Annotated in this window: 50 protein-coding genes and 1 pseudogene (1 of these 51 running past the window's edge); 25 read left to right on the top strand and 26 right to left on the bottom strand. The window is 43.8% G+C overall.

Translation table 11 applies throughout. The features are described from left to right. The 4 genes from CLV59_RS25390 to CLV59_RS25375 form a co-directional block, all read right to left on the bottom strand. A protein-coding gene (locus CLV59_RS25390) for a RagB/SusD family nutrient uptake outer membrane protein (RefSeq protein ID WP_111594916.1) crosses the window boundary here: on the bottom strand, nt 1-1,203 show its 5' portion. The gene continues 255 nt to the left of window position 1, outside the view; the window shows 1,203 of its 1,458 coding nt (coding positions 1-1,203); its start codon is at nt 1,201-1,203; the stop codon falls past the left edge of the window. A gap of 18 nt (nt 1,204-1,221) precedes the next feature. Beyond that, nucleotides 1,222-4,524, bottom strand: a complete 3,303-nt coding sequence (locus CLV59_RS25385; protein WP_111594915.1) for a TonB-dependent receptor — start codon at nt 4,522-4,524, stop codon at nt 1,222-1,224. 127 nt (nt 4,525-4,651) lie between these two features. Further along, on the bottom strand, nt 4,652-5,791 hold the full coding sequence (locus CLV59_RS25380; RefSeq protein WP_111594914.1) for a FecR family protein: 1,140 nt from the start codon (nt 5,789-5,791) through the stop codon (nt 4,652-4,654). Nucleotides 5,792-5,858: 67 nt separating this feature from the next. After that, nucleotides 5,859-6,464, bottom strand: coding sequence for an RNA polymerase sigma factor (locus CLV59_RS25375; RefSeq protein ID WP_170137925.1), 606 nt, complete (start codon nt 6,462-6,464; stop codon nt 5,859-5,861). A 109-nt stretch (nt 6,465-6,573) separates the two neighbouring features. Between CLV59_RS25375 and CLV59_RS25370 the strand changes: the two genes are divergently transcribed. Further along, nucleotides 6,574-7,134: a pentapeptide repeat-containing protein gene (locus tag CLV59_RS25370; protein WP_111594912.1), complete on the top strand. Its 561-nt coding sequence runs from the start codon at nt 6,574-6,576 to the stop codon at nt 7,132-7,134. Between the two features lie 39 nt (nt 7,135-7,173). Here CLV59_RS25370 and CLV59_RS25365 read toward each other — a convergent pair whose 3' ends face one another. After that, nucleotides 7,174-7,557, bottom strand: coding sequence for an SRPBCC domain-containing protein (locus CLV59_RS25365; RefSeq protein WP_111594911.1), 384 nt, complete (start codon nt 7,555-7,557; stop codon nt 7,174-7,176). 113 nt (nt 7,558-7,670) lie between these two features. Here CLV59_RS25365 and CLV59_RS25360 point away from each other — a divergent pair, with 113 nt between their 5' ends. The 5 genes from CLV59_RS25360 to CLV59_RS25340 all read left to right on the top strand — a co-directional run bounded on the left by CLV59_RS25360 (nt 7,671) and on the right by CLV59_RS25340 (nt 16,719). Next, nucleotides 7,671-8,816: an FAD-dependent monooxygenase gene (locus tag CLV59_RS25360; RefSeq protein WP_146616316.1), complete on the top strand. Its 1,146-nt coding sequence runs from the start codon at nt 7,671-7,673 to the stop codon at nt 8,814-8,816. Nucleotides 8,817-8,887: 71 nt separating this feature from the next. Further along, nucleotides 8,888-11,353, top strand: a complete 2,466-nt coding sequence (locus CLV59_RS25355) for a glycoside hydrolase family 9 protein (protein ID WP_111594909.1) — start codon at nt 8,888-8,890, stop codon at nt 11,351-11,353. An 86-nt stretch (nt 11,354-11,439) separates the two neighbouring features. After that, nucleotides 11,440-12,186 carry a DeoR/GlpR family DNA-binding transcription regulator gene (locus CLV59_RS25350; RefSeq protein WP_111594908.1) on the top strand — a complete coding sequence of 249 codons (747 nt, stop codon included), beginning with the start codon at nt 11,440-11,442 and terminating at the stop codon, nt 12,184-12,186. Between the two features lie 100 nt (nt 12,187-12,286). Then, nucleotides 12,287-15,394 carry a SusC/RagA family TonB-linked outer membrane protein gene (locus CLV59_RS25345; protein ID WP_111594907.1) on the top strand — a complete coding sequence of 1,036 codons (3,108 nt, stop codon included), beginning with the start codon at nt 12,287-12,289 and terminating at the stop codon, nt 15,392-15,394. Nucleotides 15,395-15,414: 20 nt separating this feature from the next. Continuing rightward, complete coding sequence (locus CLV59_RS25340) at nt 15,415-16,719, top strand: RagB/SusD family nutrient uptake outer membrane protein (RefSeq protein WP_111594906.1); 1,305 nt, start codon at nt 15,415-15,417, stop codon at nt 16,717-16,719. A 92-nt stretch (nt 16,720-16,811) separates the two neighbouring features. On the opposite strand, the gene CLV59_RS25335 is transcribed toward CLV59_RS25340, so the two are convergent. From CLV59_RS25335 to CLV59_RS25320, 4 genes are all read right to left on the bottom strand, one after another. Then, entirely contained in the window at nt 16,812-17,417 is a 606-nt protein-coding gene (locus CLV59_RS25335) for a hypothetical protein (RefSeq protein ID WP_111594905.1), read from the bottom strand. Further along, nucleotides 17,407-17,931 (bottom strand): RNA polymerase sigma factor, encoded by a 525-nt coding sequence (locus CLV59_RS25330; protein WP_111594904.1) that lies wholly within the window; start codon nt 17,929-17,931, stop codon nt 17,407-17,409. Before CLV59_RS25330 ends, CLV59_RS25335 begins: the two co-directional genes overlap by 11 nt. Continuing rightward, on the bottom strand, nt 17,882-18,727 hold the full coding sequence (locus tag CLV59_RS25325; protein ID WP_111594903.1) for an alpha/beta fold hydrolase: 846 nt from the start codon (nt 18,725-18,727) through the stop codon (nt 17,882-17,884). Before CLV59_RS25325 ends, CLV59_RS25330 begins: the two co-directional genes overlap by 50 nt. 107 nt (nt 18,728-18,834) lie before the next feature. Continuing rightward, a complete protein-coding gene (locus CLV59_RS25320) occupies nt 18,835-21,264 on the bottom strand; it encodes an ABC transporter permease (protein ID WP_111594902.1) in 2,430 nt (809 codons plus the stop codon). Nucleotides 21,265-21,437: 173 nt separating this feature from the next. Between CLV59_RS25320 and CLV59_RS25315 the strand changes: the two genes are divergently transcribed. Further along, a complete protein-coding gene (locus CLV59_RS25315) occupies nt 21,438-21,863 on the top strand; it encodes a secondary thiamine-phosphate synthase enzyme YjbQ (RefSeq protein WP_111595115.1) in 426 nt (141 codons plus the stop codon). Here the strand turns inward: CLV59_RS25315 and CLV59_RS25310 are convergent, their stop codons facing one another. Further along, entirely contained in the window at nt 21,864-22,481 is a 618-nt protein-coding gene (locus tag CLV59_RS25310) for an RNA polymerase sigma factor (RefSeq protein ID WP_111594901.1), read from the bottom strand. Between the two features lie 256 nt (nt 22,482-22,737). On the opposite strand from CLV59_RS25310, the gene CLV59_RS25305 reads away from it, so the two are divergent. The 4 genes from CLV59_RS25305 (at nt 22,738) to CLV59_RS25290 (ending at nt 29,842) form a co-directional block, all read left to right on the top strand. Then, nucleotides 22,738-23,760, top strand: coding sequence for a FecR family protein (locus CLV59_RS25305; protein ID WP_111594900.1), 1,023 nt, complete (start codon nt 22,738-22,740; stop codon nt 23,758-23,760). Between the two features lie 25 nt (nt 23,761-23,785). Next, nucleotides 23,786-27,346 carry a SusC/RagA family TonB-linked outer membrane protein gene (locus CLV59_RS25300; protein ID WP_111594899.1) on the top strand — a complete coding sequence of 1,187 codons (3,561 nt, stop codon included), beginning with the start codon at nt 23,786-23,788 and terminating at the stop codon, nt 27,344-27,346. Nucleotides 27,347-27,368: 22 nt separating this feature from the next. Continuing rightward, nucleotides 27,369-28,769 (top strand): RagB/SusD family nutrient uptake outer membrane protein, encoded by a 1,401-nt coding sequence (locus CLV59_RS25295; RefSeq protein ID WP_111594898.1) that lies wholly within the window; start codon nt 27,369-27,371, stop codon nt 28,767-28,769. 107 nt (nt 28,770-28,876) lie between these two features. Then, nucleotides 28,877-29,842: an SRPBCC family protein gene (locus CLV59_RS25290; RefSeq protein ID WP_111594897.1), complete on the top strand. Its 966-nt coding sequence runs from the start codon at nt 28,877-28,879 to the stop codon at nt 29,840-29,842. Between the two features lie 11 nt (nt 29,843-29,853). Here the strand turns inward: CLV59_RS25290 and CLV59_RS25285 are convergent, their stop codons facing one another. Next, the gene (locus CLV59_RS25285; RefSeq protein ID WP_111594896.1) at nt 29,854-30,588 is read right to left on the bottom strand and encodes a hypothetical protein; all 735 of its coding nucleotides are present in this window, start codon (nt 30,586-30,588) and stop codon (nt 29,854-29,856) included. Beyond that, on the bottom strand, nt 30,566-31,402 hold the full coding sequence (locus tag CLV59_RS25280) for a hypothetical protein (RefSeq protein WP_111594895.1): 837 nt from the start codon (nt 31,400-31,402) through the stop codon (nt 30,566-30,568). Before CLV59_RS25280 ends, CLV59_RS25285 begins: the two co-directional genes overlap by 23 nt. Before the next feature lie 231 nt (nt 31,403-31,633). On the opposite strand from CLV59_RS25280, the gene CLV59_RS25275 reads away from it, so the two are divergent. After that, nucleotides 31,634-32,071 carry a DUF1842 domain-containing protein gene (locus CLV59_RS25275; RefSeq protein ID WP_111594894.1) on the top strand — a complete coding sequence of 146 codons (438 nt, stop codon included), beginning with the start codon at nt 31,634-31,636 and terminating at the stop codon, nt 32,069-32,071. Nucleotides 32,072-32,167: 96 nt separating this feature from the next. On the opposite strand, the gene CLV59_RS25270 is transcribed toward CLV59_RS25275, so the two are convergent. From CLV59_RS25270 to CLV59_RS25255, 4 genes are read right to left on the bottom strand one after another with little or no spacing between them, the layout of a single operon-like run. Further along, nucleotides 32,168-32,821: a response regulator transcription factor gene (locus CLV59_RS25270; protein ID WP_111594893.1), complete on the bottom strand. Its 654-nt coding sequence runs from the start codon at nt 32,819-32,821 to the stop codon at nt 32,168-32,170. 2 nt (nt 32,822-32,823) lie between these two features. Then, nucleotides 32,824-33,609, bottom strand: a complete 786-nt coding sequence (locus tag CLV59_RS25265) for a sensor histidine kinase (RefSeq protein ID WP_170137924.1) — start codon at nt 33,607-33,609, stop codon at nt 32,824-32,826. Further along, nucleotides 33,585-34,238, bottom strand: a complete 654-nt coding sequence (locus tag CLV59_RS25260; RefSeq protein WP_111594891.1) for a hypothetical protein — start codon at nt 34,236-34,238, stop codon at nt 33,585-33,587. The genes CLV59_RS25265 and CLV59_RS25260 overlap by 25 nt, the downstream gene beginning before the upstream one ends. Then, on the bottom strand, nt 34,235-34,852 hold the full coding sequence (locus CLV59_RS25255; RefSeq protein WP_111594890.1) for a hypothetical protein: 618 nt from the start codon (nt 34,850-34,852) through the stop codon (nt 34,235-34,237). Before CLV59_RS25255 ends, CLV59_RS25260 begins: the two co-directional genes overlap by 4 nt. 265 nt (nt 34,853-35,117) lie before the next feature. On the opposite strand from CLV59_RS25255, the gene CLV59_RS28825 reads away from it, so the two are divergent. The 9 genes from CLV59_RS28825 (at nt 35,118) to CLV59_RS25215 (ending at nt 48,183) form a co-directional block, all read left to right on the top strand. Further along, nucleotides 35,118-35,525: a hypothetical protein gene (locus CLV59_RS28825; RefSeq protein WP_146616315.1), complete on the top strand. Its 408-nt coding sequence runs from the start codon at nt 35,118-35,120 to the stop codon at nt 35,523-35,525. Between the two features lie 183 nt (nt 35,526-35,708). Then, nucleotides 35,709-36,794, top strand: a complete 1,086-nt coding sequence (locus CLV59_RS25250; RefSeq protein WP_111594889.1) for an efflux RND transporter periplasmic adaptor subunit — start codon at nt 35,709-35,711, stop codon at nt 36,792-36,794. A gap of 27 nt (nt 36,795-36,821) precedes the next feature. Beyond that, a complete protein-coding gene (locus tag CLV59_RS25245; protein WP_111594888.1) occupies nt 36,822-39,995 on the top strand; it encodes an efflux RND transporter permease subunit in 3,174 nt (1,057 codons plus the stop codon). A gap of 9 nt (nt 39,996-40,004) precedes the next feature. After that, complete coding sequence (locus CLV59_RS25240) at nt 40,005-41,435, top strand: TolC family protein (protein ID WP_111594887.1); 1,431 nt, start codon at nt 40,005-40,007, stop codon at nt 41,433-41,435. 166 nt (nt 41,436-41,601) lie between these two features. After that, nucleotides 41,602-42,660 (top strand): sensor histidine kinase, encoded by a 1,059-nt coding sequence (locus CLV59_RS25235; RefSeq protein WP_146616314.1) that lies wholly within the window; start codon nt 41,602-41,604, stop codon nt 42,658-42,660. Further along, complete coding sequence (locus tag CLV59_RS25230) at nt 42,653-43,372, top strand: LytR/AlgR family response regulator transcription factor (protein ID WP_111594885.1); 720 nt, start codon at nt 42,653-42,655, stop codon at nt 43,370-43,372. The genes CLV59_RS25235 and CLV59_RS25230 overlap by 8 nt, the downstream gene beginning before the upstream one ends. Nucleotides 43,373-43,398: 26 nt before the next feature. Further along, on the top strand, nt 43,399-45,117 hold the full coding sequence (locus CLV59_RS25225; protein ID WP_111594884.1) for a CocE/NonD family hydrolase: 1,719 nt from the start codon (nt 43,399-43,401) through the stop codon (nt 45,115-45,117). A gap of 156 nt (nt 45,118-45,273) precedes the next feature. After that, the gene (locus CLV59_RS25220; protein WP_111595114.1) at nt 45,274-47,643 is read left to right on the top strand and encodes an ABC transporter permease; all 2,370 of its coding nucleotides are present in this window, start codon (nt 45,274-45,276) and stop codon (nt 47,641-47,643) included. Nucleotides 47,644-47,691: 48 nt separating this feature from the next. Continuing rightward, complete coding sequence (locus tag CLV59_RS25215) at nt 47,692-48,183, top strand: YybH family protein (protein ID WP_111594883.1); 492 nt, start codon at nt 47,692-47,694, stop codon at nt 48,181-48,183. A gap of 2 nt (nt 48,184-48,185) precedes the next feature. Here the strand turns inward: CLV59_RS25215 and CLV59_RS25210 are convergent, their stop codons facing one another. From CLV59_RS25210 to CLV59_RS25185, 8 genes are all read right to left on the bottom strand, one after another. Next, nucleotides 48,186-48,626: a GNAT family N-acetyltransferase gene (locus tag CLV59_RS25210; protein ID WP_111594882.1), complete on the bottom strand. Its 441-nt coding sequence runs from the start codon at nt 48,624-48,626 to the stop codon at nt 48,186-48,188. Between the two features lie 77 nt (nt 48,627-48,703). Further along, nucleotides 48,704-49,057 carry a hypothetical protein gene (locus CLV59_RS25205; protein WP_111595113.1) on the bottom strand — a complete coding sequence of 118 codons (354 nt, stop codon included), beginning with the start codon at nt 49,055-49,057 and terminating at the stop codon, nt 48,704-48,706. Nucleotides 49,058-49,077: 20 nt separating this feature from the next. Continuing rightward, a complete protein-coding gene (locus CLV59_RS25200; protein WP_111594881.1) occupies nt 49,078-49,608 on the bottom strand; it encodes a hypothetical protein in 531 nt (176 codons plus the stop codon). Further along, nucleotides 49,598-50,182, bottom strand: coding sequence for a DUF6915 family protein (locus CLV59_RS25195; protein WP_111594880.1), 585 nt, complete (start codon nt 50,180-50,182; stop codon nt 49,598-49,600). Before CLV59_RS25195 ends, CLV59_RS25200 begins: the two co-directional genes overlap by 11 nt. 414 nt (nt 50,183-50,596) lie before the next feature. Then, nucleotides 50,597-50,749: a hypothetical protein gene (locus CLV59_RS29040; RefSeq protein ID WP_170137923.1), complete on the bottom strand. Its 153-nt coding sequence runs from the start codon at nt 50,747-50,749 to the stop codon at nt 50,597-50,599. A gap of 95 nt (nt 50,750-50,844) precedes the next feature. Further along, on the bottom strand, nt 50,845-50,991 hold the full coding sequence (locus CLV59_RS29035; protein ID WP_170137922.1) for a hypothetical protein: 147 nt from the start codon (nt 50,989-50,991) through the stop codon (nt 50,845-50,847). A 40-nt stretch (nt 50,992-51,031) separates the two neighbouring features. Continuing rightward, on the bottom strand, nt 51,032-51,184 hold the full coding sequence (locus CLV59_RS29030; protein WP_170137921.1) for a hypothetical protein: 153 nt from the start codon (nt 51,182-51,184) through the stop codon (nt 51,032-51,034). Between the two features lie 446 nt (nt 51,185-51,630). After that, on the bottom strand, nt 51,631-52,080 hold the full coding sequence (locus CLV59_RS25185; protein ID WP_111594878.1) for an SRPBCC family protein: 450 nt from the start codon (nt 52,078-52,080) through the stop codon (nt 51,631-51,633). A 663-nt stretch (nt 52,081-52,743) separates the two neighbouring features. Between CLV59_RS25185 and arr the strand changes: the two are divergent. Continuing rightward, nucleotides 52,744-53,124, top strand: a pseudogene (gene arr / locus CLV59_RS29520) (NAD(+)--rifampin ADP-ribosyltransferase); the annotation flags it as partial. A 111-nt stretch (nt 53,125-53,235) separates the two neighbouring features. Beyond that, nucleotides 53,236-53,673: a VOC family protein gene (locus CLV59_RS25175; protein WP_111594876.1), complete on the top strand. Its 438-nt coding sequence runs from the start codon at nt 53,236-53,238 to the stop codon at nt 53,671-53,673. 125 nt (nt 53,674-53,798) lie between these two features. Here the strand turns inward: CLV59_RS25175 and CLV59_RS25170 are convergent, their stop codons facing one another. Both CLV59_RS25170 and CLV59_RS25165 read right to left on the bottom strand, forming a co-directional pair. Then, the gene (locus CLV59_RS25170; protein ID WP_111594875.1) at nt 53,799-54,173 is read right to left on the bottom strand and encodes a DoxX family protein; all 375 of its coding nucleotides are present in this window, start codon (nt 54,171-54,173) and stop codon (nt 53,799-53,801) included. Nucleotides 54,174-54,245: 72 nt separating this feature from the next. Beyond that, the gene (locus tag CLV59_RS25165; protein WP_111594874.1) at nt 54,246-54,488 is read right to left on the bottom strand and encodes a hypothetical protein; all 243 of its coding nucleotides are present in this window, start codon (nt 54,486-54,488) and stop codon (nt 54,246-54,248) included. Nucleotides 54,489-55,059: 571 nt separating this feature from the next. Between CLV59_RS25165 and CLV59_RS25155 the strand changes: the two genes are divergently transcribed. Next, a complete protein-coding gene (locus CLV59_RS25155; RefSeq protein WP_111594873.1) occupies nt 55,060-57,456 on the top strand; it encodes a TonB-dependent receptor in 2,397 nt (798 codons plus the stop codon). 77 nt (nt 57,457-57,533) lie between these two features. Then, a partial coding sequence (locus CLV59_RS29515) for a transposase (RefSeq protein ID WP_146616177.1) occupies nt 57,534-57,671 on the top strand: 138 nt, incomplete at its 3' end.

Here is a 57,671-nt window from a genome sequence, read left to right as displayed (position 1 = left end):
CAACGCGCGGGTGCGGATTACATCCAGGTCTGTAGCAGCAGGACCATCTTTTCCTTGCATGGCGCGCGCTTCCGCACGGGTAAGATATATCTCTGCCAGTCTTACTACTTTCATCCCTTCCAGATAAGTGGTTTTATTCACGTATTTATTGATCAGGATAGCCGGATTTTCCGCTCCACTACGTTTCCCTTTTACAAGGAATGTTCTCCTTGCATCAGTGGCATCATATTGATTATAGAGATCGTCACTGGCCAGCATGTCGCCGTAGCTACCGCCTTGCAGGCAGAAGTTTACCATGGCGTCTGTACCTAAATTATCTGTGGTGAGGTACAATATTTCAAAGATCGTTTCTCCATTGTTTTCCAACTGGAAATCGGTAGGGAGTTTATCCTTGGTAAGTAATGCGTATTTATTGGAAGAGATGATTTCAGTGGTAAGCGTTTCTGCTTCCGGCCATTTTTGGAGGTATAGGTACAGCCTTGCCAGGATGGCTTTCGCACCGTAATTGGAAATGCGTCCTTTATTGCCGCTGAGGGTGTATCCTACGGGCGCAACTGGTATCATGGTAATAGCCTTTTGCAGGTCTGCCTCTATCTGTGCATAAACCTTTGCGGCCTCTGTTCTGGAGGGCGATATAATAGCGCCTGCATCAGCAGTTGTTTCCGTTACCAATGGAACTCCCAGGTGGTTAGCAGTGGCAGTGGAATTATAGGGCTGTGCAAAGAGTCGCATCAGATCAAAATACGCAAGCGCACGCATGGCGTAAGCTTCTCCAATAATCTGTGCTTTTTCTGCGCTATCGGAGGCTGGCAGCTGTACTTTGTTACCATTCTGAATGAGCAGATTCGTATTCACTACCACTTTGTAAAGGATATTCCACATGGCAGAGGCATCTCCGTTGCTGGAATTCACAGTATAAGTATCGAATTGCAGATAACGTTTTGAATTGCTGGAGCTGATATAGGCATTATCGGCCATCAGATCAGCGGTTACATAAAGTGTGCGCCCGAAATAGCTGACACTTTTTGTGAGGGAATAGAGCCCATTGAGACTGGCCCGACCTGAATTGATATCCACGAATGTGGCGTTAATATCTGTAGATTGTTGTGGTTGCGTATCCAGAAAATCTTTATTACAGCTGCTCAAAACAGCGATGGCGCCAAAAGCGGCTATGCAGCATGATATTAGTAATTGCTTCTTCATTGTTAGTTGGATTAATGATTAGAATTTGAAATCAATACCGAACATGATAGTCCGATAGATAGGAGCGCTTTGATCAGCTTGTCCTTCAATACCTACTTCCGGATCGAATGTCAGACGCTTATCTTTCACATAGGTGTAGAGGTTATTCGCTCTTGCATAAATCCTGGTGGAAGACATTCTCAGGCGGTGCATCAGGCTGGCAGGCAGGTCATATGCCAGGGTGATATCACGGAGACGTATATACGTACCGTCATAGAGGAACCTGTCGGACGTACTTGGCGCTACGCCTTTATATACCACTTTAGGGAGTTTGCCGGTTTGGCCGGGTGCGGTCCAGCGATTATCATAGTAATAGCGTGGTAATCCTGCGGTAGGACCGAAAGTGGCGCTACCATCAGTATAGGTATTGGTACCCCAGTTGTCGAATACCTTGCTGCCGAAGCTACCGTATAATTGGAAGCTGAAGGAGAAGCCTTTGTATTCAAAGGTATTGGTCATACCGGTTACGAAGTTGGCCAATGCGGAGCCTTGTTTGTATCTGACAGCTTTCGTATAATCGTTGGTGGTGGTAGATTTGGTATTATCTGTATAGAATAATGCTTCTCCATTATCAGGATTGGCGCCGGCAAATCCTACCATATAGAATTGATAATAATCGCCGCCTTGTTCTCTGATATACGGGCTGCTTACAATGGTGTTCACCAGTTTGGTGATTTTATTGTTAAGTGTGGAGAAAGTAGCCCTGGTATTCCAGGAGAATCCTCCTCTTTTAGCAGCAACAATATTCAGGGTATTTAATTCCAATTCGATACCGCTGTTGCGCACAGATCCTACGTTTCTGGTGATATTGTTGATACCATTGGTGGCGGAAACCGGCATGTCGAGCAATAATGAGGACGTAACCCTGTTGTAATATTCCACGGTACCCTGAATGCGGTCTTTCAGCAAACCAAAGTCCAGCCCAACGTTAAATGGATTGTTCTTTTCCCAGGTGAGATTATTATTACCATATTGGGAAAGATAATAGCCGGGATTATTATTATAGCTGGCGGTGTTGGTATAAAGTCCTCTGGAGGCAAAATCAGCGATGCTTTGGTTACCATTGGAACCATAGCTGGCGCGCAATCTCAACTGAGAGATGGCGGGCATATCTTTCATGAAAGATTCAGAAATGATATTCCAGGATGCGCCGAGAGACCAGAAGTTACCATATCTTTTTTCTGCTCCGAAACGGGAAGAGCCATCTCTGCGGAGAGAGGCCGACAGATAATATTTGGAATGATAGCTATAGCTGAAATTGGAGAAGAGTCCTGTGAGGGTATTGCCGGTGGCGGTATTGGTACCGTCTACGAGAACCGCTGCGTTGCTCAGTGTGAAAGAGTTGGGAATGAAGTTGGTTTTGGATAATCCGATATCAGAAGATCTTACCTGTTGGGCTTCATAACCTCCGAATGCTTCCAGATGATGGCGTCCCCAATCGTGCATATAGCGCAATAAATTGGTACTTACGAGCGAGATAGCGCGTGCGGTTGAATAGTCGGCGCTGCCGCCATTAGATCTGGCAGTACCAATGCCGGCCTTATTATAATCCAGGTTTTCGGCATATTCAAAATCAACGCTGTTCTGGTTTTCGAAGGTCAGGTTGCGAATGATTTCATATTTCAGTCCCAGATTTCCGATCAGGTTATAGCGGTCATGTGGGTGTTTATTTTCCAGCGTAAAGGCTACCGGATTATAGTTGTTGGAGTAGCTGAGATCATAGGAGCCATCTGGCAGGTATACGCGCAGCCAGGGTTCATAGCGCTTGTATGCTCTTACCGGGTTGGCATTGCTACCATCGTCACTCACCGTATTAGACTGGGTGGCGCCAGTGATAATACCTGCCTGGAGGGAAAGTTTCTCGGTGGCTTTAGCATTGATTCTGGCAGTAAAGTTATAGCGTTTAAAGGCGCTTCCCAGCAAAGGAGATTTTACATTATAGTATCCGCCGGAAAGGAAGTAGGTTGTTTTTTCCGTACCGCCGCTGGCTGAAAGATTAAATTGCTGGTAATTGCCGGTTCTTGTAAGTTCCTTGAACCAGTTGGTATTTACAGTAGTATCAATACCTTGTTTCACTAATTCAGGAACGAACAGTGCAGGATCTTTCCCTGCATTGATCCAGCTTTCCCGGAAGAGTTCCAGTTGTTCTCTAGTGTTCAGCGGTCTGTCATCTACTGCATTGGATACATTCGTAAACCCGGTTTGGGCGCTGGCATTGAAAGTGGTTTTTCCTGCGGCTCCTTTTTTCGTAGTGATGATGATCACTCCATTGGCGGCTCTGGAACCATACAGGGATGCGGCAGCGGCATCTTTTAATACCGTCATACTGGCGATATCATTGGCATTGAAACTATTGAGATCGACGCTGTTCAGCGGAATTCCATCTACTACATACAATGGAGAGCTTCCTGCGTTGATGGAACCTATCCCGCGAATACGTACGTTGGGGGCAGCTCCTGGCTGGCCGGAACCCATTGAAACTACTACGCCGCTTACATTTCCCTGCAAGTTGTCCTGGATGGTGGCTCTGGGAGAACCTTCCAGCTGTTTGGTACTCAGCGTACTCACTGATCCTGTGAAAGTAGACTTACGTTGACTGCTATAAGCTACGACCACCACATCATTCAGGCCGGAGATACTTTTTTGCAGCTTCAGGTCCAGGTGAATATTTTCATTTTTAACCGTTACAGACCGGGTGAAATTTTCATAGCCAATGGAAGATACTTCCAGCAGATAAGTGCCATCCTTAACGCCGCTCAGGGTGAAATCGCCTGTTGCATTAGTGATGGTGGCTTTTTCTGTGCCTTTCAAACGAACAGTAGCGCCTATGATGGCTTCTCCTTCCGGACCCGCTAAATGTCCCTTAATATCTCCCTGTCCTATTACCGTGGTGGTGATATTATCCAGTATAATATTCCCAACGGGCGGCGCTTTTTTTATGATAATAATATTACTGGTCACTTCAAAAGTGAGGTGTTGTGCATACAGACATTCGGCCAGTACCTCCGTAAATTCCCTGTCCCGGGCATTGATAGTTACCGGATGTGTTTTGTCCAGCAACGCTTTGTCATACACAAATGCTAATCCGGTCTGTTTCCGGATATCTTTGAAAACTTCATTCAGACGGATAGAAGAGGAATTGATGGTCACTTTTTGTGAATAGCCTTTGGCACTTACATGTAGGGCCGCAATACAGATAAAGACGGCTGTCCATTTCATAATCATTAACAGCTTTAGTGGTACAGGTAACGACACAGCTTTGTCGTTTAAAAGTAGATTCATACTTTTAACTGGTTTTAGGATTTACGATAAAATGAGTCTAGGCAACTTTATAATCGACAATCCCTGAAACTTTTGCCGGAAGTAGGTCGAAGCACTTCCGGTTTTTTATTTCAGATGATTGATGATGTTATTTTCGCACGATGATAGTTCTGCCCTCAATACTGAAGTGGGCAGCCTCTGTCGCTTCTAATGCATGTAATATTTCATTTACGTTTTCTTTTCTTGGCAGATTACCGCTGAAGGCCGTGGTAGGCGGCGGTCCCTCATATTTGATATCTACATCATACCATCTGGATAATTGTCGCATAATGGCTACGATACTGATGCCGTTGAAGCGGAATTCTCCTTCTTTCCATGCAATCACTTCATCTACAGGCGGTCGGGAAATATCCAGTTTGGCGGTATTCTCATTGTAAGTGGCCTGGTCTCCTGGTTTCAGCTGACAACGGGAACCGGCCGTTTCCACAACGATACTACCTTTCAACAAGGTCGTTTTTGCGGGGCCTTCTTCCTGATAAGACATTACATCGAAGCCGGTACCGAGTACCTGTATAGTGGTAACGCCTGTTTTTACAATGAACGGAGTGGTAGAAGGTACAATATCAAAATAGGCTTGTCCGGTCAGTTCCACAGTTCTGTTGTCTTCGTTGAAGGCCACCGGGTAGCGTAGAGAGGATACTGCATTCAGCCATACATGGCTGCCGTCAGGGAGGATGATCTGGAATTGCGCTCCTCTTGGCGTAGTGAGTGTATTAAAAGTGTTTTTTGCGGTAGCATCGCCATTATAGCTGATCTTGGAGTCGTCCAGTCGTATTACCTGCGATCCTATGTGGATGGAACTGTCGTCCTGCTGACGGCCTAATTCCACCTGTGTACCATCTGCGAGCGTAAGTATGGCTTTGTCAGTGCCGGGAGTAATAATGGCATTGGTATGCAGTTTCGCGGGCGACTTTGGTTTCAGCAGGTATCCGGCGACGCCTATACTTAGCAATAGTGCAATGGCGGCAGCTACACGTACATAAGGCCAGTTATTTTGGGGCGGTGCAATGGAAGAACGTATCCGCTGCTGTAAGGTAGAAGTGAAATCTGCTGGCATGGAGGACATAACATCTCCATTACCCATGGTATCGTAATACAGCTCCATGATTTCACTCAATTCCTCCTCCGGCGCCTGTTGCAGCCATGTCTGAAAAGCAGCTTCTTCCTCTGCTCTGCATTGGCCGCTAATCAGCGTTGGTATTAGGTTTTTTACATCCTCTTTGGTCATTGCCAGATATGTCTTTATTAGAAAGACGATCCTCGAAGGAAAAGAAACTGGTCTGCCAGAAAAAAAATTATAAATGAATCAGTAAGAGGAGAATAGATAATGCGCCTCTTTTTTTCAGGAAGGCCCTGATTTCGTCCTTAGCCTCGTAGATAGACTGTTTTACCCTGGACTTGGAAATATGTAATAGTGCCGCTATTTCATCCAGCGAAAGATCTTGTTCCATTCGCAGTCGGAATATCTCCTGCTTTCTGGCCGATAGCTGACTGATAGCCTGTTGTGCCAGCGTACTGTATTCGGAAAACTGCAACAGTTCTTCTGTAGTGGCCCGGAATTGTTCTTTGCGCTCGCTGTATTGCAGATGTAAATTTTCTTTAAACTGTCCATGCTTTAGCCTGTCCAGTAAAGTGTTTTTTCCTGCCCGCTTCAGATAAACGTCCAGTGAATGAATAGTTAACAACAATTCTTTTCTATCCCATAATTTTAGAAAGAGATCCTGACAGATATCCATAATATCATCCGGAGAGAAGTTGGAAAAACGGGATATGTAATGATATAATTTAGGCAGATAACGGGTATACAGTTGTTCATAAGCCTGCGTATCTCCACTGGCAGAGCGTTCCAGCAGAATTTCCTCTGGTAAATGGTCAGTCTCTTCTCGCTTAAAAATTCCCATCGGACCTATAATATACTGCAGGTTAAAAGTTGGTTGACAGACCAAAAATATAAATAAAAATAGCATTCCCTAATGGAAGACCTGTATATTTGGCTGTAATCATGGCTATATGGACACTATCTTTTCTGAGGAAACATTTGATCAACAAACCAGCCTCCAGCCGGGAGAGTATGAGAATTGTCGCTTCGTGAACTGCGATTTATCCGACGGTAATTTGTCTAACTATATATTTATCGACTGTGAATTTGTAGACTGTAACCTGAGTAATGCAAAAATTTCCCATACTGCTTTTCGGGAAGTGAAATTCAGCGGTTGTAAGATGTTGGGGCTGCAATTCAATAGCTGCAATGCTTTTGGACTGAGTGTGGCTTTCGCTGGTTGTACGCTGAATCATTCCTCTTTTTATGAACGTCAACTGAAAAAAACCGTTTTTAGTAAATCACAATTGCGGGAAGTAGATTTTTCTTCGGCAGATTTATCAGGGGCAAAATTGGAAGAATGCGATCTGGCGGATGCTACATTTGATCAAACCAACCTGGAGAAGGCGGATCTTAGTACCAGCTTTCATTATATTATAGATCCTCAGCGGAACAAAATCAAAAAAGCGAAATTCTCACTGGAAGGCCTTCCTGGCTTGCTGGCACAATTCGATATTCAGATTACGCGGTAAATTATACAGGCAGACACGTCTGCCTGTATAACGCATTATTTAGTCTTTGTAAAAATCTATGATAGCCCCGAAATACTGATCTACCCAGCCTTCTGTGATATCTTCAAATGCTTCATCCGGAATATTGGTATGACGCAATTCCACATCTGTACCTTTCTTATCAGGATGCAGGAGAATTGTTACGATAGACGGTGTCGCCTCTTCTTCTCCAAAATACCATTCCTGCACAATCTTCCTGCCTTCTTCAAATTCCAGGTTACGACCCACAATACTGTCTTCCCAGAGAGAAAACTCTGAGCCCGGTTCTGTGGACATCTCCGCTTTTTCCCCACTCCATAACTGAATGGTGGCCGGGTTTGTCAGGGCGGCATACACTTCCTCCGGTGTGGCCCGCACAATGAAATGCTTCTTGAAATCTTTCATATGCCAAAACTATGCATTTGCAGCAGTATTTGTTAAAATTAAAAATAAATTAGGCCAAATGTCCTAATTTGAAATTTCTGTGCTTATCTTTGTTGCAGATTAATGCTCATGATATGAAGGCGATTATCATAGGGGCCGGTATAGGCGGCCTCACCACAGCGATAGCACTGCAACAGCAGGGAATTGACTATGAAATTTTCGACGCCGCGCCGGAATGTAAGGCGGTAGGCGCAGGCATTATGTTGGGAGGCAATGCCATGACGGTATACGAGCGGCTCGGCGTAGGAAAAGCTATCCGACAGCTGGCGGTCTTCCCGCAAAATATTTTCGTGCGCAATTATAAAGGCAAGTTATTACAGCATGTCAGTAATGCTTACATCCGCGATCAGTATGGGCAAGGCGCTCAGATGTTGCATCGTGCCACCTTGCAGCAATTGCTGGTAGAAGAGGTAGCGGAGGAAATACAGTGGGGGAAAAAGTTTACTTCCTTACAGCAACACGCAGATGGCGTTACTGCTTACTTTGAGGATGGAACGAGTGTTCATGGCGACTTTCTGATTGGCGCAGATGGTATTAAATCGATTGTTAGGGAGATGTATGTCACACCGGCCCAATATCGTTATTCCGGGCAAACCTGTTGGCGTGCGATAATTCCAATGACGCTTTCTAAAGAAGAGCAAGAGAATGCCGCCGAGGTCTGGGGTAATGGAAACGGTCTGCGTGCTTCTTATAACCAGATTGATGGCAATCGTATTTATTTCTGGTTTACCGCCAGAATGCCTGCCAATACGCCGTTTACGGAGGAAGAAGCGGTAACCTTTATACAGCGGCAATTGGCGCCTTTCTATGGCAATATGCCGAAAGTGGCGGCAGCACTGCGTCCGGAGATGCTCATACGTGCAGACCTATACGATTTTAAACCCATTGATACCTGGTATAAAGGTAAAGTAGTACTGTTGGGAGACGCGGCCCATGCTACCACGCCGAATCTCGGTCAGGGAGCGAGTCAGGCTATTGAAGATGCGTTGATGCTGTCTAACTGTCTCGCACAAACGAAATCAACTGCCGAGGCTTTTCAGCAATATCAACAAAGTCGCATTGCGCGTGTACAAAAAGTGGTGGGCGTATCCTGGCAACTGGCGATGATCACCAATTGGAAAGGAGCGCTGGCGGTAGCCCTTCGCGATTGTATGGTACGTATGGTGCCCAACAAAGTGACACAGCAACAAATGGAATTCCTCTATAATGTAAAATGGTAGCCGTTCATAAAGCCCGCATTGACAGGGTGAAGAAAGTTTTATAGCTTTATTCGCCTAATCCACGGAAGCTTATGAGAAAACTAACAGGTTGTCTACTGCTATGTCTATTGATTGTACTGCAGACGGCGGCGCAACAACAATGGATACGTATCAATCAACTCGGATATCTGCCTGGCGGAACGAAAGTGGCCGTGTTTGGTGCAAAGGAAATGCCGTTCCCCAAAGAATTTCAACTGGTAGATAGCGTTTCGGGAAAAGTAGTATTCTCCGCAGCAGCGGGTAAAGACTTTGGCGTATATGGACCTTTCCAACATACGGCCCGGCTCGATTTTAGTAAATTCAATAAACCGGGCGTTTATCAGTTAAAAGCCGCAAACGCCCGTTCTCCTTATTTTCGTATAGATGCCGACGTTTATGCAGGCGCGGCCGATTTCTGTCTGCGCTACATGCGTCAGCAGCGAAGCTGGTTTAATCCGTATCTCCGCGATTCCTGTCATACCCATGACGGCTATACGATGTACGGTCCGATGCCGGACAGTACGCATATAGATGTAGCGGGAGGCTGGCATGATGCCACCGACTATCTGCAATATGTTACCACTTCTGCGAATGCCACCTGGCATTTGCTGGCGGCTTACCGCGATTATCCGCAAGTATTTTCTGATCATTATGCGGCCAATGGATTACCTGGCGCCAACGGTGCGCCGGATATCCTGGACGAAGCCCGCTGGGGGCTGGATTGGCTCCTGAAAATGCATCCGGCAGATAATATTATGTTCAATCAGATTGCGGACGACCGCGATCATAAAGGTTTGCGTTTGCCCAAGGAAGATCCGTTTTATGGAAAAGGATTTGAGAGACCCGTTTACTTCTGTACGGGGCAGCCGCAAGGATTGGGGAAATATAAGAACAAATCCACCGGGGTGGCTTCTACTGCCGGAAAGTTTGCCAGTGCGTTTGCATTGGGCGCTCAGCTAATAGAGGAGCGGGACCCGACCTATGCGGCTTTGCTGAAGAAGCGTTCGCAATCGGCCTACGCTATGGGCCTGCGTCAGCCGGGGGTATGTCAGACAGCTTCAGTGGTTTCACCTTATATATATGCGGAAGACAACTGGTCGGATGATATGGAGCTGGCGGCAGCCGCTATTTATGAGGGCGATAAATCCATCAAGTACGTGGACGCTGCTTTACAGTATGCGTCTATGGAGGAAATTACGCCCTGGCTGGGAAAGGATACTGCTAATCATTATCAATGGTATCCATTTATCAACATCGGGCATTATGAGTTAGCTAAATCCTTAACAGGAGTGCTGAGAGATAAGATCACAGGATATTACAGAGAGGGGATTGACCGGGTTTGGTACAAAGCAAAGGAAAATGCCTTCTACAGAGCGATTCCATTTATCTGGTGCAGTAATAATCTGACTGTTGCCTTTGCCATTCAATGTCGTTGGTATCGTCAGCTTACGGGAGATGCATCCTTTTCCCAACTGGAACAGGCCAACGTAGATTGGATATTTGGCTGTAACCCCTGGGGAACCGGCATGGTCTATGGTTTGCCGGCGCATGGCGATACGCCGGAAGATCCGCATGCCGCTTTTTCTGCCATCGGTCATTTCCCGGTGGATGGCGCTCTAGTAGACGGACCTGTTTATACCGCGATATATAAGAATCTTATAGGAATTCGTTTATCCAAGCCCGATGCCTATGCTGATTTCCAGAGCGATCTGGCAGTATACCATGATGATGTAGGCGATTACAGTACGAATGAGCCTACCATGGATGGCACGGCATCGCTGGTTTATTTATTGGCGGCTATGGCCGACGGACAACGTGTCTCCCTGGAAAAATCTGCCGGGGCCATCATCCGCGGCGATACTACCCGCAAACGGCTGGCAATCGTCTTTACCGGCGATACTTTTGCAGATGGCGCCACCTCCATTCGTAAAACCCTGCAAAAAACCGCAACGCCCGCCTCTTTCTTTCTGACAGGGAATTTTTACCGGCAATATCCGGCGGTTATCCAGCAGCTGAAAAAAGACGGCCATTACCTGGGACCGCATTCCGATAAGCATTTGCTGTACTGCGACTGGAAAAACCGGGATAGTCTGCTGGTGACAAAGGAGACCTTTCGTGCCGATCTGGATGCCGTTTACCGGCAGATGCAACAAGCGGGGATTAGTAAGTCGGCTGCCCATTATTTCCTGCCGCCCTATGAATGGTATAACGATACTATTTCCGCCTGGACCGGCGAAGCGGGGCTGCAACTGATCAATTTCACGCCAGGCACGCGTTCTAATGCAGATTACACCTATCCTCCAGAGAAAAATTACATAGGCTCTCCAAAAATTCTTTCCTCAATTTTAGAATATGAGTCGAACCACCCAACCGGATTGAATGGTTTTGTGTTATTACTACATATTGGAACGGACCCTCGTCGGACGGATAAATTTTATCATCAATTACCGGCATTGATTGCCACATTAAAAGAGCGTGGATACCGCTTTGAGCGGGTGGATAGTCTACTGGAAAAGTAGATTCCGGCATGAACCTGCAAATTTTTGCTGGTTTATATTTGGTTTGATGCATTTTTTTGCCGAATTTGACAGGAGATTCCTGATCCATGTTAAAAGAAGAACGCCAGGCATATATACTTCATCAAGTAAATCTGCATAATAAAGTACTGTCTTCACATTTGAGTGAGCAGATACAGGTATCGGAGGATACCATACGCAGAGATCTGATGGAGTTGGCCCGGGAAGGTAAAATCCTGAAAGTACATGGTGGAGCTTTGTCTAATTCATACCACCAGGGAATAGCCTCCAGAGATGTATATGCAGTTGCAGAAAAACGCACGATTGCCATGAAAGCCGTGCAACTGATACAGGATGGCATGTTTGTGCTAACAACCGGTGGTACTACCATTATGGAGTTGGCGAGGATATTACCGCCAGAGCTGCGCGCTACATTTATAACAGTTAGTTTGCCGGCTGCATTTGAATATTCCAATCATCCAAACATAGAAGTAATTGTCATTGGCGACAGGCTGGCAAAAGATTCCAAAATCACGGTAGGCGGAGAGGCGATTACCAAAATCATGAATATTCGGGCTGATTTATGTTTTCTCGGTGTGAATGCGATTGACGCAGAAGCGGGCCTCACAGATAATGATTGGGAAGTGGTGCAAGTGAAAAAGGCCATGATAGCAACTTCCCGCAAGATTGTTGCGTTATCGATCTCGGAAAAAGTAGATACTACAGATCGTTTAAAAGTATGTGATATAGATGCAATAGACATTTTAATTACTGAATTACAGCCAAAGGCAAAGAAATTAATACCGTACAGCAAGAAGGGTGTAAAAATATTGTAGTCGACATCCTGTAATTGCGCCACTATTCGATTTATTTCCAACTGCTTTGCCTGGGGGTAATAATAGGCCACCCATTTATCAACAAGTCTAAACAACAATTATGAAATTGCTCCGATTCAAGCGAGCAGCGTGTCCGCGCTCCATGTTGCTCTTTCTGCTACTTTGCTGCATGTCCCTGGCGGCATCCGCGCAAATTGTCATTTCGGGAAAGGTGTCTGACAACAAGGGTACTTCTTTACCTGGGATTACAGTTGCTGTAAAAAATACTTCTCAGGGTGCATCCACCGACGTGGATGGAAAATATACCATTCGTCTGACACAACCTGCAGGGACTTATACCCTGATCTTTTCAGGTATTGGTTATCAGCAGCATCAACAAGTGGTGACAGTAGGCGCCAGCGGCGCTGCTACTGTGAATATGACCATGGAAGAATCCGTATCCAAGCTGGATGAAGTGGTGGTAACCGGTACTTCCGCAGGTACTACCCGTAAACAGCTGGGTTCTTACATCAGCACTGTTAAAGCAGATGCGTTGAACCAGGGATCTACCGGTAACGTACTCGCAGCATTGCAAGGTAAAACTGCCGGTGCGCAGATTACGCAGAACTCCGGAGATCCTTCCGGCGCTATGTCTGTTAAACTGCGTGGTATCAGTACTGTTAGTGGTTCTACTGAACCGCTGTACATCGTGGATGGTGTGATTATCGATAATAGTACTACCCGTGTTACCAACACAGACCCTAACTATAATGGAGGTACGTTTGTAGGTAATGTGGGACAAAGTCGTATCGCTGATATCAACCCGGACGACATTGACCATATCGAGGTGCTGAACGGCGCTGCTGCTGCCGCCATCTATGGTTCCCGTGCAAACGCCGGCGTAGTGCAGATCTTCACTAAAAGAGGCGCAGAAGGTAAACCAGTGGTTTCCTTCTCTACCAGCTTCAACATAAACCAGCTCCGCAAAAAACTGGATGTGAACGAAGCGCCCATTAAATTCGGTGGTAATCCACAGGATTCTACACAAAATATCCTCACTCCAGCCGTAATTTCTACGTACCCTGTTAATCGTTATGATTACCAGGATTTCATTTTCCGTACTGGCGTGGGTACAGATAATAACGTATCTGTAGCTGGCGGTAAGGATAAAACAAAATACTTCGCTTCTGCCAGTTATTTCTATAATCAGGGTATAGTGAAGAATACCGACTTCAGTCGCTATAGCTTCCGCCTGAACCTGGACCAGGAAATCACCAAATGGCTGACCTTCAATGGATCTGTGAACTATGTTTACAGTAAATCAAATGAAAAACCAGATGGTAACACTTTCTATTCTCCGCTGAACTCTATCACCATTTTGGGTAACTATTATGATATCCAGCAGCGTGACCAATTTGGTAATCTGATGAAAGTAGGTAACCTGGGTCGTGTGAATCCGGTTTCTATTATTAATGATTTCCAACAAGGACAGACAGTAGGCCGCATAATTGCAGGCGCTGGTTTGACACTGCGACCTATCAAAAATCTGAGTATCGATTATAAGATGGGTATCGATAACTACTATCAAAATGGTAGCACCTTTATTCCTGCCTACGCCTACTTTGTAAGTACTGGTTTCTATGGTGGTGGCGTTAATATGGACCCTTCACAGAACGGTTACGCCAGCTCTGCCAATAACGTATCCTTCATGATCAACCATGATGTGAATGCCACTTATACTGCGGATATCAATAAAAACCTGACCTCTGTAACGCAGGTTGGATATTCTGTGCAGTATCAGCGTATGCGTTATCAATTACAGCAAGGTAGAGGTTTACCTCCATTTGTGCAGGTGCCAAGCAAAGCCACTACGCTCATTCCTGGAGATGACCAGCGTACAGAGCTGAGCATTGCCGGTGAATTTATTCAGCAGAACTTTAAATACCGCGATCACCTGTTCCTGACCGGCGCACTGCGTTTGGACGGATCTTCTGTATTCGGTTCTTCAGAACGTAACCAGTTGTACAGCAAGTTGAGTGGTAGCTATGTGATCTCCGGCGCCGATTACTGGAAGAATTTAGCTATTTCCAAATGGTGGACACTCTTCAAACTCAGAGCTGCTTACGGTGAATCTGGTAACCTGACAGGTATTCCTGCCTACGCCCGCTTTAATACTTACAATGCTACTGCATTTATTGGCGCATCTTCTTTCCAGTCTGCCTCTACTTATACAAATCCGGATGTTAAGCCGGAGAGACAACAGGAAATCGAGGTGGGTACAGACCTTTCCTTCCTCGGTGATCGTATAGGCCTGAGCGTGAACTACTACCGTAAAAAAGTAAAAGATCTGCTGATCAGCCGCGCAATTGCTCCTACCAATGGTTACAGCAACTATCAGGCAAACATCGGAACGCTGCAGAACAATGGTTTTGAAATAGTATTGAATGCTACGCCAGTAAGAACCAAAAATTTCAGCTGGGATCTGACTGCTATCTTCAACCGCAACAGAAACAAAGCGGTGGATATTGGCGGTGGTCTGGTATTGTTTAATACAGTGGGTGGCGCTCCTATCGCTATTGCGAATGATGAGCCTATTGGTTTCTTCTATGGTACTTTCTATGCAAGAGATAACAATGGTAACATCATCAAGAATGCAGCTGGTATTCCTTTAACAGAACAAGGTATCCAGAATACCTCCCTGACGTATACGCCTCAACGCGATGCGAATGGTTTACCTACAGGAAGCGTACTGAATAAAAAGATCGGTGATCCAAACCCAACTTATACCTCTACTATTACCAACGATTTCAAGTACAAACGCCTGAGTTTACATACACAATTTGATATCGTACAAGGAGTAGACGTATTCAATGCGGATTACAGAACCCGCCAGGGTGTGGATAACGGTAAGATAGCAGAAGCAGAAGACCTGGGTAAACTGCCTAGAGGTTACATTGCTGGTATCTACAATATCCAGGAGTTCAGAGTGGATGATGGATCATTCGTTAAACTGCGTGAAGTAGCGCTCAGCTATAATTTTGGAAAAATTAAAGGGTTTAGTGATTTGACAGTTAGTCTCGCTGGCCGTAACCTGATTTCCTGGGATAACTACCATGGTTATGATCCGGAAGTCAATGCAGCTGGTCAGAGTACTTTACTGCGTGGTATTGACTTTGGTACTGTTCCTATTCCAAGAACATACAATGTTGGTCTGCGTGCTAAATTCTAAATCCTTAAAAGCGAAACATCATGAAACGATATATTAAATATTGCCTGGTGGGTACAATGGCCTTCGCTGCTTGTTCCAAAAATTTCCAGGACCCAACCGGCCCTTCTTCGTCACAGGCATATAGTTCGCCTACCACTATCACAGATGCGACGGTGGGCTTGCAGGCATGGTATTCAAAAGATCGTACTGGACTTTTGTATAACACCATCACGGCGGGTACGTTGCTCACCGGGGAAGCGTATGTTACCAACAGTGGTAACGCCGATGAAGCACAGTTGACTGCGGGAGGAGTGAAAGTACTGAACACGAATGCTGTTGTTAATCAGCTGTGGGCAGTAAGTACCAAGATTGTATACGAATCCAATAATATCCTGGCAGCAACGCCAAAAGTGATTACTGATCCGGGATATGCCAGTGGCGTTATTGCTTACACGTCTATCTTCAAAGCCTGGGCAATGGGCGTGCAAGCCAATTTCTTCCAGCAGATACCAGATACCAGCGGTAAGCCAGATAATATCAACGACGATGTGCATTTTATTCCCGGACAGCAGGGATATCTGAAGGCTGCGGCTATACTCGATAATGCGATCAATGTAGTGAAAGCTAATCCTGTTAGTGCCAGTATCGCTCCCTATTTACCACAGGGTATTAACATTATCAATACACTGTATGCTTTGAAAGCGCGCTATGCGCTTTATGGTGGCGATTATGTTTCTGCACTGGCTGCTGCTAATAACGTAGATCTAACGGTGAAGTCTACACTGAATTTCAACGCACAGGTAAACAATCCGATCTATGCCCTGGTAACGGCTACCAATAATATCTGGCAGACAACAGGCCCTACAATGGGCTTGCCTACAGGATTTCAGCCTAGTCCGGCAGATTTGCGCGTACCTTTTTATATTGTGAAACCTACTTCCGGTACATTACCATATGTACTCACTGGTTTCTATACAACGCCAACATCTCCGGTTCCAGTTTACCTGCCAGGAGAAGTAATATTAATTAAAGCGGAGTGCTATGCACGTCAGAACGATATTCCCAATGGACTCGCACAGCTGAATAAAGTAGTGACCAAACTACCATCCGCTGACGCATTTGGCGTTGGTGCAGGATTACCTGCGATTGCCAGTGTTTCCGGGCAGCAGGCATTACTGGATTCCATCTATCAACACCGCAGAATAGAGCTCTATTCCTGTGGTCAGGAGTTGGAAGATAGTCGCCGCTTCAACAGGCCGGTAGCAGAGCGTAAACGCAGCTACCTCCCTTACCCGCTCGTAGAAAGAAACGACAATCCGAACACACCGGCAGATCCTGCATTCTAAGCAGAAAAGATCTTGCGGTTATCATGCTTATGTTTAAAAAAAATCCAGGCTCTTCTGAGCCTGGATTTTGTATTTTAAAGGGAAGGAGATCGTTAAGCGTGCTTCGTATCTTCCACTATTGCCTGCAACTTCTCAATCACCGCTCCTAAATCTTTTTCTGATTTTTTGATCTCATTTTTTCTGGCAGTAAACCACATGATTCCCATATAACATGCCGCCCCTACTGGTAATGCAATTCTGATTCCCGGGTTGGAGACATTTTGCAATGCCTCTATGAATATAAGTCCAATCCCAATTATCAGACAGACATAATATATGTTCAGTATCGTTTTTTGCATAAACCGTCTGCGGTCTCTTACCTGCATCATATGTTGCAGGTAATCATGGATCGGAGCATCTGTACTGGCGTTCTCAAAGAGCAATTTTAAGAAGCCTGCATATGCTGCTGTTTGTACTATGATGGCTATATTCAACAGTACGGCGCCAATATAGGAGGTAACTAATTTCGGTGGATGTTGCTGAAAAACGAAAATGTCGATGTATAGCAGTACTCCAATGAGAACGAGGGTTGTAAACACTATCTTCGACCGGAGCTTATTCTTTACCTGTCCTACTTTTTTTATTAAGTCCTGAGAACTGATTGCTGGTACTGATTTCTTGCTTCGCCACAGTTCCTGGAATTTATCGTCAGCGTTCATATTCTTTAAATTTTTCTGTTAGTTTTTCTTTGATCCGATGTACTCTTACTCTCACATTTGATTCGCTCATACCCATGATGCTGGCTATTTCTGTTTGTTTAACATTCTCCAGTTCCATGGAAATAATCAGCCTGTCTGTTTCACTTAACGTTGCAATACATTTATAGAGGAAATTAATTTCGTCCTCGTTCACGCGACTACTGCTTTCATCTGCTTTGTCTACCTCTTTGTGAACAAATTTACTGCTGCGTTCCAGCTGCCGTAGGCAGTTATTACAGGCGATTCTGAATATCCAGGTACCTACGGCTGCTTCTTGTCTGAATTTCGGGAGTTGTTGCCAAACGGTGATGAATGTATCCTGTGCAATATCTTTCGCCCAATCGTCATCGTTGACATAACCCATACAGAGGCGGAAAACTTTGTCCCAATAATCGGTATAGATCTGATCAAAAGAGGCTTGGAGACTACTGGAGGAATTGGTCGATTTGGTTAAGATACCATTCTTTATCGTCATACATGATGAAGTGTAAACCTTTGTCGGCGAATTTCAAGGTAGCGGTTTTCATTTGTTTATATTGATCTTCAATCGCCGGTTTAAAGTTAACAAAACGTGCTTCTAAAAGTACCAATGCAGGGATTTTTATTTGTCCGATGCTTTCTCTTTGGTCCATATTAGCGAACTGACAGTAGGTGTCGGCATAGGTTTTCTTATCAGTAGTGGCGCCCCATTTCACAATGCTTTTCTGTGCGAGGGTATCGGCACAGAGTTGCACTGCCGTCCTTTTCTGCATCTTATAAAGCTGAGAATCAGTTAGTGGCATAATTTGACTCTCCATTGCGCTGCAATCAGGTTGGGCTTCAGATTTAAAGGAGGGGTTCCAGAGGGAGCCCAGACACGGTAATGCATCTACGACAATGATCTTGCCGAACAGATCTGGGTAACGGGAGGCAAGCGCCATGGCTAAACCGCCACCGAGACTGTGTCCTATAATCACCGGATGATCCAGTTTGTTTTTGCGTACATATGCTACGATATCTTCGATCCATACGTCCAGATTAGGCGCTGCCTGAGCAGGAGAGCCGGCATAGCCTGCCATAGTGAATACATGACTGGTGTATTTGTTACCGAGATGGGTAGTTGTTTCATTCCATACATCGCCGCTGCAAGTAAAGCCAGGGATAAATAGAATCGCTTGTTTGCCTTTTCCGCTTGTTTTTACAGAGAAAGAAGGTTGTTTATCTTGTGCGAATACGTTCAGAAACAGGGCGCCCATCAGTAAAATGAGGACGAGAGCAAATATCTTTTTCATGGGTGTTTTGTTTTAAATTTCCTTTTAGATACACAGCCTTTTAAAATGTTACAGTGAATCTGAAAAAAAAATAAATATTTTTTCACCCAGACGCGAAACCCTTGTCCCTAATCGGTTTTAATACTATTGACAGGATTAGCTAAGGCCGCCCGAATTGCCTGCGTACTCACGGTTAATAATGTAATGAGTATTGCGGCAATGCCAATCAGTGCAAAAATGCTCCATCCAATATTTATGCGGTAGGCAAATCCTTTAAGCCAGTTGTTCATAATATACCAGGATACCGGGCCGGCAATGACAAAAGCGATAATGACCAGTTTCAGAAAATCCATAGACAGCATGGTGATGATACTGGTAACACTGGCGCCCAGTACTTTGCGGATTCCGATTTCTTTACTGCGTTTACGGGCGGTGAAAGTGGCGAGGCCGAAAACTCCCAGACAGGCTACAAATATGGTTAATGCGGCGAAGATGGTCAATGTCTTTGCCGTATTGGCTTCCGAACGATAGGTATCTGTGAAGCGCTGATCCAGGAAGGAGTAACTGAATAGTACATTGGTATTCATTCTTTCCCAGGTTCTTTTTAGATCCGCCAGGAGAGGCCCTGGGTCTGCGGCGCGTGTCTTTATGATATAAAAGGGACCGTAACTATTTTCGCGTAAAGTCATTACCAACGGAGAAATCCGGGTATGCATAGATCTGAAGTGGAAATCTTTTACCACACCCACTACATGATAAGTTGAGCTGATACCGTCGTTGCTGGTCCTTTGGAACGTCTTGCCAATGGCGTCATTTCCCCAACCCATCGCTTTTACTGCGGACTCGTTCAGGATGGCGGCAGAAGTGTCTGTCCCAAACGTGGGTGAAAAATTCCTTCCGGCCGATATATCCATGCCCATGACGGGAATATAGTTTTCGTCCACTTCATATCGCAACGTTTTGATCTGCGCACTGGTATTGTTCTCAAAAACGAAGAAGTTGTTACTCCAACTGTTTCCTGAAGGCAGATACCCTGATACAGTAAGTCCTGCTACCTGCGATTGTTGCAGGATATAATTTTTCAGTTCCGTTCTTTGCCCATCTGTTAGCTGGTTGACATCCTGCAAAATGAGGATCTGTTCTTTATTATAACCGAGTTTCTTATGCTGGATATAGGAAAGTTGTTTGTATACAACTGCGGTGCTGACCATTAATGTAATAGAAATGAAGAACTGGAAGACGACAAGTCCGCTGCGTAGTCGGGAACCTTGTTTTCCGCCAGGTGTGAAACTGGTCTTCAAGGCTGCCTGGGGCTTAAAGGAAGCCAGAAAGAAGGCGGGATAGCAGCCGGCAATGATTCCTATTACCAGTGCACTGAGTACTAAGCTCAGTATGAGCCAAGGTTGTCCCAGCCAATGTAGTTGAATATTTCTTCCGGAGATCTGATTGAATGCGGGCAATGCCAACATGGCGATTATCGCTGCAATAGCGGTAGCAATGAAAGTGAGCATTATTGATTCCAGGAGGAACTGCAGGGTGAGTCGGCCTTTAGGAGCGCCCAATACTTTCCGCATGGCTACTTCTTTTACCCTGCCTACCGCATTGGCGGTAGTAAGGTTCATAAAGTTGATGCAGGCAATCAGGATCATGAAAAGCACGATAGCGCCGAATATATAGATATAGCGGATATCGCCGGGTACGTCGAGATCGCCGGAGAAATTGGAATGCAGGTGAATATCTGTCAGCGGTTGGAGATATATACCTATGTTATTGCCTCCAGCCTTGAATTCGGAAAGTGTCAGGTGCATGGATAGCTGCATCTGTGGGCTCATGTATTTATCCAGGAGAGACGGGAATTTAGCTTCCAGTTTGTGATAATCATATCCTGGTCGCAGGAGCAGATAGGTAAAATAGCCGGAAGTCATCCAGGAGTCGGATTTCGCATCTGGTACGGAGGCCATTGAAGCGAGAAGGTCGAAATGAAAATGTGCATTTTCGGGCATATCCTGGAATACGCCGGTGATCAGGAAGTCCTGCCCCGAGTTCTTAAAGCGCAGCGTTTGTCCTACGGGGTTTTGGTTACCGAAATATTTTAGGGCTGTGGAAGAGGAGAGTGCCATGGTATTCGGCGCATTCAGGATGGTATTCACATCTCCGCTGAGCAGGTTTACGCTGAAGATCTTAAAGAAGGAAGGATCGGCGTAGCCCAGGAAAGGTTCCTGGAATGTTTTGCCATCATGTTGCAGGAGTACTGCTCCTTCTGCACGAATACGCACCGCATCTTCTACCTCGGGAAATTCTGCTTTCAGGGTGGCAGCCACCGGCGGGAACACATTGGCTTCATTCATAGGTTCCCCTTTTACCAGTCCACGAAACACCACTCTGACGATACGATCGGCCTGTTTATTGAATCTGTCATAGCTGAGTTCATGCGCTATATAAAGCAAGATGACCAGGCTGGTGGCGATTCCGATGGCCAGACCGGTTATATTGATAGCGGAGAATGCTTTATTCTTCCACAGGTTACGAAATGCTATTTTCAGATAGTTATAGATCACGATACATACGTTTGTTAGGGGAGGACAAAGTAAATGCCGTATTGTTATAATATTGATTTGCAGTTACTTGTATTTTTTTTATAACTGTTGAATGTCCGTTTTCGGAACATTTGTGTTCATATACAGACGTTCTCTCCGCTAGTATAAAATTAGGGATGTATTACATTTGGGATATGAAAATTTATCAGCAGGGTGTAAGGTTACGTCCGCGGAGCAGGGGATTTCACCTGATCACGGGAGAGGTATTGCAGGCGATGCCGCAGATATCGCGTATTAAGATGGGCATGTTGCAGGTATTTATACAGCATACATCTGCAGGTTTGACGATCAATGAAAATGCAGATCCTACGGTGCGTGTAGATTTTGAGACATTTTTCAACAAGGCGGTTCCGGAAGATGATCCGGACTACGAACATAATTATGAAGGGTCTGATGATATGCCTGCTCATCTGAAAGCCTCGTTGCTAGGGAGTTCTGTGATGATACCGGTAAATGGCGGCAGGTTGGCGCTGGGTACCTGGCAGGGAATATATCTCTGTGAACATAGGAATGACGGCGGTTCCCGGAGTCTGGTACTGACTTTATGGGGAGAAGAATAATTATTGTTGTTTCAGGCAGGTAGCTTTGTAAGCCTGTAGCATGAGAATGAGTACTGGCATGGATACCTGCATGATATCTCTCATATTTTTTAAAGCTCTTGCGGAGAGTTTATAGGCGCCTTTGACGGATATATTCATAATAGCGCCTATTTGATCATAATCCATTTCTTCAAAATAGCGTAGATAGATTATTTCCTTTTGCCGACTATTAAGTTGGTTGAGGGCATCCGCTATTTGTTTTTGTTGTTGCTGTACCTGCTCGTTATTGATATAGGCGTGTTCTGTAGAAAAGTGGGCGAGGAAGTCGTGTTGATCTTTATCAAAGGCGATCAGCTTTACATTTCTGCGGGGGCGGAGCCGGTTGTAGAGCGTACTGCGCATCGCTACAAACAGGTATGGGCGCAGGTCTACGCTGTCGCTGAGATTTTGCCTGTTGGTCCAGAGTTTAATGAATAGTTCCTGGATGGTATCTTTTACTAGTTCTTCTTCGGAATGGAGACGCATAGCATATTCATATAGCCGGTGGAAATACCGGTCGTATATTTCGGCAAATGCTTGTTCATTGCTATGAAGCAGTGCTTCCCAGAGTGCAGTATCAGATGCTGATGAAAGATCCATGTCCAACTTCTCGCATTAAAAGTACAAAAAAAATCCAGCTGGTGGCTGACTGGCGAATGACTGTCTTTGGTTGAATGATATAAGGATATAAATATGATTGTAAATGTATAAAAACAATTGAGTTAAAAAATCTTTTAAGAAAAATTAAAATAATTAAAAAAAAGTGGGGTGTTTTGCAAAATCCCTGTGTTCTTATTTAAGCGTGGGGGATTTTACTACCTCTGAACGCCCATGAAACACCAACTAAGAAAGGCTATTGGGAAAGGATAACTATACATCATATACGAAAGAGCAGTTCCTGGAAGATGCGTTCTTCCTGGATTGGGTGAGGTATGCAAGGCCAGAGGCAGTGTTGTTTTGGGAACAGTGGCAACAGGAAGGTCCTGCTAATCTGGAAGAGATGCTCGCCGCAAAGTCGGTTGCAGCGGGGATATTCCGGCTGGAGCGGATTTCATCTCCCGAAACTATCAAATCCGCTGTCTGGCATAATATACAGGCGGGGATTGCCACAGCTGGCACACCAACTCGCGTGGTATCCATCCGGAGGCGGATAATGAAATGGGCCGCAGCTATACTGGCGCCAGTGGCTTTGGCCGGAGGATATTATCTCTATGCCAATCGTACCAAACATTTCAGTACAGGTAACGGACAACATATGTTGGTAACATTGCCGGATGCCTCCACTGTGATGCTGAATGCGAATTCAAGTCTGGCTTACGCTAAATGGAATTCAGCGAAACGGGAAGTTTGGATAGAGGGAGAGGCGCTATTTGACGTCAAACCTTCGCGTATTCAGCTGGCAGCGCCATTTACCGTACATGCGGGGAAGTTGAATGTAGAAGTATTAGGAACAGTATTTAATATAAAATCAAGAAGAAACAGAACGGAAGTATATTTGCAAACCGGAAAAGTAAGAGTAACAGATCCGGAGCACCACACATCCATTGTATTGAGTCCTGACGAAAAAGTAAGATACGATATTACCAACTACCAGCTAATGAAAATACCTTCCAGTGGCTTATCCACCACGGCCTGGAAGGAAAATAAAATGGAGCTAGTAAACACCTCCGTGAAGGAGATATTTGAAGCATTGCAAGATCAATATGGTTATGCCATTGTATTGCAGGACTCATCCATTGCCAATAAAACCATACAGGGGACTTTATCGCTTCGCAACATTAACACTGTACTGTTTGAATTGTCGGCGATACTAAATGTAACCATAGATAAGAACAATGACACGCTGACTATTAGGAAAAACGGTCAACGAGGGTATTAACAACTATTACTAAAAACCAAGATCAATGAGGATTTGTACCAGACAAAGCCTAAGGGGCTTGCTGTACCTATGCGTACTGTTACTCTCCTGTACTTTTGCCGGTGCTCAGACGCCAGCCGCAAAAACAGAGCAAACCATCAAAGAAGCATTGGATCAGATTTCCAAAGTTTATGGGACTACTTTTATGTATGATGCCCAATTACTCAAAGGGAAAACAACCAAAGTTTTTGTAAAATCATCTGCCAATGGCACTGTCGAAGAGCTTTTAAAAAATATTCTTTATCCCAGTAAACTAGTTTTCCTGTATACCGACAGGAATCATTATGTAATTGTTCCCAGTGAGCGGAGAAACAATGACGTGAATAACCCTACTGGACATCAGGTAAGTGTTCAAACACAAGCGCCTGCAGGAATGAAAAAGATATCCGGTACCGTTACAGATGAAAATCAGAATCGTTTGCCAGGGGTTTATATCCAGGCAGACGGAGGTAAATATTATGCAGTATCCAATCCGCTGGGTCAGTTTGTAATTAGTGTTCCTGAGACCACCAAAGAGCTTACATTAACATTTACCGGTATGGAGCGTGCTACGCTCTTTACTTCTAACGGCGATGCTCAAAATGTAGTCATGAAGAGTAAAGTGCTGAATGAAGTGGTGGTAACTGGTTACCAGACAATTTCCAGAGAGAGAGCCACCGGTTCATTCTCCACTGTAAAAGCATCGGAGCTGGACAAACGTCGTATCAGCAGCTTGTCACAGGTATTAGAAGGAAACCTGCCAGGAGTATTGACTTATAAAGGAAATATCGTTGTAAGAGGAACTTCTACCTTCAATGCAAATCAGAAACCGTTGTATGTAATCGATGGTTTTCCAGTAGAGAATTCCTATCTCACTAAATATGGCGGCCTTGTAGATGATATGCCAGATATTAATCCGGAAGATATTGAAAGCATTACTGTGCTTAAAGATGCTGCTGCTGCCTCTATCTATGGCGCCAGAGCTGCTAATGGCGTAATTGTTATCACTACCAAGAAAGCCAAAGTAGGCAAAACGCAGGTGACTTTTAGCGCAGATTATGCGGTGACGCCTAAATGGAACCTGGATTATCTCCAAAAAGCCAAATCCAGTGAAATCATTGATGTCATTTCGCAGTATTATGACAATGACCCGGTATTTAAAACCGATCCTTTGAAAGAAGCTACCCGTCTGAGAGAGAACGGACCGCCAAATCCTGCCCTGGATTTATTATTGCAGGTGGCAGAAGGTAAAATTACCCGTGCTCAGGCAGATGAAGGACTGAACAAACTGCGTGGTATGAATGTGTATAACCAGCAGATAATGGATAAACTGATTCGTCCAACTTCCAATCAGCAATTTAACCTGTCTGTAGGTAAGGCTTCGGCGAACAATACTTTTAATTTTTCTTCTACCTTCCGTAACGATCAGGGAAGAGATCTGACCTCCAACAGTAAGTACCTGGGTATTAATATCAGGAATAGCACAGATATCTCCAAATGGCTGAAAGCCGATGTGGGCGTATATCTGAATTATAGCGACAGTAAAGGTCCTGACGGAAACATGGATTATTCAACTGGCTCCAGCTATTTAAATCAACAGTTACCTTTTGAATCAATTTTGGATGAAAACGGTAATGTAACCTTCATGAGATCCACGCTGAGAGCTGTTAATAAGGCTACCTATGATAAATATGGTCTGTTCTCAGTGGAGAGAAATCCTGCACAGGAAGTACGTTATAATCAGCTGTACAGCAAAGGGCTTCAAACCAGAGCCAATGTGAAACTGAATGCCAAGCTGACTAAGTGGCTGAATTATGATGTAATGTTCCAGTACGAACGGAATAATGATAAGTCAGAGCAGATGCTGGACAGAGATTCCCGCTATATGCGTAACCTGTTCAACTCTTTCTCCGCACTGGATGCAAAAGGAAATACCATTTACAAACTGCCTGTTGGTAATGCATTTAACTCTACTTTCTATAATCAACGTTCCTTTACCTTCCGTCAGCAACTGAATTTTAATCATACTTTCAACAGGAAGCATGATGTAGTTGCGTTGGTGGGTTCTGAAACCAGAGAGTCTAAGGTTAATAACGACTATTACAGCGTTTATGGGTATGATCCGTTGACCATGCAATATATGCCGGTGAATGCAAGCGATCTTGCTTTGGGTATGACGGGACTGAACTCTATACGTACTTCGCTGAGTGATCTTACCAAATATTCTGAGCTCATCAATCGCTATGTTTCATTCTATGGAAATGCGGCCTATACTTATAATGACAAGTATATGGTGTCTGGTAGTATGAGATATGATCTCTCCAATCTTTTTGGTACCAATCCAAAGTACCAGTATCGTCCTTTATGGTCAGCAGGAGCGAGTTGGATAGTGAGTAAGGAAGACTTTATGTCCGATATCAAATGGTTGGATATGTTGAAACTCCGTGCATCTTATGGCGTGAATGGTAACGTGGCTAAGACTGCTGGTCCTTTCATGGTGGCATCTTATGGTATAAATATCCTCACTGCCAACCAGAAAGGAGACATTTACACTCCTCCAAATCCTAACCTGAGATGGGAGAAAACGGCTACTACCAATATAGGCGCTGATTTCGCGGTGTTAAATGACAGATTAACGGGTTCCTTGGATTTCTATGTAAGAAATAGTACAGATCTGCTGGCAAATAAAACGATTGATCCTGCCCTTGGTTTCACAAATGCTTATGTGAATAATGGCGCTATGCGTAACAAAGGCGTGGAACTCTCTCTTAGCGGACGTGTATTAACAACCGGTGATTTTACCTGGAATGTAACAGTGAACAATGCTTATAATAAGAATACCGTTACCCGTGTAGATTATAAGCCTGCTATGGCTTCTGAACTGGCTCCTTCTGCCTCTTATCCAGTTATGGGTAACTCCTATTATTCCCTGTACAGTTATACCTGGGTAGGTTTGAGTAATAAAGGGGAACCGATGATTATCGGTTTGGATGGTAAGCCTACAGATAAATATATTACAGATCCAAATGTGGTCAAGAACAGCGGTTCCTATATGCCAGTGTATAATGGCTCACTCATCAATAACTTCAGTTACAAACAATTCCAGTTATCTGTAATGTTTGTATACAATGCTGGTCATGTGGTGAGATATGATGTCCCTTATCTGAATGGCTCATTTCCATTCTACAGTTTCCGTGAAGGATTGGGTAGTGCCTGGAAGAAACCAGGTGACGAACTGGTTACTGATGTTCCAAGACTGGTATTTGACTACGACAACACCGGCAACAGTTATAGAAATGACTACTGGTTGTATAGCAACAGGAATATCATGAGTGCCTCCTATATTAAGGCCAGAAATATCACGTTGTCATATAATCTGCCTAAAAGTATGTTGAAACGAATGAAGGTAGCCGGAGCAAGAATCAGATTCCAGGTAGATAACCTGTTCTACATAGGATTCAATAATCAGGGCATCGATCCGGAAACGGGTGGAATGGCTGGTTCAGCTACAGGACGTAGCCTGCCTATCATGCCTACTTACAATTTTGGCGTAAACCTTTCACTCTAATCATTGGCAGAAAAGATTTTTTATGAAGAAGCTATTACTTTATATCATATTAGGTGGGGCTGTCATGTTGGGAGCTACCAGTTGTGAAAAATACCTGGATATCGTACCAAGAGGCCAGAAAATTCCGCAGACATTTGATGACTTCAAAGCGTTACTGGAGAGCAGCAACGCCCATGTTATGGATTGGTCCAATCAAGCGATCGTGGCGAATGAATGGGGGTACATGTCATTTCAAATCAGCTCCGTTAACCTGACCACGGTTAATTATCTCTGGATGGAATCGCAGGATCGTTTACAATATCTGCAGACAGACAACGGTTATAACTGGTCTTACAAAAGTATTTTCAGTTACAATGTGGTGATCAATCACATCACTACAGCTACAACTGGAAGCGCTACTGATAAAGCTGCATTACTGGCACAAGCAAAAGTATTGAGAGCTGCCCAGTATTTTTACCTGGTAAACAGTTACTGTAAAACCTATGATGCTGCTACTGCCGCTACTGATCCGGGCATATTGATTAATGTCAGTGACGACATGGAGCAGAAGCTGACACAGTCATCCGTGAAAGAGGTATATGATTTCATGATCAATGATCTGAATAATGCATTACCTGCACTTCCTGACATGGGTAATAACCCACTGTTCCCTGGAAAAGGTACTGCCTATGCACTGTTGGCGAGAATTTATATGTTCCAGCGGGATTTTGCCAAAGCAGAAGAAATGACGGATAAAGCGCTTGCTGTTAATAACAAACTGTTCGATTTTGTGCAGTATTACTATGACAACAAAACGCTGGCCGATGCGAATACCCCTTCTATCAATATTCCGAAATATGAGTTCAAGAGTCCTGAAAACTACCTGTTTAATTATGGCGGTATGATGCAGCAATTGCAGGGATTCTATATCAGTGTGGTGAAAGCGCAGGATTCTGTGCAATATGATAAAGGAGATGCGCGTCGTATTGTCAATTTTGCGCGACAAACAGTTGGGGGTGAACTTATCCTTAGCTACCGCCGCTTTGATGATGTGAACGTAGGCGGTATACGTACTCCTGAGATGTATTATTACAAGGCAGAGTGTTTGGCTCGTGCAGGAAAATACAACGAAGCCATGGATGTGCTGAACCAGGTTCGCGTGAAACGTATTATCAAGGAAGCTTATACTCCGGCAACAGCTGCAACCGAAGCGGACGCTATTGCACTGATTCGCAGAGAAATGCGTTGTGAATATCGTGGATATGGCTTGTGGTACCTGGATTACCGCCGCTTTAACAACGATCCGAAATACAAGGCTACCCTGACCAAAACGGAAGGTGGCGCTGTACGCACAATTACACCGGAATCTCATCTCTGGATAATGCCTTTCTCCCAAACGGCTATCGCTTATGGGGAAGGAAGACTTAAACAGAACTCTAAATAATTCTCCTACAAAAGCCGACTATTAGAACCAGCGATGGGTAGTACCGCCAGGTACTACCCATTTTTTTTATTATATTCAGGATATACCTTTGCCTATATTTTCCCCCTATGAATAAAACAGATTTAATCCGCGCGTTAAAAATTGTAGGTATCCCGGTGGCCTTTGCCCTCCTGATGCGATACGTTTTTGGAGTAGATTCCTGGAGTACCCTATATGGTGTTATGACAGTCGCTTTCCTGTTTGGGATTCCTTTTGGCGTAGGTGCGTTGACGGTATATTTGTCAAGTGTAAAAAAAGTAGAGAAATGGCGTTATCGTTTCTTCGCGCCCTGGATTCCTGTTCTCCTATTCTTTTTGGTTACGCTGGCACTTGCTATTGAAGGCTGGGCGTGCTGGCTGATGATTATGCCGGTATTCTTGCTGCTGTCCTCTATTGGAGGGCTGGTCTGCGGTCACTTTAAACTGCGGGACAGTAAAAAGGATGAGCATATTTTTCTATCAGTTATTGTATTATTACCGCTGGTATTTTCTCCACTTGAAAAGTTAATCGAAGTTATTCCTGGTAACTATGAAGCCTATACGTATATCGATATTAAAGCGCCCAAAGCTGCCATCTGGCAGCAGGTAACCCGCGTAAAGGAAATTGATACCAAGCAGGATAAAGGCTGGTTGACGCAATTCCTTGGTTTCCCTCGTCCGCTAAGGGCCGAGTTGAATTATGAAGGCGTTGGCGCTTACCGCGAAGCTATATTCACCGGCGGGTTGATTTTCCACGAAACAGTTACGGAGTATAGTCATCAACATAAAATGACGTTCGATATACGGGCGAATCCTTATGAGATTCCATCTGCCACAATGGATGAACACGTGGTGGTTGGAGGGGATTACTTTGATGTATTAAATGGAGTATATGAATTAGAACAACTGGATGCAAACACTTGCAGATTGCATCTCACGAGTCATTTTAAATTATCTACCACATTTAATTTTTATGCCAGTTGGTGGGCACGCTGGATTATGAAGGATATCCAGAATAATATATTGCAGGTAATAAAGCGGCGTGCGGAACATTAACGAGGCGAGTACTAAAGCCTCCCTAGCCAGGCTGCATTATAAATGATATGATTCCTTTGTCCTGGAGATAGAAAATATTCATATTCAGCGAGCAGATTTTTGCCCTCATATAATTCTTTCTCTTCCTTAATATTGGTTTTCCGGTCAATAATTATCAATTCCGGTGCGATGCCTAACCGATCATAGGCTGTGAGCTTGTGATGACCATCCAATACAAACATTGGATCAGTGAAGAGTCGTACTCCTGTCGGTCCATCGGGATCAAATTGAGTAGCCTTAAATACAAGCGCTTTCGGTCGGCCTCCCTGGCTGATGAGCTGTTCATACCAATGAATCCTTTCCTGATCAAGGGTTTCACGATCCTGGGTGAACATCAGATGATCGTCCTCGTAGGGATAGTAATTATAAAGATGTAAGTCGTTGTAGTATACACCCTGGGGATGTTGATCCGGGAAAAACGTTCCGTCATTGGGGTTCATCGATATTTTATATGTACCGGAACGGAATAATTGCAGAAAGTCTTTTAATCCATTCAAAATTTCATCATTGGTACCATCTATCAAATTATTGGTCAATTGTTGTGGAATTGACCGGCTATGCGGCGTGCATTTGTAATAACGACCAATGCTGCCACTAAGGTCATCCCAGTCGAGCGCCACTGGGCGCTTGATTTTAAGACAGATCACAGATCCGTCAAATATAATGTCAATGATTCCTTTACCGTTACTGATTTGTATTTCCATCATATCGGGACCTAAGGTTTTTTAAATAATCAACTTCTTCTTTTATCTCTTCTTCAGACATCCTTAGATGTTCTCCATCAATACCAGACATGCGTAATGTCTTAATGTAACCATAATCTCCCATTTCAAAGGTATAACCTGGCCAGTTGTCGTTGGTCTGTTCCCAGGCTCCGAGGTCGCTGTTACTAAATAAAATATGCTTTCGTTCAGTATCTATGATAATACAATCCCTAACATCCTGTTCCAAAGGAAGTGCGATGGCTGGTCTTTGCCTGAGTAAGTCAATACTATCTGTACCGTTATATAGAATCCCTCTAGGCGTAGTAATTCTGGTAGCGGTAACAAAATAGCCTGATTCAGATTTAATAAGGACCAATAGGCGGTTGTATTTGTCTAGCATCTCATCGGCTACAATAAACTCTTTCGAGAAACGGTGAAGTTCACCGAAGGATTGCTGAGAAATATAATCTACTCCCAAAATCTTTTCGCCATCATACATTCTGTTCTTAAGCAACTGTATTCCCCATTGGGGCCATTTCTCCGATAATTGTAGCACGTAACACTCCATCACGGAAGTATTATGTGGATATTCATCATACCAGAAGTAAAGTTGCCTTAACCTGATATCCAAAATGACACATCCCTCCATCCAGTTGTAAGACATCAACTCCTCATGTTTCTCACAACTCATTACAAAGTCAATGAACGCATTTTCACCCTTGTACATATCTCCGGTCATAAGATTCACATGCCAATGGTTGTAATAGATATGTAGTTCTTCTCCGTCCTTGATTACATAATTTACTCTGTGTCCCATAATTTTACTATCGTTATTGTGTCCCCGTTTTTGATTTCATAGTCGAGGATACTCTCCATTAATCTTACTTTGAAAGTAATGTATGTAAAATAAAACCAATACAACTTACATTCCACCCTCCTTGCAAGTTATTTTTCGGGTAACGAAAAGCCGATTTCAGCTGTAAGTCCCTCCCCACTACCTACGAACTTTGCTATTGTAAATTGATTCTTTCACTTTCAAATATCCCAAATGAGTAACAATGTTTCCAAGACAGGACTTTTCGTGGTACAATTCCAGATCGGGACTGGAAATCCTGGTGGACAAGAACTGCATTTATCCCTCACCGTTAATACGGTTACCCGCCAGATCAGTGGTATGGGCACTATCGCGCAAGCCATCAATCCGCCACTGGATATCCAGACTTATGTAAAAGGGAACTATTTCCTGCTGCCTATTCTGCCACCCGCTACTTACCCCATCAATCTGAATCTAACCGGTGTACCTTTCCTGGTTAATCCTTTGAGTAATGTGGCGGTTCATCCTAATACAGAAATTTATCTGAATGTCTCTGAACGTTGGGAGACTGGCATATGCACTTATAAGTATGAAATAAATGGTCATTGGCAGACAGTTTCAAACGTTCCGGTAAAAATCGTTCAGACAGAAGTCCTCACCCCGGCGCTTTGATTCCATGTTTGTCCCTTCTGATATTAACCTATACACCTAACTATCCCTTTCGTTGTTCTGAAACCCCGGGGCTGATGTACATCAGCCCCGAATTTATCAGGGTATATAAAATGCGTGTTTAATAGCATAGATGACCAAACCTGTTCTGGATTTGATGTCCAACTTTTCGAAAAGGGCTTGCCGATAGTTATCAATAGTGTGGGGACTGAGGTTCATTTCGACTGCCATCTCCTTATAAGTCATTTCAGAACAACAGAGTTGCAGAAAGCGTATCTCATTTTCACTTAGATGAGATGTACTAGTACTGCTATCTGATTTTCCCTGTAGGCTATGCAACATTTTTCCAGATACAACCTCATTCAGGTAAAAGCCTTGTTCATAAATACTTTGAATGGCATTAACTACCTCGCCTATACGAGATTCCTTCAGTAAATATCCGCCAGCGCCGCTTTTCAACATTTTGATAATGGGCATATCCTCTTCAAATGTGCTCAGGGCCAGAATATGTATCGCGGGGTGATGTTGACGCAGCCATTGGACCGTCTGATAACCATCCATCACAGGCATGCTGATATCCAGCAGGATTACATTTGGGAGCGGCCCGTTCTTCAGATGTTGCTGCATTTCCTGGCCATTGCCCGCTTCGAAAAGAAATTTTATGCTATTGTATTCTGATAGAAGACTAATCAACCCCTGACGAAATAAGGTATGATCATCTACAATTCCTATACTGATAGTGCTGTTCTGCATGATTAAATACTTAAAGTAATGGTAACGGCAGTGCCTTGTCCGGGTGCTGAGGTGATATCCGCCACACCGCCAATCATAGCGGCACGACGGAAAATACCCGACAATCCCATACCTGTTTTTTGCGCCAGCGCCGTGTTTACATCGAACCCGACGCCATTATCTAGTAATGATAACCGGAGTTGGCCTTGTTCGTAAGATTGTTCCACCGTAATAATAGTGGCTTGTGCATGACGTATCATATTATGCAGCGCTTCCTGGAAAATGCGGAAAATGATCAGCTCTTGTTCCGGCATAGAAGGCATAGCGGCCAGGTTGCCTTTATAAATGATTCTATGCCGACCCGCCTTCTCCAGCCACTCCAGTTCAAATGCAATGGCATGTGGCAACCCTTTGCTGATCAATTCCTCGCCATGCATTAGTCTTGATAATGCACGTATTTCCTGTATAGACCTGCGTACCAGGCTATCGACGGCATTGATTTTTCCTTCGGCTTTTTTCCGGTCGTCGAGGTCTATGGCGCTAAGCGTGATAACTACGAGTCCGAGTAACTGGTTGATATTATCATGCAGATCATTGCCAATTGTTTTGAGTGTTTGTTCCTGCACTTCCATCTGGGATTGGAGAAGTTCATGCCGGAAGGTTTGTTGTAAGTGTTCTTTCTCTTCTATATGCCGTCTTTTCCGGTTGTTGTAGGTAGACACGTACACAAGCAGAAAGCCTGGGGCAATCAGGAAAAGGACGCTGACCCAGGCGATAAGCGGCATTATTTCAGTTGACGATACCGACATATGCATGCGTATGCCCAGCTGCCATAAAGGATTACATTCAGCACCTTAAAGATGATATATCTGACAGAATATTGGATACTGTCTGATGCCGGCGCCTGCAGCAGGTAAGTGAAAAAAATATAGGTGACCACGCCGCCGAAATAAAACATTAATACCCCGCTCACCCACCAGAAAGGACCATGACCTCCCAGTCGGATATACTGCTCACTTCTAAGTACCAGGTAAAAGTAATACAGCGCTGCCAGTACAAATATGACAGACATAAGAACAACGACTTGCCTGGAATAGCGCTCCCAGTTATTACTGATGGATTCTGTAAGATATAACCCCGTAAATAACGTCAGCCACGCATATAGCCAGGTTCTCTTCAATCCAAAATTTCTCAATTGATGAAACAGAAAGCTGCTTACAAATATGCATTCTATGGGCAGATACAGATTATATAAGGGCGCATTAGTGACATGCCAGGTTGTTCGTATATATATGCCCGTAGTTTCTACCAGGCAAACGATGAGCAGGTAAGCAGGGAACCATTTCCAGAGGGGATCTTTATCTGTCCGCAGACAGAAGAACGCAATACAGAAACAGCTCCATTCGGCTACGGTGCTAACAGTAAGATAGCTCATCATGATTTTCTCGTAGGGAGTGGTACCGACTTGTCATCCAGTAAAAGGGCGCCTTTATCCAGGCAGTTGCTGGGAGGAGGACACATTTCTCCATTGTTTTCATAGGCCGCTGCATCAATGAGAAAACCTTTACCATTACGAACGCCGCCACCTTCCGGTGTGAAATCCATATGTACGCCCAGGGTATCGAAAGTAGAAATAATGACCATGGTATTACGCCCCCAGAAAGTGGAATCCGGATTCTTTTCTTGTGAGCCTGCCGGAAGATTGGGATAAGTTTCATCATAGGAGGCGAAGTAGAACCGGATACCGCCTGTTTCATCAGGTACCTGGTTGAGCAACTGTTGCAAACGCCATGCAGGGAACCAGATGTAGCGCGGGTTGCGTACATATACGGAATCGCCCTGGTGGTATTTCTTCACGAAGCCGGCGCGGTCGGCATAGTTGTTTACATACTTACGGGCTTGGGCATACGAAAGCATGTAACTACCGCCTTCATTAGGTTTGATGGGTTGCTTGCCAGAGTTCCCACCGAAGTAATAGCCAAGAGATCCGGCAATGAGGGCAATGGCCAGTCCGGCAATAATGTTGCGAAATGATTGGGATTGGGAGTTCATAAAAAAAGGGATTGTGCTTTTAATTGGTTATGGGTCTACATTCGAGTTAGCAAGGTATAGTGTGCCAGGTAAAGGGATATCCTGTATTCAAATGCTGCAGTTCAGTCGCATCTCTCTAAAGATACAAAAAACAATCATATTGATAATTGTTGGAATTATACAATAAAGTGTTAATAAAATCGTTGATACCCAACATCTAATATTAAAGGAATTTTAATACCCGGTTAGGTATACTTATAGATTTAGATATTATTTTTGAGCCCTGATGATGAGAATAATACTACGATACGTTCTGTCGCTGTGTTTTCTTTTCCTGGTAGGTTACCATCATGCGCATGAAAGCGGCGTTGATAAGCCTACCTTCAGGATATCCCGGGCCACTTTACAGTCAGAATCAGATGTTGTAAAAAACAATCTCGCACTGCTGGGTAAAGTGCCACTATCCAGAAAAGGAGCACTCCGCGACAAGATTAAGGCTACGGAAGTGGAAGATGACGGCGATTCAATATTCGCCAGGAAACAACTGGAAACTGGATCAGTACTCATTTCCTGCTTTTACGCGCTTGAATGGGCGTGCGGTCCACCATGTCTTTTGAATGAGAGATTTTTCTCTACTACGCCATCCTATGGGTCCATTGATAGATGTATCCTCCACCATGTCTTCAGAGTCTGATACTCCTCCGTTTTAGCTGCGAATAGGCCACTATCCGGCTATTCCAGTACCCGTTTACCCATATTCACTGTTACTTATTAGCTATATCCGTCTGCCTGCATAGCAACAGCTATGAGGTCAGGGAAGTCATGTGTCTATCAAAAAGCGTTGCATTAGCCAACCCGCATTAATCATAATTACTTTATGAAAAGAATCATCATGCTTATGGGCTTGTATGCCGTTGTGTGCCATACAGGCTGTACCTCCTCCAAAGGAGAAGAAAAAGAGGAAACTACCAAGTTCTTAGTAACCAGTCCACTGAAAATGGATACCGTTATCACTAAAGAGTACGTATGCCAGATCCGCTCCATCCGCAATATTGAACTGCGGGCACAAGAAAAAGGTTACCTGGAAGGCGTTGCCGTAGATGAAGGCCAGGCTGTAAAAGCAGGACAACTCCTCTTTAAAATCATGCCCCGCCTCTATGAAGCAGAACTGCAAAAGGCAGAAGCAGAAACAAAAGCGGCAGAAATTGAAATGCAGAATACAAAAGTGCTGGCCGACAAAAACGTCGTTTCTGCCAATGAACTGGCCCTTGCCAATGCCAAACTACAGAAAGCAAAAGCCGAACAGTCCCTCGCAAAAGTGCACCTGGCCTTCACCGATATCAGAGCGCCTTTCGATGGTATCATCGATCGCCTCCGCCTGAAACAAGGTAGCCTCGTCGGTGATGGAGACCTGCTCACCACTCTTTCCGATAACAGCCATATGTGGGTCTACTTTAATGTGTCTGAGCCGGAATACCTCGACTATAAAGAAAACCTGAAATCAAAAGATCCACTGAAAGTAAATCTCCTGATGGCCAATAAACAGGTATTCGCCTATCCTGGCGTTGTAGAAACTATCGAAGGAGAATTCAATAATGAAACCGGAAACATTGCATTCAGAGCCAACTTCCCTAACCCGGATAAACTGCTCCGTCATGGCGAAACCGGAAGCATCCTGATGCCTGTGCATATGAAAGGCGCCCTCATCATTCCGCAGAAAGCCACCATGGAAGTGATGGACAAAAAATATGTTTTCGTGGTAGGTAAAGATAACGTAGTTACCATGAAACCAGTAACCATCAGCGCGGAAATGACCGACCTGTACGTGATAAAAGATGGCCTGAATGAAAACGATAAAATTTTGCTGGAAGGCTTACGTAAAGTGAAAGACAAAGACAAAATCACCTTTGATTTTGAAGACCCTAAACAGGTTATCGCTCACTTAAAGTTACCAACGGAATAATGTAACCATCCAAAAAAGCAAAAAGAAATGTTTAATATTTTCATGAAGCGGCCAGTCTTTGCGATAGTGATATCTCTTGTCATTATCTTCATGGGCTTCCTGGCCATTAATACCCTTCCCACTTCACAGTTCCCGTCTATCGCCCCTCCGAGGGTGATTGTGAGTGTGGCTTATCCGGGCGCCAGTGCCGATGTACTGGTGAAATCCGTTTTGATACCACTGGAGAAAGCTGTAAACGGCGTGCCCGGTATGAAGTATATGACCTCCGATGCTACCAGTGCAGGCGAGGCCAATATCCAGGTAGTATTCGATCTGGGAACAGATCCCAACCAGGCAGTGGTAAACGTAAAAAACCGTATCGAGCAGGTGACCAACAGATTGCCTGAGCTGGTACAACGTGAAGGGATTGTAGTAAACATCCTGCAACCCAACATGCTGATGTATGTGAACGTTTACAGTAAAGACGCACATGCCGACGAGAATTTCCTTTACAACTACGCTAACGTAAATATCTTACGAGAACTGAGCAGGGTAAAGGGAATTGGGAACGCCCAGATTTTAGGTAGCCGCCAATATGCAATGCGTATCTGGCTGAAACCAGACAGAATGCGGGCTTACAATGTTTCTACAGATGAAGTGATGGAAGCCCTCGGCAGCCAGAGCGTAATCGGGTCTCCCGGTCGTCTGGGCCGAAGCGATGGCAAACGCTCCGAAGCGCTGGAATATGTACTCACCTACCAAGGCCGTTATAATCAGCCGGAACAATACAAAGATGTAATTATCCGCGCCAATCCAAACGGTGAACTCCTCCACCTGAAAGATATCGCAGATGTGGAACTGGGTAGCGAATTTTATGACATCTACTCCAACCTGAACGGACACCCTTCTGCGGCAATCGTATTGAAACAAACCTATGGCAGTAACGCCAACGATGTTATCAAGGAAGTAAAAGCCAAACTGGATGAAATGAAAAAGGACTTTCCTCCAGGCATGGACTATGAAATCAGCTATGATGTATCCAGCTTCCTGGACGCATCTATTGAAAAAGTAATACACACTCTCTGCGAAGCCTTTGTACTCGTAGCTATTGTGGTATTCATATTTCTTGGCGACTGGCGGTCTACCCTCATTCCAACACTGGCTGTTCCGGTGTCGCTGGTCGGCGCCTTCTTCTTCATGCAAGTGTTCGGCCTCACCATTAACCTGATTACTTTATTTGCCCTGGTACTGGCGATCGGTATTGTGGTGGATAATGCCATTGTGGTGATTGAAGCAGTCCATGCTAAAATGGAAGAAGAACATCTTTCTCCATATGCAGCCACCAAAGTAGTGTTACACGAAATCAGCGGTGCAATCGTTGCCATCACTTTCGTTATGACTGCGGTATTCATCCCGGTAGCATTCATGTCTGGTCCTGTAGGTATCTTCTACCGACAGTTTTCCATTACCATGGCTACTTCTATCGTATTGTCAGGTATTGTCGCACTCACGTTGACGCCTGTACTCTGTGCCATCTTGCTGAAAAACACGCATGGCCAGCCTAAGAAGAAAACGCCGGTGAAAATATTCCTGGATGCTTTCAACAGAGGCTTTGAGAAACTAACGGGAAGGTATACACGCCTGATGGAGAAAATTATAGACCGCAGAGTAATCACTTTCGGTATACTGATCGTATTTGGTATCAGCATTTTCGGCCTGGGTAAAACGCTGCCTTCCGGCTTTATCCCCAGCGAAGATCAGGGGATGATCTATGCAATTATCCAGACTCCTCCCGGCTCAACCCTGGAACGTACCAACGATATGGCCAGGAAAGTACAGGATATCGCAGAACATGTAGATGGTATACAGTCAGTATCCGCACTGGCGGGTTACGAAGTATTGACAGAAGGCCGTGGGTCCAATGCCGGTACATGTATCATCAACCTGAAAAACTGGTCAGAACGTAAACATAACGTAAACCAGATCATTGCCGAACTGGAAGAGAAATGTAAAGATATTCCAGGCGCAACGATCGAATTCTTCGGCCCACCAGCCGTGCCTGGATATGGCGCTGCCGGCGGTTTTGCACTACGACTCCTCGATAAAACCAATAGCGACGACTATAAAGAAATGGAGAAAGTAAACGATGATTTCATGGCGGCTCTCAGAAAGCGCAAGGAATTATCCGGACTCTTCACCTTCTATAGTGCCAATTATCCGCAGTATGAATTACAGATAGATAACCAGGCCGCCATGCAGAAAGGGGTATCTATTGGCAAAGCCATGGATAACCTTTCCATCCTCATCGGAAGTACCTATGAGCTTGGGTTTATCCGCTTTGGAAACTTCCTGAAAGTATATGTACAGGCTGCTCCTGAATACAGAAGATTACCAGATGATCTGATGAACCTGTATGTGAAAAATAACCGGGATGAAATGGTGCCGTATTCTGCTTTCATGAGTATTAAAAAATCACATGGGCTGAATGAAATCACCAGGTATAATATGTACAATTCTTCTGCAATCAGAGGTGAACCAGCAGCAGGCTATAGCAGCGGTGAGGCGATTAAAGTCATCCAGGAAGTAGCCGCCAAAACATTGCCTAATGGCTATGGCATCGACTGGGAAGGACTTTCTAAGGATGAATCTGGTCGCGGTAATGAAGCGTTATACATCTTCCTGATCGTATTGTTCTTTGTATACCTGATCCTGGCCGCACAATATGAAAGTTTCGTACTGCCGTTGGCGGTAGTGCTTTCACTCCCTGCCGGCGTATTCGGTTCATTCCTGTTGTTAAAAGTGATGGGGCTGTCGAATGATATCTATGCACAGGTGGGATTGATTATGCTGGTCGGACTGTTGGGCAAAAATGCGGTATTGATCGTTGAATTTGCCGCACAGAAACATCGTTCAGGCGTTCCCGTATTAGAGGCTGCATTGGAAGGCGCTAAAACCAGGTTCCGCCCGATTCTCATGACGTCGCTGGCGTTCATTGCCGGATTGATTCCGCTGGTATTTGCTACAGGTCCCGGCGCTATCGGCAACCATACTATTGGCGCCGCTTCTCTGGGAGGTATGTTGATGGGAACCATTTTCGGGGTAATCCTGATTCCCGGCCTGTATTTCATCTTCGGAACAATCGCTGCCAAACGTAAGCTGATTAAAGATGAAGATGAGAAACCGCTGACAGAAAGGAAGATCCTAATTATTGAAGAACAATAACTGATTGTGATGTTAAATAAAATAAACAGATATATATGCTTTGTGGGTCTGTCGTTGACCTATGGCGCTTGTAATATACCAAAGCTGACAGGAAAGACAGCCAGTACGCAAGTGCCGGATGGTTACACCGCAGCTCGGGATACGATCAACAGCGCTCAGATAAAATGGAAAGAATACTTCACCGATCCTAATCTGGTAGCTTTGATTGATACGGCGCTGAAGAACAACCAGGAACTGAATATTACATTGCAGGAAATTGAAATTTCCAGGAATGAGATCAGAGCCAGGAAAGGCGAATATTTGCCATTTGTAGGCGTGAAAGGTGCGGTAGGATTGGATAAAGTGGCCCGCTATACCAGCGAGGGCGCAGTGGAAAATGGAGCGGAAATCAAACCGGGCAAAGAAATTCCCGATCCATTACCCGACTACCTGTTAGGCGTATACGCCAACTGGGAAGTGGATCTCTGGCATAAACTCCACAATGCTAAGAAAGCGGCTATTACGCGCTACCTGGCCACCGTAGAAGGACGTAACTTCGTTATCACCAATCTGGTAGCAGAAGTAGCTAATTCTTACTACGAATTACTAGCCCTGGACAACCAGTTAGAAATCGTCAATAAAAACATTCAAATCCTGAATGACGCACTGGTGATTGTAAAACTGCAAAAAGAAGCCACCAGGGTAACGGAGTTGGCTGTACGTAAATTTGATGCAGAAGTGTTGAAAACACAGAGCTTACAGTACGATATCAAACAACAGATTACAGAAACCGAAAACAGAATCAATTTCTTGTTGGGTAGATATCCACAACCTATTGTCAGAAATGATCATAGTTTCGAGGGACTGTTACCAGCGCCGGTGCATGCAGGTATTCCTTCTCAATTGCTGGCAAACCGACCAGATATTAAACAGGCCGAACTGGCATTATCTGCCGCTCAACTGGATGTGAAAGTGGCGAAAGCGCAGTTCTATCCTTCTTTTGGTATCTCGGCTGCTATTGGCTATCAGGCTTTCAATCCGTCTTATCTGCTCAGAACGCCGGAGTCGCTGCTCTATTCCCTCGCTGGCGAAGTAGTAGCCCCATTGGTGAATAAGAACGCGATCAAAGCAACTTATTATAATGCCAACTCCAAACAGATACAAGCGGCATATAACTATGAGCGGACAATCCTGAACGCCTATCTGGAAGTAGCGAATCAGATGGCTAAAATCAGTAATCTGGAAAAGAGCTACGACCTGAAATCCAAACAAGTGGAAGCGCTGACCCAATCCATCTCCATCTCCAATGACCTGTTTAAATCGGCCAGGGCAGACTATATGGAGGTACTCATGACGCAGCGAGACGCCCTTGAATCAAAGTTTGAGTTAATCGAAACAAAAAAGCAACAACTGAATGCCATGGTGAATATTTACCAGGCCCTCGGCGGTGGCTGGAATTAGTAAGTTTTTTATTAGTTTATATTGTATATTTTAAGGGAGATAATAGCCGGTTTATCCGGCTATTATCATTTTATTTGGCGCTCATCACCCCATCTCCTGCGCTCCCGTACTTTCTTCTCCAATGAATAGATAAATGCCCTTTCTTTGTTGAAAATCTCCTATTCATTTGAAGAAAATCACAGATATATCGCTCTACTGGAAATGCCAGGTAATAGGTTGGTGCGTTGCCTCTCTATACTGGGGATTTAGTGGAATGCGAGCTCCCAGGGCCACCTGGCTGGAATTCTTCCTGCAGCTTACCGGAGATATTCTCATTGGAATCTGCATTACACATGGCTACAGATACGTTGCCAGGAAGTACCGGTGGACAGATTTACCCCTGGGGAAACTGGTCATAAGACTAATCCCCACCGTACTCCTGCTGGGATCTTTATTTGCCGTACTGACAGGGCTCAAACTGTATTACCTGCATTTCCCTTTCTGGCCGGATGCCGATTGGACACTCCCCCTTTATCTGAAAACTAGTTTCGAAACGCTTCTGGTGACAGGAATAAGACTGATGGCTATCTGGGTACTGATTTATCATATGTATCATTATGCCCGCAGAGAAAGTAAAATCGCGTTAGAAAACGCCAGATTGCTTACTGCTACCAGAGAAGCGCAGTTGAATCATTTATCGGCACAATTAAATCCTCACTTCTTTTTTAATTCGCTGAATACCATAAAATTCCTCATCAAAGAAGACCCGAATACAGCAAGACGAGCGGTGGATCTGCTTTCTGATTTACTGAGGCAATCCCTTTATAAATATGAAGACCGGTTGATTACTGTACAAGAAGAACTGCAACTGGTGAATGACTACCTGGAACTGGAGAAGCTCAGATTTGAAGAGCATTTGCAAACGAATATCATCGTCGGAGATAATTGTTTACCTGTAACCCTGCCGCCATTAAGCATTCAAACGTTGGTGGAGAATAGTATTAAACATGGTATCTCCGGAATGAAAGAGGGAGGATCAGTGGTCATTCATTTGGAACGAAACGATGACCAATTACAGGTTACTGTTACTAATTCTGGAAAATTACAAGCTGCACCAGATACTGGAATAGGTTTAAAAAATTTACAAGAAAGATTGCAATTACATTATAATGGACACGCCACGCTACAACTTACTGAATCGAATAATATGGTAACAGTTGTATTAATCATTCCTGCATATGTGTAAAATCAATGTGGTAATAGTAGACGACGAACGTTCTTCCAGGGAGGAGCTCAAACTGGCATTGAGTGCTTATGAAGATTTCACTATTATCGGAGAAGCAAAGAATGTCGATGAGGCCAAAACCTTGATCACCACTATGCATCCGGATCTTATATTCCTGGATATACAAATGCCGGGGCAATCAGGTTTTGATTTATTGGAACAGTTATCGCAGGTGCCGCAAGTGATTTTTGTAACGGCTTATGATCAGTATGCGATTCGTGCCTTTGATAACAATGCATTGGATTATCTGCTGAAACCCTTCCGGACAGAGCGATTCGCTCAAACGATAGAAAAGATCCGGGTGAAGCGGGAAGAGATGAAGGCTAAAGAACAGTTGTCTTCCCAAACAAAACAAATATTCCTGAAAGACGGAGAGCATGCCTACTTCATTCAACCATTATCTGTTTATCGCATCGCTTCTGCGGAGAATTATTCAAAGGTCTACTTTGAAGATAAGAAAGTAGTTATCAAACGTTCTCTCCATCAATGGGAAAGTAGATTGGACCCTGCAATATTCTTTCGGGCCAACAGAACGGAACTCGTCAATATTCGCTTTATACAACAGGTGAAACCTACTGCTGGCGGTAGATTGGAGCTGGTGTTGCAAAATGGGACTGTAGTGGAAGTATCCATGCGTCAATCGGTGAAGTTTAGAAATATTAACCGCATATAATTTCCTTTTTCTTTTAAACTAATATTATGAAGACAGTAATCCTATTACTGCTAAGTGGGCTTATTGTGTCCGCTCGAGTAGGTGCGCAACAGTTACCCGTAAAAGAGGAACATCAAATTGACAGCGTTTCCATAAAAGGGAAAGATGGCGTTATCATTTCGGCAGTGGTAGTCCGGAAAGTAGGCGTGGAGCAACCATTGCCTACGGCGCTTACGTTCACTATCTACGCAGATGAGAAGAGTGTGAATCGGGCTAAAATAGCAGCCGCACATGGTTATGTAGGAGTGGTGGGATTCAGCAGAGGAAAAGGATGGAGCCCGGAAATGATTGCTCCTTATGAACACGAAGCGGAAGATGTGAATAGTGTGATTGACTGGATTGTGCATCAATCCTGGAGCAATGGAAAAGTAGGCATGTATGGTGGCAGTTATGATGGTTTCGCACAATGGGCCGCAACGAAAAAGTTACATCCTGCATTGAAGACTATTGTTCCTTATGTGGCAGCTATTCCTGGTATTGGCTTGCCTATGGAAAATAATATTTTCTTAAATGCAAATTACGGATGGGCTTTTTATACCACGAACAATAAATCTCTGGATAATAAGGTCTATAATGATCCTGCCCGTTGGAGAACAATGGAAAATAAATGGTTTAACAGCGGAACGGCTTACAGAAAAATTGACAGTATAGACGGCGTCCCTAATCCCTGGTTGCAACGTTGGCTGGAACATCCCGACTATGACGCATATTGGCAGGCAATGGTCCCTTATGGGAAGGAGTTTGCGAACATCAATATACCTGTACTCACCATTGAAGGCTATTACGATGATGGACAGATTTCCGGACTCAGATACCTCCAGGAACATTACAAGTATAATCCGCAGGCAGCACATTACCTGGTGATTGGACCTTATGATCATTTTGGAGCGCAACGTGGCGGAACACCACAACTACGTGGATATACCGTGGATTCAGTAGCATTAATAAACACTAATGAGCTCACTTTCGAATGGCTGGATTACATCCTGCGGGATGGTAAAAAACCTTCTTTGTTGAAGGATAAAATCAATTTTGAAGTAATGGGCGCCAATGAGTGGAGGCATGTCTCCTCAATGGACAAAATGAACAATGATACACTTACGTTTTACCTGAGCGATAAGTCTTCACATGGTATGTATACACTGTCGCCCAAACAGCCTGCAATAGGCCGTTATCTGTCGCAGACGGTTGATTTGTCGGACAGAACTACCTATCTGAATGATTATTATCCTTTTCCAATTATCCGTGATAGTTTAGATATAGATAATGGTCTATATTTTTTAAGCGATCCATTGGAGAAATCTATAGATGTAAACGGCAGCTTTACGGGCAATTTACAGGCAAGTATTAACAAAAGAGATATGGATATTGGGGTGGTATTATATGAAGTCAGGGGAGACGGCAGCTACTTTAATCTGTCGTATTACCTCGGCAGGGCGAGTTATGCGAAGGATATGACACGACGGAATTTATTACATCCGGGAAAGATGGAGACCATTCCGTTTAGCAGAACCCGTATGGTCAGTAAGCGCTTACAGAAAGGGAGTCGCCTGTTGGTAGTTTTGAATGTTAATAAAAATCCGTTCGCACAGATTAATTACGGAACGGGAAAAGATGTTAGTGAGGAAACCATACAGGATGCAGGTGCTCCTTTAAAGATAAAGTGGTATTCCGGAAGTTATATTAAAATTCCTGTTTGGAAATAATGTAAATTCAAAGACGCTTACTCATCGTTCGGAAACGGACCTTGTTTGTTCAGAATTGAACAAGATAAGAATCTGAACAGCCTTGTCATTATTGAGTTTGGGGGATGAATTCGGCATGGCATGAGTATTGGGCGAAAAGATAAAACCCAGGTCGCTATGCTGCATAATTATCTAAAAATTGCCTATCGAAGTATTATCCGGAATAAGGCTTTTTCGGTTATTAACATCCTGGGACTTGCAGTGGGGATAGCATCGAGTTTATTATTGATACTGTGGGTACAGGATGAATGGCAGAAGGGGAAGCACTATGACCAGTTGGGCGATTTATACCGGATCATGGAAAATGAGATTGCGGATGGCCGAATTGTGACCGACTATGACACGCCAGGTATATTAGCGAAGGAACTGAAGGTGCAGCTGCCTGAAGTGGCGTATGCTGCCAGTATTTCAGGACATGAAGATCATATTTTCAGCGTGGGAGATAAAGTGACGCGGCAACCTGGATATTATGTAGGATCTGATTGGTTTAACATCTACCGTATTCCCTTGCTGGCGGGAACGCGGGAATCGGCGTTGACGGAACCCGGTTCGGTAGCCATTTCCCGCAAACTGGCGGCAATTTACTTCCATTCGCCGGATGCTGCGTTGGGAAAGATGATCCGTATGGATGATAAAAAAGATCTACGGATCACAGCGGTTTTTGAAGATCTGCCATCTAATGCATTGGAGCATTACGAGTTCCTGCGCAACTGGGAAGATTATCTGAAGATGATTCCCTGGTTTACAGCATGGGAGGCAGGCGGGCCGGGAACACGCCTACGATTGCAGCCGAATGCCGACCCCGCGAAGGTGAATGCAAAATTGAAAAGCTTTCTGAAAGGGCGTAGTAAAGACATCAATGCTACTTTCAATATAGAGCTGTTTCTGCAGCCGGAATCAGAGGTATATCTTTACTCCAATTTCTCAAACGGACAACGCAATGGCGGCCGCATTTCCTACGTCCGCATATTCATCATTGTAGCTATATTTTTATTGGTGATCGCTGCTATTAATTTCATGAACTTATCCACTGCGAGAGCCATGAAACGCGCTAAGGAAGTGGGTGTTCGGAAAGTGGTGGGGGCCAGGCGGCTTTCATTGATCTGGCAGTTTATGCATGAAGCGATACTGATGACAATACTAGCGGGCATTATAGCTATCTTATTAGTATGGGCCTGCTTACCATTGTTTAATATAGTATCCGATAAACATTTGGCACTGCCATTTACTAACGGCATCTTTTGGCTGCTACTATTGGTGATTTTGATTGCTACGGCCGCATTGTCAGGAAGTTATCCCGCCATTTTTCTTTCTTCCATGCAGCCTTTGCGTGTACTGAAAGGGTGGTTGAAAGCTGCTCCTGAAGCGCAATTATTCAGACGTGTATTGGTGGTATTTCAGTTCGTGTTATCCATTTTAATGATTATAGGAACTATTGTCGTCTATCAGCAGTTAAAATATATACAATCCAGGAACCTGGGATTCAACAAGGAGAATTTGATCATCATTCCTGGTGAAGGTAATCTGCGAAAGCATTTCGATACATTTAAGAAAGAACTCCTGCAACAGCCGGGTATTGCCAATATCTCTTACATGCAGAGTAATCCATTAGAAAATGGTAATACCACTGATGGGGTAAAATGGAGAGGAATGGACCCCAATCTGGCTATTCAATTCAGTAACGCTACAATTGGCTATGACTTCGTCCGGACGATGAAATTAACCCTGCTAAGCGGACGTGAATTTTCCCCGGATTTTGGCACAGACACGGCGGCTTACCTCATCAATGAGGAGACCGCGAAGCGACTGGGATACGCAGATCCCATAGGCCAGCCACTTACATTCGGACAACGGCCAGGCACTATTATAGGCTTATTGAAGAACTATAATTTCAATTCATTACATGAACCTATACGACCTATTATCCTGCGCCTGGCGGGAGGTTGGGGCGCCGAGAGCGTATTGGTCAGAGTGCAGCCGGGGCAGACAAAGCAGGCACTTGCCAGTATCGAAACTATTTGTAAGCAAATGAATCCAATGTTTCCATTTACTTATTCTTTCCTGGATAAGGACTATGAAGCGGTGTACAAAAGTGAAGCTATTGTAGGGAGACTCGTGTCTCTCTTTACAGGTCTTTCTGTATTTATCGCCTGTCTGGGTTTATTTGGTCTGGCAGCTTTCACGGCAGAACAGCGCACGAAGGAGATCGGCATCCGGAAAGTATTGGGGGCTTCAGTCGTTGGTATTGTAACGCTATTATCCCGCGATTTTCTGAAATTGGTACTGGTCGCCATTATCATTGCTTCTCCTCTGGCCTGGTATGCAATGGCTAAATGGTTAGAAAACTTTAGCTACCGTGTTTCGATTTCCTGGATGGTATTCGTATTAGCCGGCATTGCTGCATTAACAATAGCCGCATTAACCATTAGTTTCCAGAGTGTGAAAGCGGCCTTAATGAATCCGGTAAATAGTTTGAAAGGAGATTAAAGTCTCCCGACAATATTTTAGCATCAGACTAATTATAAAAGTTAACTTATGAAAACATTGAACCTGCTTTTATTGATGTTATGCTTGTCTGTATTGGGCTATGCACAAAGTAATCCGGATGCGGCTTTACTTGCATCCTTGAATCGTGCTACAGCAGCTATTAGAGGCGCTTTTGAAAAAGGGGATGCTGAGTTGGTAACGCAATTGCATAGTCCGGATATCATTAAGTATTTCGGTGGAAAAAATGTGGTAACCGGGAGAGAGCAGTTAAAGAAAGGCTTGCAGGATTGGTTTGAACATTCGAAAGTTGAGTTTGTAGAGAACAAGGTGGAGAATACCATATTCAATGGTGAAATAGCGATTCAGACCTCCATATTTGCCATAAAAACAACGCCCAAAATCGGAGGGAAGGCTTCTATTGGGAGAGGCCGATCTATGGTGATTTACAAGAAGGATAAGAATAGTCCTACTGGCTGGCTTTCACTCCGGGAAATTGTACAGGAAGCGCCGGCGGAGGAAGGTACAGAGAAAGAAAAATGATACTAGGAAATTTTCTTCATATGCAAGATCGGGAAAGGATTGCCCTGGCCATCCACAGCCGACCTTTCTACCACTTCAAATCCACAGTGCTTATAGAAGCCGGTAGCTCCTTCATTTTGTTCATTCACATCTACTTCCGTAACACCCATCTCTTCTACGGAATAGGTGAGTAGTTGTTTACCAAGACCTTTTCCATGGGAATCGGAATGAACAAAGAGCATTTCTAATTTATTGCCAGCAACCCCGACAAATCCTTTAATAGCGCCGCTTTCATCGCGAGCGCAACGTAAATCCACATGTTGGAAATACTCATTCTTTATGAGTGGTTTGTAATATTGTATCTGTTCTTCCTCTAAGAAATGATGTGTTGCCCGTACGGCATCTTCCCAAACTGCAATCATTTCATCATAATCGTTAGCAGATGCATGGTCTATTTGTATCATCTAATTAGCTTTTGTAGCATGTAAAGTTACGGCTTTTGTAACTTTACACGCTAAGTATCATACCTCAGTTCGATGTGCTACGGGAGAATGTTCTCCTCATCCGAATCATCGATATCTATGTTAGCATCATACGGCCCAACGCTGGGATTAAGCATTTGTTCCAACGGGCCTACTTCCAGCAAAGACTGAATAGTTTCCTGAATGCAGGCTCTGGAAAGTTCCTTGACAAACAAATCAGGTGGTACTACATATGATTTTCCTTCCCCGGTATTTTCGCTTACCGCAGTTTCGAAGAACTTATAGGTCCAGACATTAATAGCATAGTACGTTTCATTGGGAAGGCGTACCATAACATTACAGTACTCATTTTCAATATTCCAGTTTCCCGGATCTATCTCTTCAAATTCGAGCCGGAGTTTGAAATCAGTCACAGCTTTTTTTATTAAATAGGTCATACATGTGTTGAAAATAACTCCAGGTCTCCGCCGCCCAAAGTTACCTTTTCGCCATAAATGATTTCATCTGTCTCTTCGTTATAATCATAGCTTTGGTTGAGTGTGGAGGAGTATTTAACCTTGACGATATTGTCAGCAATATAGAGGGTTCCACTGCCATTCATATAACATTCGCCAACAGTTGGGATTTTGAGTATATAGAATAGATATTCATCCAGACTATTATACATTTCCGTTTCGTCGGTTGGATTTTCAAAAGTGATAAATCCTTCATCACCGCCACCTTCAAAGGAGAAGTCTAGTGCGTTATTATCCCTAAGTTTATCGATCAGCCAATCTTTAAAAATGGCTTCTAATTTTAAAGTATAGGGATCTATCCTGTTCAATGTATCAGGTTCTGGTTCATAGTCATAATCCGATTCAAATTCTGATTCAAAGTCTGGTTCATTACTGTTTATAGGAGTTTCGGGCTGTTGTTCTGGTTTTTTTTCTCCGAAAATACGCTTCCAGAAATCGTTAAAGCTCATGTTGGATAGTTTCTAATTGGTTTAAATCGGGTGTATACTGCCATCTTTCACTGAATTTGACGTAACCTAGTAGTTTGTGTATTCCAGTTTCTGAGATGTAATGAGAAAGTTCCATGGCATAGTCGATGCCGAGCATCTCTTTTGCCAGATGAACGCCAAAATTGCTATGGGTAATGATGAGGGAAGTTTTTAAACCTGACATGAGAAAAGGTTGCAGTACAAACTCTTTCAGTCGTGCATCAGATGGATTAATCGGGCGGAAATGTTCCAATACCTGATTGTCTACGTCTTTGAACCAATGGTTTAAAGTGGGCACAAATCCCATCAGGTCTTCCTTACAATGTTCTGCCGCGATATCGCGTACGAGCACATTTTTGTTGTCTGAATTGGTAAGTAATTCGCCAAATCGCTGAGTACACAGATCTATACCGTAGGTATTATGTAACAGGATTCTATGTCGGATATTAAAACAGAATAGTTTGCTACTGTCGAGGAACTTATGTATCTGAAGATAATCCTGGGCAGCGCCAGTGAATTTATGTTTGGATAAAAGAGCGTGTTTCCAGTAGTTCATTTCCGGGTATAGGTATAGTTATCTAGTTGGCTACAGCAATCGCTGTGTAATGCAATATACCACGTTTTGAACTAAAAATAGAATGTTGGACAGGACGGCATTTTTCGAACTAAATGCAACAATGTCAAAGGGGCTAACAGGCTGGCCTCTGACATTGTTACTTAATAACCTGTTAGAGGCATAGGATTGTTAATCTACAAGTACCTGGGCAGCTAGTTTCATCGGCAGAAGTTTCGCAGATTTTTCCTTTTGCTTTAGGTGTGCTAAGACTGGCAACTTTAATTTTAATGAGTTGCAGTTTTTTAGGAGTGGTGCTCTGTTTCATAATTGTGGAGGTTTATTGTAAAAGTCCACTCCTGTCTTTAGCGGAGAAGCAATGCCATGGAGTGGTTGTTCAGCATATTTTTAATGAAATTAGCAGGTAATGCTGAGCGTAATTTTGCAGCTAGGGCAGGTAGTTGCATCAGCAGAGGTCATACATACCTTCCCTTTCTCTCTCGGAATACTCAGGTTAGCAACTTTGATTTTAGTCAGTTGCAGCTTTTTGGAAGTGACGTCCTGTTTCATAAATAGAAGTATTAATGATTCATCCGCTCCTGTCTTTAGCTGGAGGAGCAATGCCATGGAGCAGTAATTCAGCAGATTGTTGAAAATCCGAATGGTTAGCAAACCAGGGTTTCTCTGCAACCAGGGCAGCTGGTATTGGCGATGGAAGTCACACAGATTTTACCAGTTCCTTTAGTAGCGGTAAGATTAGCCACTTTGATTTTAGTTAATTGCAGTTTTTTAGGAGCATTATTTTGTTTCATAATGGAATACTTTAAAGGTTAAACGTTTACAGGTGTTAGATTAGAGGCAGAGGATTGTTAATTTGCATCCGCCAGGGCAGGTAGTTTGATCAGCTGAAGTTTGACAGATTTTTCCTTTTTCTTTAGGAATGCTCAAGGTTGCAACTGTGATTTTTGAGAGCTGCAATTTCTTTGGAGTGCTGTTCTGTTTCATAAATAGAAAATATTTAATGATTATTCCTCTCCTGTCTTTAGCTGGAGGAGCAATGCCGTGGAGCGGTTGTTCAGCATATATACGTGGTGCTAATACTGATGGAAGCAGGCTTGTTGTAAATGGAAAAATGAGTGCTATTGAATTAACATACCGGTATTATGTTCATTGGGTTATTAATTTCGGGTAATAGGCATATTAGTAGTTCTAACCAATTTAATGAATAAATTCGATGATGAAAATTTTTTATTATCGCAAAAACATAAAAAAACAGAAGAGTTGATAAATTGGAAATGTGAATTCCTAATTTATCAACTCTTCTGTAGTAGCTGTGGTGGCCTTTCTTTGGGTATTGGTGAAATACTACGTCAGTGGGTGTACTGTATCATTAATATTTTTGGAAATAACTATTTCGGGAGACACGTGTCTCCCGAAATAATTATTTTACTTTAATTCCAGTTGTCAATGCGAATGTCATTTGGGTCGGGGTTTCCTTTTCCTGTTTCTACCAATGCTTTCAAGCTCATCAGGAATATCGCCCATTTAGTACTACAATGATACATGAACTCAACAGGCTCTTTCCAGTTTAAGTGCTGGAATAGCAGGATCACATAATCCTCTTCCTGTTTCAGTTCGAAGTGAATGGTGGTACCTATCCATTCTTTGGGCCCGTCTATTACTTCCCATATAACCAGATTGGGGGCCTGGAGCTGGGTCACTTTCATATCGAACCCTCCTTTATCTCCAAATCGGAATATAACGATATTTCCCACCTGGTCGCCTTCTCCGGTTGTATTGGTGGTCCACCAGCCGGCAAGGCCTTCTCTCGTTGTCAATACGCGATAAACTTTATCTATCGATGAATTTTTAATACCAATTCGATGAAGGATATCTGCCATAGTAAAATAGTTTATTCAAATGTACCTGGTTTTGAGAATATGTATAGTGGGCAAAATGGACAGGAATAGGGGAGGATTTGGACAAAGAGACGTCCCTCTTTTGTGTTGCAGGCTTTCCCCGGAAGACTCTGCCAGCTAACAGGTTGCACAGATAATCCACATTTAATTTTAAGGAAGATTATTGCTACCTTTAACTACACGCTATTTTATCCTATGCGCAGAGCTCCGCAGATGATGTGACATCTTAACCGTTAAGGAGCAAAAAGATACTTAACAAAAAATCAACAAAATAATCAGACCATGGAATTCTCACCATTCAATAACGTTGTGAAGCTGTGTCTTCAAGGTATGAGCATGGAAGAAAAAGGAGAGCCGGAAGAAGCGAAAAAACTATTCCTGCAAGCTTGGAACGAAGCTACGAACGACCTGGAAAAGTTTCTTTCTGCCCATTATGTTGCCCGGCATCAGCAAACGGTTACTGATAAACTGAAATGGCTGGAAGCCTCATTAGATCATGCTTTGAAGATAAATGATGATACGGTGAAGAGTGCATTCCCTGCGCTATATCTAAACATCGCCCAATGCTACGAAGAATTATCCCAGCCAGAAAAGGCGAAAGAGAACGCAGAATTAGCCAAGCAATATAAGGAGCATCCTTCTGATAAAGGCCCTTTTTATCATGGCACAAAAGCTGATTTGAAAGTGGGCGATTTGCTGTCGCCAGGTGGTAATTCTAACTATAAGTCGGAGTTCATCATGAACCACATTTACTTTACGGGACTAGTGAATGGCGCTGGATTTGCAGCCGCCCTCGCAAAAGGCGATGCGCGTGAGCGGGTGTACATTGTGGAACCCACCGGTAGTTTTGAAAATGATCCCAATTTAACCGATAAAAAGTTTCCTGGTAATCCGACTCGTTCCTATCGTTCTGCGGAACCATTGAAAATTGTAGGGGAAGCAAAGGAATGGGTAAGACAAAGTGAAGAGGATATTCAGAAGTTCCGGGAGAAACTGGAGAATAGCAAAGGAGAGATTATTAACTAGGTACATGCTTGTATAATTGTTTGACGTAAACATCCTCTTTTTTGTCGTTTTCATACCTTATTGATGTTGAGGTTAAACGGTACATTTGGATAACATAAAAAATATAGACTTATGGCACTTATCAATCCTCATATTAATTTCAACGGTAATGCTGAGGAAGCATTTACGTTCTACCAATCAGCATTCGGCGGAGAATTTACAAAAGTGATTCGCTTTAAAGACATTGCAAATCCTGATTTACCGATATCTGAGCAAGAGGCAAACAAAATCATGCATATTGCTTTGCCAATAGGAGAGAGAAATACATTGATGGGGAATGATGTTCCGGAATTCATGGGCAAAGTAAATGAGCAAGAGAACAGAAGTAAAATTTCAATATCTACCGCCAGCAAAGAAGAGGCAGATAAATTATTTAACGGACTTTCTGCAGGTGGTGAAATAGAGATGCCTATAACAGATAGCCCCTGGGGCACCTATTTTGGTATGTTTAGAGATAAGTATGGCGTTGAATGGATGGTAGAGTTTGACCCAAGTAATGGAAAAGTGTAAGCGTAGAATAACAAAGGCCCCCTGATGGCATAAAACTAAAGATTCGATTATACCTAACTGTAAAGGCCGATCCAATCGCGGCCTTTACAGTTAAACAGTTGATGAAGATATTGAGCTAAATATTGCTATTGCGATACTAAAGCTGCAAACCTAAAATATGCTACCACTGCTGACAGAATAAAGACGATCATCAGCATTGGGAACATTTTGTATTCCTTCTTCCTGGTGTGAACAACGATGCCTGCTAGCATAATTAAGCAAAAGCCTGTTGCTGTTATAGGTGTCAAAATTGGAGCAATACCTAAAAGCCATGGGATTATAATACCGACACATCCTAATAATTCAAGCATCCCCAGTATTCGAATTGGTACTATAGAATCGTTCGGTTTCAAATGTCCGTCATTAACGTGCTTTTCTTTACTGCCTGTAATTTTTCCATAGCCAGGCAAGATAAAAAATGCAGAGAGAAGCCCCTGTATGATCCACAAAATTGTATTCATCTTTTCTTTACGAAGTTTAAAAAGCTAATTAAGTCCTTGATGGATAAGGATAGTAAAGTGTCTTGACATATTTCAAGGCTGCTCATTTACTATACAATTCAAACCAGCTTCATCTGCGCTTTTTGAAAACTCAGTTGCTGTGTTTAAATCCGTAAATTCTACCGCTATAGGTTTCCGCGCCCATACTTTATCCACAGTTGCACGGGCATCCTCCAATGACATATTTTTATACTTCAGTAATAATTTTACTAAGGAAACAAAAGGTAATTTACCTTCTCTGTATCCGCTAATATGAACATTATACATCTTGTCCATCCTTTTCTTTTTGCGGGTACAATTTATAAATTACTTTATATAAAATTAAAAGCAGCGCAAGTTTCCACGAGTGCTTTCAAACTTATGAGCAACATGGCCCATTTGGTGCTACAATGATCGATGAACTCAATAGGTTCTTTCCCATTGAGGTGTTGGAATAGCTGGTCCACCAGCCGGCAAGGCTATCCCTGGTTGTCAATACACGGTAAACATGCACAACCGGGATGTTTTCACGCCTATTCGATGAAGGATATTTGCCATAGTGAAATAGTTGAAAAGCATATGGTTTGGCAGATACACAAGACGGCTTATGTAGACAAGGTTGCGGTATTTATTTGCTGCTAAAGAGAAACCTTGGATAGAATCTGAGAAAATGGTTATTCTCCAATAAAATATATTCAGAAATATTTTTACCCGATGACTGGAATACGAAATATTCATTTATATTTATAATGTGGGGCACATAAGCGGTATCCCTGTGTCTTTTGAACGTTTAATGCAATATTCACCCTGTGTCAGGCAGACCAGGATAAATCAAAATCACTGTAGCTAATTCTTAATTCTGGTACCAATGAAATCCGTTGTTAATTCAATCTTTTTGTTGCTGATCTGCTGTTCCTTATTCGCCCAAAACAGATTATCTATCCAAGGTAAAGTTACCGATCTATCCGGAATCGTTATCCCTGATGCATCGCTGAAACTTCAGGTGGAAAATAGCCAGGAACTGATTACGCAGAGTAATGCAGAGGGTAAATTTTCTTTTGAGAACCTGAGCGCCGGTGTTTATAAGCTCACCATTTCACATATTGCCTATCAGGCGGTACCACCGCAGACAATCACCCTCAAAGGGAGTATCACCGGCATGAAGATAGCCCTGACGCCAGCCACATCGCAACTCAAAGGCGTTGAAGTAACTTCCACCCGGAAACTACTCACCATGCAGGGCGACAAACTTGTATATGATCCTGGAGTACTTCCCGGTGTAGATAATGATAACTCCATAGAAATACTCAAAAAAATACCGGGCTTCTGGATAGAACAGAATGAAGATATACGTCTCAACGGCAGCGGAGATGTCACCATACTGATCAACGGTGTTAAGCAGAATCTCCTCGGCAACCAGGTCGCCAATTTACTGAAATCTATTCCAGCTAATGCTATCAGCAAAATAGAAGTAGTAACCGGTGGGGCAGCCCGGTATGACGCAGCCGGCGGCTCCGTTATCAATTTTGTACTGAAACAACGGACAATCGATGGCTATAGCATTAACTTCGCCAATAATGTGCTGATCGATAAATACGTTAGCAATAACCATAACTTATACGCTATGCTGCTCACTGGTAAACTACAGAGCAGTACCTCCGTCAGTTATGCAAGGAATCACAGCTATTATACCGAAAATGGCCAGATTAATTACAACCAGCAGCATGCCAACACTGCTGATATCCTCTATCAGCGCAATTCCCTGACCCGTTCCTCCGGACCAACCCTGTATGAAAACCTCAGTTACGCCGTCAGTAACAAGAGCAAACTTATACTGGATATCAGCTCTACCTGGAAAAACAGTAAGGGCGACTTCTCTGACACCAGCAACTTCGGCGCTCCGCTAAGCTACCGCCAGCAGTATAAAAGAAATGACGAGGTGAAAAATAATCTCACTTCGGTCAATCTCATATATCAGTTCAGGCCCGATACTGCAGGATCTCTGCTCGCTGTCAACTATGGTTATATCAATGGTTACATACGTCAATACCAGGACATCGAGAATAGCAGATCGCCAGCAACCGGTTATGGCAGCATATTACAGGCAGGTTATCTGCCTTTGCAAGGCTATCAGCATATTATTAAAGCTGACCTGGAAAAAAAATTACATCAACTGGTACTGGAAACGGGTGTTAAATATAACGCCGGCCATATTGACAATAATGCTCAATATGATACCATTAAAGCCACAGGGCCTGTATATGACCGGCAACTTTCCAACACAACTTCCTATGATGAGAAAATTATAGCAGCCTATGCTACTCTCAGATATTCGCATGGTCATCTTGGGTTTATGGCCGGAGGCCGGATGGAACATACAGCAACGGCTACAGCCAATGGAAAAGCCAGCACTATCCACCAGGACTATACGAATTTCCTGCCCAACGTCGCCATCACTTATCAGCGGCCGGGATATGCAGGTATGTTGAAGCTGAGTTCCGGACTTTCCCGTCCAGACTACCAGCTACTCAACGACTACCGGTATTATATCAACGAATATAAATACCAGGAAGGAAATCCTTTTCTGAAGCCATCCACCAGGTATACTATCTCCCTGGAAAACAATATCGCCGGGTTCCTCACCGCTAACATTGGTTATATACGAATCAACGACCAGGTGCAGCTTACCGGAACGCAACTAAACAATTCTCCCTACACAGCCATTCGGCCGGAGAATGCAGTGAATGTTAATGATTACTATATCAGTCTGTCTGCCGCATACAGCATTCTTCAGCATAAACTGGAAGGCAACCTCAACTTGTACGGAGAAATGTTTCGCTATTACAGCAACGGCGATTTCCCGTTGCAGGGCGCCAACAAGGATCTCTCAAAATACTTTACCGTTAGCTGGAGCAACAACTACTTCATTACCCGGAAGCTGGTGTTGGAAACATCGCTTTTTTACAGATCTACTGCCTATTTTTATCAGGTAACACAGGGCGACCGCTGGCAGGCTGATGCCGGCATCACCTATTATCCAAGTAAAAAATGGAACTTCGGCGCCAAGTACCTGGATATATTCAACACCTATGAATATCGTTATACCAATTTCTACGACAATTATCTCAACAGCTATCTGCGTGATTTAAATGTAAATAGATTTCGTTTAACGGTGAATTACCGCATTAGTGGTGGTTTGAAGAAAGTAAGCAAGCCCGCTTCAGATGTGAATGGAGAGAATATCAGCAGGTTTCAGAATCAATAATAACAAAGTAACGACATAAAAAAAGGTTAGCATTTTGAAGTGCCCCCAAAAGTTTAGACACTTTTGGGGGCATTTTTATGAGTGCAAGAAAGAAACACAGTTTTGCCTTTAAGGTAAAAGCAATCAGACTAGTGGAAAAGGGTCAGAGCATTATGTCCACATCGGATGACCTGGACATAAGCCCTTCATTACTATTAAAATGGTGGGATTACTAT

Origin of the sequence: Chitinophaga dinghuensis (assembly GCF_003259435.1) — a bacterium.
In the GTDB taxonomy this organism is placed as follows: Bacteria; Bacteroidota; Bacteroidia; order Chitinophagales; family Chitinophagaceae; genus Chitinophaga; species Chitinophaga dinghuensis.
The sequence above is the reverse complement of the archived record's forward strand: the minus strand, read 5'-3'. Positions and strand labels throughout refer to the sequence as shown.

What these genes read in the sequence shown, in the direction of transcription:
- CLV59_RS25385 (WP_111594915.1), bottom strand. Translation starts at nt 4,524, where the DNA reads ATGAATCTACTTTTAAACGACAAAGCTGTGTCGTTACCTGTACCACTA.
- CLV59_RS25380 (WP_111594914.1), bottom strand. Translation starts at nt 5,791, where the DNA reads ATGACCAAAGAGGATGTAAAAAACCTAATACCAACGCTGATTAGCGGC.
- CLV59_RS25375 (WP_170137925.1), bottom strand. Translation starts at nt 6,464, where the DNA reads ATGGGAATTTTTAAGCGAGAAGAGACTGACCATTTACCAGAGGAAATT.
- CLV59_RS25370 (WP_111594912.1), top strand. Translation starts at nt 6,574, where the DNA reads ATGGACACTATCTTTTCTGAGGAAACATTTGATCAACAAACCAGCCTC.
- CLV59_RS25365 (WP_111594911.1), bottom strand. Translation starts at nt 7,557, where the DNA reads ATGAAAGATTTCAAGAAGCATTTCATTGTGCGGGCCACACCGGAGGAA.
- CLV59_RS25360 (WP_146616316.1), top strand. Translation starts at nt 7,671, where the DNA reads ATGAAGGCGATTATCATAGGGGCCGGTATAGGCGGCCTCACCACAGCG.
- CLV59_RS25355 (WP_111594909.1), top strand. Translation starts at nt 8,888, where the DNA reads ATGAGAAAACTAACAGGTTGTCTACTGCTATGTCTATTGATTGTACTG.
- CLV59_RS25350 (WP_111594908.1), top strand. Translation starts at nt 11,440, where the DNA reads ATGTTAAAAGAAGAACGCCAGGCATATATACTTCATCAAGTAAATCTG.
- CLV59_RS25345 (WP_111594907.1), top strand. Translation starts at nt 12,287, where the DNA reads ATGAAATTGCTCCGATTCAAGCGAGCAGCGTGTCCGCGCTCCATGTTG.
- CLV59_RS25340 (WP_111594906.1), top strand. Translation starts at nt 15,415, where the DNA reads ATGAAACGATATATTAAATATTGCCTGGTGGGTACAATGGCCTTCGCT.
- CLV59_RS25335 (WP_111594905.1), bottom strand. Translation starts at nt 17,417, where the DNA reads ATGAACGCTGACGATAAATTCCAGGAACTGTGGCGAAGCAAGAAATCA.
- CLV59_RS25330 (WP_111594904.1), bottom strand. Translation starts at nt 17,931, where the DNA reads ATGACGATAAAGAATGGTATCTTAACCAAATCGACCAATTCCTCCAGT.
- CLV59_RS25325 (WP_111594903.1), bottom strand. Translation starts at nt 18,727, where the DNA reads ATGAAAAAGATATTTGCTCTCGTCCTCATTTTACTGATGGGCGCCCTG.
- CLV59_RS25315 (WP_111595115.1), top strand. Translation starts at nt 21,438, where the DNA reads ATGAAAATTTATCAGCAGGGTGTAAGGTTACGTCCGCGGAGCAGGGGA.
- CLV59_RS25310 (WP_111594901.1), bottom strand. Translation starts at nt 22,481, where the DNA reads ATGGATCTTTCATCAGCATCTGATACTGCACTCTGGGAAGCACTGCTT.
- CLV59_RS25300 (WP_111594899.1), top strand. Translation starts at nt 23,786, where the DNA reads ATGAGGATTTGTACCAGACAAAGCCTAAGGGGCTTGCTGTACCTATGC.
- CLV59_RS25295 (WP_111594898.1), top strand. Translation starts at nt 27,369, where the DNA reads ATGAAGAAGCTATTACTTTATATCATATTAGGTGGGGCTGTCATGTTG.
- CLV59_RS25290 (WP_111594897.1), top strand. Translation starts at nt 28,877, where the DNA reads ATGAATAAAACAGATTTAATCCGCGCGTTAAAAATTGTAGGTATCCCG.
- CLV59_RS25285 (WP_111594896.1), bottom strand. Translation starts at nt 30,588, where the DNA reads ATGATGGAAATACAAATCAGTAACGGTAAAGGAATCATTGACATTATA.
- CLV59_RS25280 (WP_111594895.1), bottom strand. Translation starts at nt 31,402, where the DNA reads ATGGGACACAGAGTAAATTATGTAATCAAGGACGGAGAAGAACTACAT.
- CLV59_RS25275 (WP_111594894.1), top strand. Translation starts at nt 31,634, where the DNA reads ATGAGTAACAATGTTTCCAAGACAGGACTTTTCGTGGTACAATTCCAG.
- CLV59_RS25270 (WP_111594893.1), bottom strand. Translation starts at nt 32,821, where the DNA reads ATGCAGAACAGCACTATCAGTATAGGAATTGTAGATGATCATACCTTA.
- CLV59_RS25265 (WP_170137924.1), bottom strand. Translation starts at nt 33,609, where the DNA reads ATGTCGGTATCGTCAACTGAAATAATGCCGCTTATCGCCTGGGTCAGC.
- CLV59_RS25260 (WP_111594891.1), bottom strand. Translation starts at nt 34,238, where the DNA reads ATGATGAGCTATCTTACTGTTAGCACCGTAGCCGAATGGAGCTGTTTC.
- CLV59_RS25255 (WP_111594890.1), bottom strand. Translation starts at nt 34,852, where the DNA reads ATGAACTCCCAATCCCAATCATTTCGCAACATTATTGCCGGACTGGCC.
- CLV59_RS28825 (WP_146616315.1), top strand. Translation starts at nt 35,118, where the DNA reads ATGATGAGAATAATACTACGATACGTTCTGTCGCTGTGTTTTCTTTTC.
- CLV59_RS25250 (WP_111594889.1), top strand. Translation starts at nt 35,709, where the DNA reads ATGAAAAGAATCATCATGCTTATGGGCTTGTATGCCGTTGTGTGCCAT.
- CLV59_RS25245 (WP_111594888.1), top strand. Translation starts at nt 36,822, where the DNA reads ATGTTTAATATTTTCATGAAGCGGCCAGTCTTTGCGATAGTGATATCT.
- CLV59_RS25240 (WP_111594887.1), top strand. Translation starts at nt 40,005, where the DNA reads ATGTTAAATAAAATAAACAGATATATATGCTTTGTGGGTCTGTCGTTG.
- CLV59_RS25230 (WP_111594885.1), top strand. Translation starts at nt 42,653, where the DNA reads ATGTGTAAAATCAATGTGGTAATAGTAGACGACGAACGTTCTTCCAGG.
- CLV59_RS25225 (WP_111594884.1), top strand. Translation starts at nt 43,399, where the DNA reads ATGAAGACAGTAATCCTATTACTGCTAAGTGGGCTTATTGTGTCCGCT.
- CLV59_RS25220 (WP_111595114.1), top strand. Translation starts at nt 45,274, where the DNA reads ATGCTGCATAATTATCTAAAAATTGCCTATCGAAGTATTATCCGGAAT.
- CLV59_RS25215 (WP_111594883.1), top strand. Translation starts at nt 47,692, where the DNA reads ATGAAAACATTGAACCTGCTTTTATTGATGTTATGCTTGTCTGTATTG.
- CLV59_RS25210 (WP_111594882.1), bottom strand. Translation starts at nt 48,626, where the DNA reads ATGATACAAATAGACCATGCATCTGCTAACGATTATGATGAAATGATT.
- CLV59_RS25200 (WP_111594881.1), bottom strand. Translation starts at nt 49,608, where the DNA reads ATGAGCTTTAACGATTTCTGGAAGCGTATTTTCGGAGAAAAAAAACCA.
- CLV59_RS25195 (WP_111594880.1), bottom strand. Translation starts at nt 50,182, where the DNA reads ATGAACTACTGGAAACACGCTCTTTTATCCAAACATAAATTCACTGGC.
- CLV59_RS29040 (WP_170137923.1), bottom strand. Translation starts at nt 50,749, where the DNA reads ATGAAACAGGACGTCACTTCCAAAAAGCTGCAACTGACTAAAATCAAA.
- CLV59_RS29035 (WP_170137922.1), bottom strand. Translation starts at nt 50,991, where the DNA reads ATGAAACAAAATAATGCTCCTAAAAAACTGCAATTAACTAAAATCAAA.
- CLV59_RS29030 (WP_170137921.1), bottom strand. Translation starts at nt 51,184, where the DNA reads ATGAAACAGAACAGCACTCCAAAGAAATTGCAGCTCTCAAAAATCACA.
- CLV59_RS25185 (WP_111594878.1), bottom strand. Translation starts at nt 52,080, where the DNA reads ATGGCAGATATCCTTCATCGAATTGGTATTAAAAATTCATCGATAGAT.
- CLV59_RS25175 (WP_111594876.1), top strand. Translation starts at nt 53,236, where the DNA reads ATGGCACTTATCAATCCTCATATTAATTTCAACGGTAATGCTGAGGAA.
- CLV59_RS25170 (WP_111594875.1), bottom strand. Translation starts at nt 54,173, where the DNA reads ATGAATACAATTTTGTGGATCATACAGGGGCTTCTCTCTGCATTTTTT.
- CLV59_RS25165 (WP_111594874.1), bottom strand. Translation starts at nt 54,488, where the DNA reads ATGGACAAGATGTATAATGTTCATATTAGCGGATACAGAGAAGGTAAA.
- CLV59_RS25155 (WP_111594873.1), top strand. Translation starts at nt 55,060, where the DNA reads ATGAAATCCGTTGTTAATTCAATCTTTTTGTTGCTGATCTGCTGTTCC.